The sequence below is a fragment of the Bradyrhizobium sp. 23 genome (genome assembly GCF_023073295.1).
GTDB classification, from domain to species: Bacteria; Pseudomonadota; Alphaproteobacteria; order Rhizobiales; family Xanthobacteraceae; genus Bradyrhizobium; species Bradyrhizobium canariense_D.
Genome location: NZ_JADPJF010000151.1, coordinates 180,620 through 230,191, shown reverse-complemented (window position 1 = coordinate 230,191; position 49,572 = coordinate 180,620). Strand labels below are relative to the sequence as shown.

Annotated in this window: 39 protein-coding genes and 1 pseudogene; 21 read left to right on the top strand and 19 right to left on the bottom strand. The window is 63.4% G+C overall.

The genetic code is table 11. From position 1 onward, the window contains the following. Nucleotides 1–552, bottom strand: a 552-nt coding sequence (locus tag IVB32_RS38145; protein WP_247413070.1) for a polyprenyl synthetase family protein, incomplete at its 3' end; no start/stop codon positions are given. A 160-nt stretch (nucleotides 553–712) separates the two neighbouring features. On the opposite strand from IVB32_RS38145, the gene mtgA reads away from it, so the two are divergent. The 3 genes from mtgA (at nucleotide 713) to IVB32_RS38130 (ending at nucleotide 2,523) form a co-directional block, all read left to right on the top strand. Further along, the gene (gene mtgA, locus IVB32_RS38140; protein ID WP_247370517.1) at nucleotides 713–1,387 is read left to right on the top strand and encodes a monofunctional biosynthetic peptidoglycan transglycosylase; all 675 of its coding nucleotides are present in this window, start codon (nucleotides 713–715) and stop codon (nucleotides 1,385–1,387) included. A gap of 168 nt (nucleotides 1,388–1,555) precedes the next feature. Further along, the gene (gene rpmF, locus IVB32_RS38135; protein WP_007598106.1) at nucleotides 1,556–1,738 is read left to right on the top strand and encodes a 50S ribosomal protein L32; all 183 of its coding nucleotides are present in this window, start codon (nucleotides 1,556–1,558) and stop codon (nucleotides 1,736–1,738) included. 143 nt (nucleotides 1,739–1,881) lie between these two features. Then, complete coding sequence (locus tag IVB32_RS38130; protein WP_026233053.1) at nucleotides 1,882–2,523, top strand: hypothetical protein; 642 nt, start codon at nucleotides 1,882–1,884, stop codon at nucleotides 2,521–2,523. Between the two features lies 1 nt (nucleotide 2,524). Here IVB32_RS38130 and IVB32_RS38125 read toward each other — a convergent pair whose 3' ends face one another. Then, on the bottom strand, nucleotides 2,525–2,785 hold the full coding sequence (locus tag IVB32_RS38125) for a hypothetical protein (protein ID WP_026233054.1): 261 nt from the start codon (nucleotides 2,783–2,785) through the stop codon (nucleotides 2,525–2,527). Nucleotides 2,786–3,005: 220 nt separating this feature from the next. Between IVB32_RS38125 and IVB32_RS38120 the strand changes: the two genes are divergently transcribed. Continuing rightward, entirely contained in the window at nucleotides 3,006–4,700 is a 1,695-nt protein-coding gene (locus IVB32_RS38120) for a bifunctional diguanylate cyclase/phosphodiesterase (protein ID WP_026233055.1), read from the top strand. Between the two features lie 16 nt (nucleotides 4,701–4,716). On the opposite strand, the gene IVB32_RS38115 is transcribed toward IVB32_RS38120, so the two are convergent. The 7 genes from IVB32_RS38115 to IVB32_RS38085 all read right to left on the bottom strand — a co-directional run bounded on the left by IVB32_RS38115 (nucleotide 4,717) and on the right by IVB32_RS38085 (nucleotide 14,309). Beyond that, entirely contained in the window at nucleotides 4,717–6,225 is a 1,509-nt protein-coding gene (locus tag IVB32_RS38115; RefSeq protein ID WP_018455927.1) for a tripartite tricarboxylate transporter permease, read from the bottom strand. Between the two features lie 4 nt (nucleotides 6,226–6,229). Next, on the bottom strand, nucleotides 6,230–6,715 hold the full coding sequence (locus tag IVB32_RS38110) for a tripartite tricarboxylate transporter TctB family protein (RefSeq protein ID WP_085349786.1): 486 nt from the start codon (nucleotides 6,713–6,715) through the stop codon (nucleotides 6,230–6,232). A gap of 154 nt (nucleotides 6,716–6,869) precedes the next feature. After that, entirely contained in the window at nucleotides 6,870–7,847 is a 978-nt protein-coding gene (locus tag IVB32_RS38105; RefSeq protein ID WP_018455928.1) for a tripartite tricarboxylate transporter substrate binding protein, read from the bottom strand. Nucleotides 7,848–8,039: 192 nt separating this feature from the next. Then, entirely contained in the window at nucleotides 8,040–10,907 is a 2,868-nt protein-coding gene (locus tag IVB32_RS38100) for a PAS-domain containing protein (RefSeq protein ID WP_018455929.1), read from the bottom strand. Nucleotides 10,908–11,133: 226 nt separating this feature from the next. After that, the gene (locus tag IVB32_RS38095; protein WP_026233056.1) at nucleotides 11,134–12,009 is read right to left on the bottom strand and encodes a hypothetical protein; all 876 of its coding nucleotides are present in this window, start codon (nucleotides 12,007–12,009) and stop codon (nucleotides 11,134–11,136) included. A 37-nt stretch (nucleotides 12,010–12,046) separates the two neighbouring features. Next, nucleotides 12,047–13,027, bottom strand: a complete 981-nt coding sequence (locus IVB32_RS38090) for an amino acid--[acyl-carrier-protein] ligase (RefSeq protein WP_018455931.1) — start codon at nucleotides 13,025–13,027, stop codon at nucleotides 12,047–12,049. A 64-nt stretch (nucleotides 13,028–13,091) separates the two neighbouring features. Continuing rightward, on the bottom strand, nucleotides 13,092–14,309 hold the full coding sequence (locus IVB32_RS38085) for an acyl-CoA dehydrogenase family protein (protein ID WP_026233057.1): 1,218 nt from the start codon (nucleotides 14,307–14,309) through the stop codon (nucleotides 13,092–13,094). 356 nt (nucleotides 14,310–14,665) lie between these two features. On the opposite strand from IVB32_RS38085, the gene IVB32_RS38080 reads away from it, so the two are divergent. The 3 genes from IVB32_RS38080 to mtnA all read left to right on the top strand — a co-directional run bounded on the left by IVB32_RS38080 (nucleotide 14,666) and on the right by mtnA (nucleotide 17,066). Next, nucleotides 14,666–14,938 (top strand): phosphopantetheine-binding protein, encoded by a 273-nt coding sequence (locus tag IVB32_RS38080; protein ID WP_018455933.1) that lies wholly within the window; start codon nucleotides 14,666–14,668, stop codon nucleotides 14,936–14,938. Nucleotides 14,939–15,062: 124 nt separating this feature from the next. Then, a complete protein-coding gene (locus tag IVB32_RS38075) occupies nucleotides 15,063–15,938 on the top strand; it encodes an S-methyl-5'-thioadenosine phosphorylase (RefSeq protein ID WP_247413068.1) in 876 nt (291 codons plus the stop codon). A gap of 18 nt (nucleotides 15,939–15,956) precedes the next feature. Further along, nucleotides 15,957–17,066, top strand: a complete 1,110-nt coding sequence (gene mtnA / locus IVB32_RS38070) for an S-methyl-5-thioribose-1-phosphate isomerase (RefSeq protein ID WP_018455935.1) — start codon at nucleotides 15,957–15,959, stop codon at nucleotides 17,064–17,066. A gap of 41 nt (nucleotides 17,067–17,107) precedes the next feature. Here the strand turns inward: mtnA and IVB32_RS38065 are convergent, their stop codons facing one another. Continuing rightward, nucleotides 17,108–17,743: an HAD-IA family hydrolase gene (locus IVB32_RS38065; RefSeq protein ID WP_018455936.1), complete on the bottom strand. Its 636-nt coding sequence runs from the start codon at nucleotides 17,741–17,743 to the stop codon at nucleotides 17,108–17,110. 111 nt (nucleotides 17,744–17,854) lie between these two features. On the opposite strand from IVB32_RS38065, the gene IVB32_RS38060 reads away from it, so the two are divergent. Next, complete coding sequence (locus IVB32_RS38060) at nucleotides 17,855–18,613, top strand: trypsin-like serine protease (RefSeq protein WP_018455937.1); 759 nt, start codon at nucleotides 17,855–17,857, stop codon at nucleotides 18,611–18,613. A 125-nt stretch (nucleotides 18,614–18,738) separates the two neighbouring features. Further along, nucleotides 18,739–20,241 (top strand): NAD(P)/FAD-dependent oxidoreductase, encoded by a 1,503-nt coding sequence (locus IVB32_RS38055; RefSeq protein ID WP_204513110.1) that lies wholly within the window; start codon nucleotides 18,739–18,741, stop codon nucleotides 20,239–20,241. A 213-nt stretch (nucleotides 20,242–20,454) separates the two neighbouring features. Here IVB32_RS38055 and IVB32_RS38050 read toward each other — a convergent pair whose 3' ends face one another. Together IVB32_RS38050 and IVB32_RS38045 are read right to left on the bottom strand one after the other, a co-directional pair. After that, nucleotides 20,455–21,384, bottom strand: a complete 930-nt coding sequence (locus IVB32_RS38050; protein ID WP_007598081.1) for a response regulator — start codon at nucleotides 21,382–21,384, stop codon at nucleotides 20,455–20,457. Then, nucleotides 21,368–24,739, bottom strand: a complete 3,372-nt coding sequence (locus tag IVB32_RS38045; RefSeq protein WP_018455940.1) for an ATP-binding protein — start codon at nucleotides 24,737–24,739, stop codon at nucleotides 21,368–21,370. The genes IVB32_RS38050 and IVB32_RS38045 overlap by 17 nt, the downstream gene beginning before the upstream one ends. A 175-nt stretch (nucleotides 24,740–24,914) precedes the next feature. On the opposite strand from IVB32_RS38045, the gene urtA reads away from it, so the two are divergent. From urtA to IVB32_RS38000, 9 genes are all read left to right on the top strand, one after another. Then, on the top strand, nucleotides 24,915–26,174 hold the full coding sequence (gene urtA, locus IVB32_RS38040) for an urea ABC transporter substrate-binding protein (protein WP_018455941.1): 1,260 nt from the start codon (nucleotides 24,915–24,917) through the stop codon (nucleotides 26,172–26,174). A gap of 148 nt (nucleotides 26,175–26,322) precedes the next feature. Beyond that, nucleotides 26,323–27,249, top strand: coding sequence for an urea ABC transporter permease subunit UrtB (gene urtB, locus IVB32_RS38035; protein WP_018455942.1), 927 nt, complete (start codon nucleotides 26,323–26,325; stop codon nucleotides 27,247–27,249). A 17-nt stretch (nucleotides 27,250–27,266) separates the two neighbouring features. Next, nucleotides 27,267–28,406: an urea ABC transporter permease subunit UrtC gene (gene urtC, locus IVB32_RS38030; protein ID WP_018455943.1), complete on the top strand. Its 1,140-nt coding sequence runs from the start codon at nucleotides 27,267–27,269 to the stop codon at nucleotides 28,404–28,406. Nucleotides 28,407–28,524: 118 nt separating this feature from the next. Continuing rightward, nucleotides 28,525–29,280: an urea ABC transporter ATP-binding protein UrtD gene (gene urtD, locus IVB32_RS38025; RefSeq protein WP_018455944.1), complete on the top strand. Its 756-nt coding sequence runs from the start codon at nucleotides 28,525–28,527 to the stop codon at nucleotides 29,278–29,280. A gap of 11 nt (nucleotides 29,281–29,291) precedes the next feature. Further along, nucleotides 29,292–29,981: an urea ABC transporter ATP-binding subunit UrtE gene (urtE, locus tag IVB32_RS38020; RefSeq protein WP_018455945.1), complete on the top strand. Its 690-nt coding sequence runs from the start codon at nucleotides 29,292–29,294 to the stop codon at nucleotides 29,979–29,981. Between the two features lie 27 nt (nucleotides 29,982–30,008). After that, the gene (fmdA, locus tag IVB32_RS38015) at nucleotides 30,009–31,238 is read left to right on the top strand and encodes a formamidase (protein WP_007598072.1); all 1,230 of its coding nucleotides are present in this window, start codon (nucleotides 30,009–30,011) and stop codon (nucleotides 31,236–31,238) included. A gap of 90 nt (nucleotides 31,239–31,328) precedes the next feature. After that, nucleotides 31,329–31,703, top strand: a complete 375-nt coding sequence (locus IVB32_RS38010; RefSeq protein WP_018455946.1) for a zinc ribbon domain-containing protein — start codon at nucleotides 31,329–31,331, stop codon at nucleotides 31,701–31,703. Nucleotides 31,704–31,743: 40 nt separating this feature from the next. Then, entirely contained in the window at nucleotides 31,744–32,784 is a 1,041-nt protein-coding gene (locus IVB32_RS38005; RefSeq protein WP_018455947.1) for an aliphatic amidase, read from the top strand. A 303-nt stretch (nucleotides 32,785–33,087) separates the two neighbouring features. Further along, nucleotides 33,088–36,207 (top strand): autotransporter domain-containing protein, encoded by a 3,120-nt coding sequence (locus tag IVB32_RS38000; protein ID WP_247295926.1) that lies wholly within the window; start codon nucleotides 33,088–33,090, stop codon nucleotides 36,205–36,207. A gap of 3 nt (nucleotides 36,208–36,210) precedes the next feature. Here IVB32_RS38000 and IVB32_RS37995 read toward each other — a convergent pair whose 3' ends face one another. The 5 genes and pseudogenes from IVB32_RS37995 to IVB32_RS37975 all read right to left on the bottom strand — a co-directional run bounded on the left by IVB32_RS37995 (nucleotide 36,211) and on the right by IVB32_RS37975 (nucleotide 43,732). Beyond that, nucleotides 36,211–37,041: an MlaD family protein gene (locus tag IVB32_RS37995; protein WP_018455949.1), complete on the bottom strand. Its 831-nt coding sequence runs from the start codon at nucleotides 37,039–37,041 to the stop codon at nucleotides 36,211–36,213. Nucleotides 37,042–37,199: 158 nt separating this feature from the next. Further along, nucleotides 37,200–39,419 carry an acetate--CoA ligase family protein gene (locus tag IVB32_RS37990; RefSeq protein WP_026233059.1) on the bottom strand — a complete coding sequence of 740 codons (2,220 nt, stop codon included), beginning with the start codon at nucleotides 39,417–39,419 and terminating at the stop codon, nucleotides 37,200–37,202. Between the two features lie 159 nt (nucleotides 39,420–39,578). After that, nucleotides 39,579–40,559: a glycosyltransferase family 2 protein gene (locus IVB32_RS37985; protein WP_085361926.1), complete on the bottom strand. Its 981-nt coding sequence runs from the start codon at nucleotides 40,557–40,559 to the stop codon at nucleotides 39,579–39,581. Between the two features lie 151 nt (nucleotides 40,560–40,710). Further along, on the bottom strand, nucleotides 40,711–41,280 hold the full coding sequence (locus IVB32_RS37980) for a class GN sortase (protein ID WP_085361925.1): 570 nt from the start codon (nucleotides 41,278–41,280) through the stop codon (nucleotides 40,711–40,713). Between the two features lie 189 nt (nucleotides 41,281–41,469). Then, nucleotides 41,470–43,732 (bottom strand): annotated as a pseudogene (locus IVB32_RS37975) (marine proteobacterial sortase target protein). A 183-nt stretch (nucleotides 43,733–43,915) separates the two neighbouring features. Here IVB32_RS37975 and IVB32_RS37970 point away from each other — a divergent pair. Both IVB32_RS37970 and IVB32_RS37965 read left to right on the top strand, forming a co-directional pair. Continuing rightward, nucleotides 43,916–44,686, top strand: coding sequence for a helix-turn-helix transcriptional regulator (locus IVB32_RS37970; RefSeq protein WP_247295928.1), 771 nt, complete (start codon nucleotides 43,916–43,918; stop codon nucleotides 44,684–44,686). A gap of 47 nt (nucleotides 44,687–44,733) precedes the next feature. After that, on the top strand, nucleotides 44,734–46,245 hold the full coding sequence (locus tag IVB32_RS37965) for a glycosyltransferase family 2 protein (protein ID WP_018455954.1): 1,512 nt from the start codon (nucleotides 44,734–44,736) through the stop codon (nucleotides 46,243–46,245). 50 nt (nucleotides 46,246–46,295) lie between these two features. Here the strand turns inward: IVB32_RS37965 and IVB32_RS37960 are convergent, their stop codons facing one another. After that, a complete protein-coding gene (locus tag IVB32_RS37960) occupies nucleotides 46,296–47,516 on the bottom strand; it encodes an ABC transporter substrate-binding protein (RefSeq protein WP_247295930.1) in 1,221 nt (406 codons plus the stop codon). A gap of 73 nt (nucleotides 47,517–47,589) precedes the next feature. After that, nucleotides 47,590–49,140: a long-chain fatty acid--CoA ligase gene (locus tag IVB32_RS37955; RefSeq protein WP_026233060.1), complete on the bottom strand. Its 1,551-nt coding sequence runs from the start codon at nucleotides 49,138–49,140 to the stop codon at nucleotides 47,590–47,592. Nucleotides 49,141–49,402: 262 nt separating this feature from the next. Between IVB32_RS37955 and IVB32_RS37950 the strand changes: the two genes are divergently transcribed. Then, nucleotides 49,403–49,572: acyl-CoA dehydrogenase family protein (locus IVB32_RS37950; protein WP_247413134.1), on the top strand; the 170-nt coding region annotated here is incomplete at its 3' end.

The window sequence follows — 49,572 nt, the reverse complement described above, 5'->3', positions numbered from 1 at the left end:
GATCGGCTCGTTGCCGCCAAAGCGGCCTTCGCCGGCGAGGTCGAGGATCTGGCCGCCGACCATGCCGCCGATGCCGGCGCAGCGCGCGAGTGCGCGGGTCAGCAAAAGCCTCACATTGGCGTCGCGATGAATCTCGTCGCGGGTGATGATGTCGAAGGCGAGTGTCAGGAGGCCGTCGCCGGCGAGGATCGCGGTCGCGTCGTCGGTCTTCTTGTGCAGGGTCGGGCGGCCGCGGCGCAGGTCCGAATTGTCCATCGCCGGCAGATCGTCATGGATCAGCGAATAGCAGTGGATGCATTCGAGCGCCGCACCGACGAGCAGCGCGGCTTCGCGGGACACGCCGAACACGGCCGCGCTCTCGACCACCAGGAAGGGCCGGAGGCGCTTGCCGCCGTTGAGGCTCGAATAGCGCATTGCGTCCATCAGTCGCTTGGGCCGGGCGATCTCATCGGGCAGGATGTCGTCCGACAGCAGGCGCCCGAGCAGGGCCTCGGTGTCATCAGCGGTCTTGTCCAGACGTTTGGCGAAATCGGACGGGGACGTGCCGGTCATCAAGAAGGGCTCCAGAACTAAAATTCGGCGGGACAATCCTTTATGCGCCCGCCTCAGTCAATCGTTTGGAAGGCCTAAAAAGTGCTGGAAAAGGCCCGAATTATCACAGACTTAATGCCGGGCCCGTGGCCGCGTTTCGTTCTGCGCCGGAAAGGTTGATTTGCGCGTCGTCAAAACCCTTCTCCTGGTGCTCGCGGTCGCGGCTCTCGCGCCCTATGTCGTCGCGCCGTTCTACCGTGCCGGCCATCCCGTTTCGACGCTGATGATCTGGCGCTCGCTGCGGGGTGCGCCGATGCAGCGGGAATGGATCGATCTGGCGGCGATGTCGCCCTCGCTGCCACGCTCGGTGGTGGCGGCCGAGGACGCCCATTTTTGCAAGCATCACGGCATCGACTGGGGTGCGCTGCGTGAGGCGATCGACGATGCGAAGGAGGACGGCACCCCGTTCCGGGGCGCTTCCACCATCACCCAGCAGGTGGCGAAAAACCTGTTCCTCTGGCAGGGGCGGGACTTCGTCCGGAAGGCGCTGGAATTCCCGTTGGCGCTGTGGATCGATCTCGTCCTGCCCAAGGCACGGATCCTGGAGATTTACCTCAACATCGCCGAGCTCGGCCCGCAGAGCCAGTTTGGGGCCGAGGCCGCCAGCGCCTATGCCTTCGGCAAGTCGGCGGCGAACCTCTTCCCCCGGGAGGCCGCGCTTCTAGCCTCTATCCTGCCGAATCCGGTCAAACGCAGCGCCAGGACGCCGGGACCGGGTGTCCGGCGGCTGGCCGGGACCTATGTGGCGCGAGCGCAGGCGAGTTCACTTTCGACCTGCTGGCGGGAGAATCGCTGATTTCCGGTCCTTTTCGGGCGCATTTTCCGGCCCAGAGCCCTAGATTTAAGGCAGGCCTTCCTCTATAAGCCCGGCCTTGACCGGCATTCAGCTCGCCTCGGTTTGCGGGTGCTGAGCCGTCCCCTCGCGGACGATGCCCCAAAACACCAATCCCTAGAGGATATTGAAATGGCCGTTCCGAGAAGAAAAACCTCGCCGTCCCGTCGTGGCATGCGCCGCTCGGCAGACGCCATCAAGAAGCCGACCTATGTGGAAGACAAGGATTCCGGCGAACTGCGTCGTCCGCACCATCTCGACCTCAAGACCGGCATGTACAAGGGCCGTCAGGTCCTGAAGAAGAAAGAGTCCTGAGTTCGGGACCTTTCTGTGGGCAGGACGATCGGGCCTGCCTGATTTCGGCCCACCCATGAGATATGACAGTGACGGCGGCGGAGCGAATGCATCGCCGCCGCATTGTCCTGTCTGGATATCTTGATCGAGAAGGCATTTCGCCGATGGTCGGTTTCCCGCTGCTCCTGATCCCGCTCGCGGTCTACAACATCATCGCATTCCTGATGCCGAGCGTGTCCTTTGCGGACGTGCTGTTCAAAGTGCCGATGATCACGGGCGAGGCCTGGCCGGTCACGCTCGCCGACGTGATGCTCGCGCTAGGTATCGTGCTGCTGCTGCTCGAAGTGGTCAAGGGCGCGCGGCCCGGCTCGAAATTCCTGATGGATCATCTGCTGTCGCTGATCGTGTTCGGCGCGGCTGCGGCCGAATTCGTGATGTGGCCGAAATTCGGCAACTCCACCTATTTCCTTCTGGTGCTGCTCGCGATGGCCGATTTCCTCGGCGGCATCGCCCAGCGCACCCGCCGCCGCGTCGCTTATGTCGCCGAAACGACGGTGCCGGCGCCCCGCAAGACCAAGCGCCAGGCCGAGACGCCGGCGGATGAGTTCGAGCCCAAGTTCGAGCCAGTGTCCGCTCCGCGACCAGCTCCGGCGGAGCCGCCCGCGCCCACGGCACAATCGGTCGCCGAATCCGTGCTGATGGATCACCCGGCGCCGAAGCCTGTGAGTGCGCCCTCGCCGGAAATTCCCTCGCCTCATTTGCAGCCGGGCAACGGCACCCAGCCGTCTCCCGACGCGCCGCGCTGATTCAAGCCACCTGCCGCGTGCGCGCGCTAACGCTCGGAAGCGGGCGCTTGCTGCCATAGGCGACCTGCGCATCCTCGGAAGAAGCGCGGCGGAGCCGGCTCGCCTGGGGCAGATGCTCGGCATTGGCGATGAGCTGGGCGACGAAGCTGGGATCGGGGCGTGGCAGCGGGGCCTTGTGGACCCACTGCAAAACTGGCATCAGCGGCACCAGGGCCGAGCCTGTGCCGTTGTCCGCCACGTCCAGTTGACCAGTACTCAACATCGCAATCACCGTTGACCGGCCTAGATTGTCGCGTTTCGAGACGCTGGCGCCGGTGCGTGTCATGTACTCGCAAGGCCTATGCCGGGTGAGCCGCTTCGGTTCCTGCGAGCGAGGAAACGTGGTTTCCAAATTGTTTATCAACTTTGCCTAGGGTCAATGGCGAATCTGGCTTTATCCTGTGCCGGCTCAGGACTCCCCGCTGTCCCGAAACGAGGCGATTTTGACCCCCGCATTGCCGCAAGCCTCCGACATCCTGGCTGCCCTCGGCCAGGCCGTGTTCGCCTGGGACATCGCCAGCGATGCCATCGTCTGGGGTGAGCAGGTCAGCGCCATCTTTCCCGGAATTCCCGCCGAACGGCTGGCCACCGGCGCCGAATTCGCCAGGCTGATCGAGCCCGCGCAATCAATGCGGACCGCCGCGCTGGCGCAGACCTCAGCCGTGCATGGCGCCGACGGCACGCCCTACCGGGTCGAGTACGGCGTGCGCATGAGCGCCGCCGATCCCATGGTCTGGATCGAGGAGACCGGCCGCTGGTTCGCCGGCCCCGACGGTCGCCCGGTGCGTGCGATCGGCTCCGTCCGCATCAACAATGAACGCCATGCCCGCGACGAGGAACTGACGAAGCTGGCCCGGCTCGATCCGCTGACCGGCGAGCTCAATCGCTCGCATCTGATCGCCGCGCTGGCCGAGGCCATCGAGGAGACGACCCGTTTCCGCTCGACCGCGGCCTTCATGCTGGTCGGCATCGATCATCTCGCGCGTGTCAACGAGGCCTTCGGCTTCGACGTTGCCGACGCCGTGATCCTCGACGTCGCCACGCGCATTCGCGCGCGCTTGCGCGGCGGCGACGTGCTCGGCCGCTTCTCCGGCAACAAGTTCGGCCTGATCCTGAAGAACTGCACCGTCGATGACATGAACGTGGCTGCCGAACGTTTCCTCGCCGGCATTCGCGACGAGGTGGTGCCGACCAAATCCGGACCGGTGTCGGTCACCGCCTCGATCGGCGCGGTCAGCGTGCCGCGCTATGCCCGCAACGCCGATGAAGCCGTCAATCGCGCCCACGAGACCCTGGACACCGCGAAACAACGCCGCGTCGGCTCGTTCGCAGCCTGGCGCCCGGATGCCGCGCGCGACGCCCAGCGCCGCGTCAACATCCGCGTCACCGACGAGATCGTCACCGCACTGAATGAGCGCCGCATCAAGCTTGCCTATGAGCCGGTAGTTGCCGCCCTTTCGCGCGACTGCGCCTTTCACGAATGCCTGGTGCGGATGGACCAGGGCGACGGCCAGGTGCTGCTCGCGCCCGACATCGTGCCGGTTGCGGAACGCCTCGGCCTGATCCGCCTGGTCGATCACCGGGTGCTCGAGCTCGTGGTCGCCGAGCTCGCGGCCGCGCCGGACATCTGCCTCAGCCTCAACATCTCGCCCGACACCACCATGGATCCGGATTGGTGGGCGGGAATCGAATCGCTGATGCGTGCCCATCCCGGCGTTGCCGAGCGGCTGATCGTCGAGATCACCGAAACCGTCGCGATCCAGGACATCGACGATGTGCGCGGCTTCGTCACCCGGCTGAAGAATTTCGGCAGCCGCATCGCCATCGACGATTTCGGCGCCGGCTACACCTCGTTCCGCAATCTGCGCAAGCTGGGCGTGGACATCGTGAAGATCGACGGTGCCTTCGTGCAGAACATCACCCGTTCCGCCGACGACCGCGCCTTCGTGCAGACCCTGATCGACCTCGCCCGCCGCCTCGACATCAAGACGGTGGCCGAATGGGTGCAGGACGAAGAAGCTGCGAACATGCTGCGCGACTGGGGCTGCGACTACATCCAGGGCCGCCTGATCGGGCTCGCCTCAGCCGACCGCCCCTGGGGCGCGCCGCCGGATAACGTGCTGCCCGCGGCAGGCTGAGACACCTGCCAATCCCTCACGCGCCCTCATCCAGCGCCACGAGCTCGCGCTTCTTACGCAGCGCGGGTAATAGCGGCGCCATCAGCAGCACCAGCGCGAGCGCAAGACACGCTGCCGAGATCGGCCGCTGCACGAAGGTCCAGAGGTCGCCCTGCGACAGGATCAGCGACTTGCGCAGATTGTTCTCCATCATCGGTCCCAGCACGAACGCCAGCACCAGCGGCGCGGGCTCGAAGCCGAGCTTGCGCATGAAATAGCCGATGATCCCGAACGCGATCATCACGTAGACGTCGAACACATTGTTGCTCGAGCAGTAAACGCCCAGGATCGTGAACAGGATAATCAGGGGGAACAGGATGTTGTAGGGCAACTTGAGCAGCTGCACCCACATGCCGATCAGCGGCAGATTGAGGATCAGCAGCATGACGTTGCCGATATACATGCTGGCGACGATGCCCCAGAACAGGCCGGGGTTTTGCGTGATCAGTAGCGGCCCCGGTTGCAGGCCGTGGATGACGAAGGCGCCGAGCAGCAGTGCCATCACCACATTCGGCGGGATGCCCAAGGTCATCAGCGGAATGAACGCGCCGCCGGCCGCCGCGTTGTTGGCGGATTCGGGACCCGCTACGCCCTCGATTGCGCCATGGCCGAAGCGCTCCGGCGTCTTCGACAGCCGCTTCTCCAGCGCATAGGACGCGAACGAGGCCACCACCGCGCCGCCGCCCGGGAGAATGCCGAGCAGCAAGCCAAGTAACGTGCCGCGCGCCACCGGGCCGGCGCTCGCCTGCCAATCGGCCTTGTTGGGCAGCAGCTGCGTGATTTTGGCGTTGATGATGTCGCGTTTGATCACCTGCTCGGTATTGAGCAGCACCTCGGCGACGCCGAACAGGCCCATCACGACGGGGACCAGTCCTATGCCGTCGATCAGCTCCATGCGGCCGAATGTCAGCCGCGGCTGCGCGGTGATGCTGTCGAGCCCGATCAGTCCGAGCACGACGCCGATACATGCCATCAGAAGCGCTTTCGGCATCGATCCCTGCGTGAGGAAGGTGAGCACGACGAGGCCGAGCACCATCAGGCTGAAATATTCGGCAGGGCCGAACGCGATGGCGATGTTGGCGAGCCGAGGCGCCACCAGCATCAGTGCAACGAGTGAAAATGTGCCGGCGATGAACGAGCCGAAGGCTGAGATGCCCAGCGCGGGGCCGGCACGACCCTGCTTCGCCATCTGGTGGCCGTCAATACAGGTCACGACGGAAGCCGCCTCGCCGGGAATGTTGACCAGGATTGAGGTCGTCGAGCCGCCATACATCGAGCCGTAATAGATTCCCGCCATCATGATGATGCCGGATTCCGGCGTTCCTGACAGTGTCACCGGAAGCAACAGAGACATCGCCGAGATCGGCCCGATGCCCGGCAGCACGCCGACCAGCGTGCCGATGAAGACGCCGATGAAGCAGTAGAGCAGGTTGATCGGCAGGAGAGCGACGCCAAACCCATGCGCGACGTTGAGAAGCGTATCCATGCGATCAGCCGATCCCGAATAGGCCGGAGGGTAACTGGATCAGCAGCAGTCGCTTGAGCATCCACCACATGCCGAGCGGTGCCAGAGCGGCGATCGGCATCGCCAATGTCCACCGCAAGGGATCGATCAAGCGCAACAAAAGCAGCATGAGCGGGATCGATGACAGCAGGAATCCCAGCGGCTCAAGGGCAAAGGAAAACGCGGTAAGGCAGACGATGACGAGTAACGGCTTGCTCCAGCTCACGTTCTGCCAGCGCGAAGCCAGCGTTGGTCCGCCCTCGGTGATGGCCGAGATGATAATGCTGGCCGCGAACACGCACATCAGGATGCCCGTGTAGAAAAGCACGTAGCCGGAGCCAGGGTCGTTGATGGTGCCGAGCTTGAGCTTTAAGCCTTGCCAGATCACGAAGCCGCCGAGTGCGAGCCCGATCAACCCACCCCAGAGTTCGGAGTTGTTGAGGCGGAGTTTGACGGTGGTTTGGTCGTTCATCAATACCTCTCGGCCGTGCCGGGACGCTATGCGGCGCGAAGCGGTGCGCTGCAGATCCGGGATCGATAGATGCGTGGCAAAGGTAGATCCCGGCTCTGTGGTGCAGCGCTGGAGAAGCGCTGCACCACGCCCGGAACACGAAAGTGGCTCAATACTACTTCTTCGCAAGCCCGAGCGTATCGATCACCTTGCGCTCCGATTCCGTAACCTCGACGACGAACTTCTTGTAGTCCTCGGTATTCTTGTAGCTCGGCACCATGTCGTATTTGGCGAGCGTGGCAATCACTGCGGGATCCTCGACTGCCTTCTTGAAGGCGTCGTGCAGCTTGGCGACGATCTTGGGATCCATGCCCTTGGGGCCGGCGATGCCGAACGGGGAATCATAGACCATGGGATAGCCGAGTTCCTTCAGCGTCGGCACGTCAGGATAGTTCGGTGATCGCGCGCCGGTCCACACCATGAGAAGCTTCAGCTTTCCGGCGTCGACCAAGGGTCGCCAACCTGTGGAGTCGGCCTGCAGCATGGTGTGCTGGCCGAGTACCGCGGCGTTGGTCTCTGCCCCGCCCTTGAACGGCACCTGCGTGAGCTTGATGCCGGACATCGCGGCGATCTGCTCCATGCCGATATGAAGCGAGGTGCCGGTGCCGGGCGTCGCGTAGGTCACCTTGCCCGGATTTGCCTTCGCGAACTCGACCACGTCTTTCCAGGACTTGAATTGCGACTCCGCGCTGGTGGTTACGCCAAAGGTGTAGCCGGTGAGATGTATGATGTAGGTAAAATCCTTTGCCGGATCCCACGAGACCTCCTGCATCAGGGGCAGGCGGAAGACGGTGATCGGAAGCTGTGAGATGGTGTAGCCGTCCGGCTTCGCAGCCGCGGCCATGGTGGCTGGTCCAACCGTGCCGCCGCCACCGGCTTTGTTGTCGATCACGATGGGCTGCCCCAGGACCTTGGACGCGCTGTCGGCGATCGCGCGCATCGAGATGTCGGTCGATCCGCCGGCCGGCCATGGAACGATCAGCGTTACCGGTTTGATGGGATAATCCTGTGCACCCGCGGCGGTTGCGAGCAGCGCGCTCACGACGGCATGCATGGCGGCAATGGCAAAGGTCTTCAGCCCGTATCGAGACATCGAAACTCCTCCCTCGCGGTGGCCTCGTTCGGGCCGCCGTTTCTCATTGTTATGACGGGATTGTCCCCGAAATCATGGGAGAAGAAAAGCGCATTGCGCGGGCGCGATACGGTGATCTCGCCGAAAAGCGCACGTGCGACAATTGGTCGTTTGGAGGCGTACCGAGATACGGAATTGGCTTCGGCTGAGCCCTTACGCCACGCGGCGGACTGCGCTCAGCGTCTCGATCATGCGTCCGACTTCCGCGGCCGGGCAGGGCTTGCCGAAATAATATCCCTGAACGGCGGTGCAGCCGCATTCGCGAACGAAGTCGAGTTGTTCAATCGTCTCCACGCCTTCCGCCGTGGTCTCGACGCCGAGCACCGAGCCGAGGCTGGCGATGGTGCGGACGATCGCCACACTCTCCGGACTTTCGCCGAGCGTGCCGACAAAGGAGCGGTCGATCTTGATGCGGTCGAACGGAAACTTGCGCAAATAGCTCAGCGAAGAATAACCGACGCCGAAATCGTCGAGGCTGACGCGCACTCCCAACGCGCGGAGCTGGTGCAGGATCTCGATCGTGGCCTCGCTGTCGTCGAGCAGAGCCGTCTCGGTGACCTCGAGCTCGAGCCGATGCGGCGGCAAGCCGGCCTCCGCAAGCGCGCTCGTCACCATCGTCACCAGCCCGCGCGAGCGGAATTGCACCGGGGACAGGTTCACCGCGACCGTGAGATCGGGCCAGGTCGCGGCGGTCGCGCAGGCTGTGCGCAGCACCCACTCTCCGATCGGAACGATCAGCCCGTTCTCTTCCGCAATCGGAATGAATTCGGCCGGCGGGACGAGGCCGCGCGAGGGATGTTTCCAGCGCAGCAGCGCCTCGAAGCCGGTAAGTTCGGTGGTGTCGAGCCGCACCTGCGGTTGGAACGCCAGGTGGAATTCACGGGCCTCCAGCGCGCCGCGCAGATCGTGCTCGAGCGCGTGCCGGCTGCGCGCCTCTTCCTCCATTTTGGGCTCGAACAGCTGATAGGCGCCGCGCCCCTTGGCCTTGGCCTGGTACAGCGCGAGGTCGGCGCATTTCATCAGCTCGTCGGCATCGAGCCCGTGATCGGGAGCGATTGCGATGCCGACGGAGACGCCGACATGGATCGACTGGTTCTCCAGCGGCGGCGGGTGACCGATGATCTCCACCAGGCGGCGTGCGAGCCTTTCCGCCGATTGCGGCTGCGGTCCGCGCTGGAGAACCGCGAACTCGTCGCCACCGAGCCGCGCGACGGTGTCGTGCTCGCCGACATTCTCCTGCAGCCGCGCCGCGACCCAGCGCAACAGCCGGTCGCCGGCCGCGTGTCCGAGGCGGTCGTTGACGGTCTTGAAATTATCGAGGTCGAAGCACAGCACGGCCATCGCGCCACCTGCGATTGCGACCTGGTTCAGCCCCTCGCCCATCTTCTCGCGGAACAGCGTGCGGTTGGGCAGGTCGGTGAGCGAATCGTGCCGCGCCATATGCGCAACGCGGGCCTGGGCCTTGTGGCGCTCGGTAACGTCCTCATAGGTGACGACCCAGCCGCCATGCTCCATTCGCTTGTGATTGAGCTTGATGATGCGGCCGTCGCCCAAATAGCGGTGCAGTGTGTGCTCGCCCTCGCGCAGCCTCTCGACATAGTCGGCATAGAGCCGCGCGGCGGTGGTGTTTGGATGGATGCCGAGCTCGCAGCTGTGCTCCATGATCTCGCGCATCGACACACCCGGCTTCACCAATTCGGGCGACAGTCCGTACATCTCGATGTAGCGCCGATTGCAGACGATGACGCGCAAGCTCGAATCGAGCATGCACAGGCCCTGGCTCATGTTGTTCAGGGCCGCGTCGAACCGCCGATACTGCTCGCTCAACTGCTCGACTGCGTGCTCGCGCTCGGTGATGTCCTCGTAGGTGGCCACAAAACCACCCTCGGCCAGGGCGCAATAGCGCACCGAGATCGTGGTGCCGTTCGACATCCGTCGGCGTATCGGCGAGGAGTTGCGGTCGGCGATCCTTGCGCTGGCGGCCTCCAGGAGGTGTCGCGGGCTATACTCGGAAGAGAACGCGCCGTTTGCCATCGAGCGTTCGATCAGTTCGCCGAGATGCGTGCCCGGCTTGGCTTCCTCCGGCGAGAGCCGATAGATCTTCCGGTAGGTGGTGTTGCAGACGCGCAGGCGCATCTCGCTGTCGTAGAAGGCGAGTCCGTGCGCCATGTTCTCCAACGCCGCATCGAGCATGAAGTTCTGGTGCCTCAGCATCTCCTCGTATTGCAGCCGCTCGGTGACGTCTTCGTGCACCGTCACCCAGCCGCCGTCGGGCAGAAAACGGGAAACCACCTGCACCATCCTTCCGTCATAGCGCATCACCAGCAGGGTTTTCTCCTTCCTGGTGCGCACGTCCTCCAGCCTGGTGTCGTGGAATTCCTCGCCCGGCATGCCCGGCAGGTTGCCGCGCGACATCCAATGCTCGATGACCGTACAATGCGAGACGCCCGGCTTCACGATTTCCGGGTCGAGGTTATAGAGATTCAGGAAACGTTCGTTGCAGACGACGACGCGGCTGTCGGCATCGTACATGATCAAGCCGTGCGCCATGTTGGCGAGCGCGTGCTGGCTGCGCTCGGTCTGCACGCGCAGCTCCGCCTCGAGCCGGGCGAGGCGGCTGACGTCGTCGCAGATCGTCATCCAGCCGCCGCCGGGAAGCGGCTTCAGCTCGAGCGCCATGACGAGGCCGCTCGCGAGTGTCTGTTGAGTCCGGAACGGCTGGCCGGCTGCGATCCGCGCCAGGCGCGCGGCATAGAGTGCGTCGACTTCCCCCGCGGGGATGTTGCCGAGGGCCACACTGTGGGCGAGCACGTCGCGGTAGCTCGTGCCGACCCGCACGATTTCGGCCGACATGTTGAACAGGCTGAGATAGCGCTGATTGACCAGCACGATCCGGTTGCCGGCATCGTAGACGCAGACACCCTGTTCCATGTGGTCGAGTGCAAGCTGGCTCAGCCCGACCAGGGCCTTCGGGCCCTGCTCGCGGCGTGCATCAAGCTCGTTGTCGCGGATCGACGTCATGGGGCGGCGGGGTCTCGGCGGGCAATAGACTTAACGCAGGGCAATTCAGCCGCCGAGGCTAGCGAACAGGCGGGAAAATTCCCTTAAGCGCCGTAGTTTACGGAGGGTGACCGTGATGCAGAGATGCTGCCAATGTGGAGGGGGGTGCAAGGTAGCGTCGCGCCGGTCGGCCTGCGCAATTGCGCCTTAGGCCCGGATGGACATCGAATGTCTGGTCCAAACGGGCCTACGGCCCGTACAGCACGAGTTCCGTATCCGTGAGATCGGCGAGCTGCGGCCGGTGCGGGCCCTTGAAATATTTGCGGCCGCGACGCTCGGTGTAGATGCCGACGAGGCCGGGAACGGAGCCGTTGGAATCGACGGCGACCGCGATCTTGCCGAGCCGCAGCAGCAGCCGGCCGATGCGGCCCGCGCATTCGGTGTACTCGGCCGCGTTGCGGCAGTAGATCAGCTTCATCGCGGGCGGCGCAATGATGCCACGGCGGATGCGCACCGGTTGCAGGATGAAGGGGAACGCTCCCTTCGGCGTGCGGCAGACGAGGCTGAGGCAATTGTAGCGCGCATGCCGCGTCAAGAGCTCGGTCTCGGCATCGGAAAGCCCGTCGATCGTTTTGGCGTGCTGCGAGATGACCTCGATCTTGCTCCAGCGTGGGACGCGCGCCAGCGCAGGCACGGAGAAGAATATACCCCTGCAATAGGCGCGAAAGCCCTGCGTCTCGATAATCGGCCAGGTCCACGGCGCCGGGCTGATGTTGAGATAGGTGACGTCCTTGTGCCGCTGCGCGATCTTGGTCAGGAGCGGGGCGTAGTTGCGGTAGGCCGGATCGACGTACCAGCTCGACAAATTGCACTGGATGGCGGTCTCATCGCCGTCCCTCCGCGCCGTGTAGATCAGCAGCAGCACGCCGACCGGCGTGCCGTCATTGTCGAGCATGTAGCCGAAGCGCGGGTAGCCATCCGGTACCGGTCGGAAGGCTTGCCGGCGCAGGCCTTGGATCCAATAGCCGCGCGAGCGCCCGACGAATCCGCGCGTCAGCAAGTCCGCGACCGCATCGACGTCGGACTCGGTGATCTCGCGGCATCGGACCTTGGTGTGGATCACGCTCGTCTTTCCCGTGGAAATGACCGGCCTCGTTCCGTTAGCGCCAGCCTTCGCCGTGGGCATCGGCCGCGATCTGCGGCTGCAGGCCCATGATCTCCCGCACCTTGGCGGGCCAGGCGGAAGGGTCGGTGCCGTGGGTGTGGAACATGGCGACCGCCAGCCGGTCCATGCCGAAAGCGACGCAGCCGGTGTGGGCCGGCTCGCCATTGGCGTCCTTGATGTCCCACGTCGTGCCGAAATGCTCGCGGTGATAATTGAAGCTCATGCAGGCGGTCGGCTGCTCTTCCGAGCGCAGCGGGATCAGCAGTTCGAACTTGAGCTGCTGCTGCTTCTGGCTCACGGCCTTCATCTGACCGACGCGGCCGAAGAACGGATCGCTGGCATAGTCGACGCGGAAGGTGAGACCGAGATCGGTCGCAATCGCCTGCGCGCGCACCATCCAGCGCTCGCGGAAATCGGCCACGTCATCGGGGCTTCCGATGCAGACATATTCCCGCATCCGGAACGATTGCAGCCGGTCGAGATGTTTTGACGGTTCACGGCGGAAGCAGTCGGCGGCGACGTCGAAGCGCAGGCCACCCTTCGGCAACTGGCCGCGGCTCGCCGCGATCGGATAGACGGGATAGCAGGCCGCCGGCGACAGCACGAGGTCTGCCGGCGAGAGCGAGCTGGTCCAGTCACCGCCGGCGTCGAAGCGGCTTACCGCGGCGTTGATCTCGCGCTCGGTGCCGTGCAGGCTGCAGACGCAGCCGAGCAGGTTCGGAAAGCTCTTCAGGTAGCCGGACTTCTCAAGCTGAGATCGGCTCATCACCGGCGGGAAGCGCATCACCTCAGTGCCGGCCTCGCGATGGCTCGTGATCAGCGCGGCGAGCCGCTCGACGATGCCCTCATAAAGCGCGGTGCGGGCGTAGACGCCGTCCGAGCCCATCGGATGAAAGAGCTTATCGGCGAGATGATCGAGCGGATCCGCGATCTGCGGCGCGGTCTCAGGCGAGTTGGGGAGAACAGCAATGTTCATTGTCGGCTTCCTGCTATCTGAAATTATTCTTATTGAACGAAGGCACGTCGGTCTCGAAAGCTCGTCAGTCCCGAAGGCTTGTCGGCACGCCGCTCATCAGGGTCGATGTTGCGGCATTGGCCAGAATGCGGTCGTTGTTGATCATGATCGGCGACGACAGCACGTCGCGCAGGTGGCGGCCCATCGTGAACTCGCCGTCATTGCGGTAGCCGGAAAGGCCTGCGGTGCGCATCGCATGCATCACGGTCTCGACCGCGAGCTCCGAGGCCTGCACCTTCAGAAGCGTGATCGAAGACTGGAAGTCGAGCGAGCCGAGCGCGCGTTCATCGTGCTCGGCGAGAGCAAAGGCGTCGATATTGGCCGATATCAGCGCCCGCAGCTTGGCCAGCGACATCTTGGCGGCGGTGAAATGTGCGGCTGCCGGAGGCATCTGTCCGCCCGAGGTGCGGGCCGCCTTGCGGACGAAGGCCTGCGCACGGGTAACGGCGGCTGCAGCGATACCAGCCCAGGCCGAGGACCAGCACAGATGCGCGAACGGCGTCATGGTCTGGGCGTGGATCTTGTCGTAGGATTCCGGGAAGACGCGGTCGGTGGGGCAGTCGACCTTCAGCTCGAAACCGGTCGAGCAGGTGCCGCGCATGCCGAGCGTTTCCCAGCCCAGCGTCCGCTTCAGCGAATAATCGTCCCTGGCGAGCGCCAACAGCACCTGGTCGGACGCAGAAGCGTCTGTGGCGCGGCGGGCGATGGTCACGAGGCCGTCGGCCTCGGCACCGTAGGAGATCACGGTGGCGTCGCGCAGCAGCGAGACAGTGTCGCCGGCGACGTCGACGGCGGCGGCGCTAGCGCGGATGTTGCCGCCGTTCTGACCTTCGGTGGTGGAGGAGGCGAGCAGCCACTGGTCGCGTGCGACCCGGCGCATCATGGTTTCCATCCAGGGGATGCCGTGGCCGTGCCTGACGACGCAGGCGACCTTCGTGGTGTGCATGGCGTAGATCATCGCCGTGGAGGCGCAGGCGCGTCCGAGCGTGTAGCAGACGTCGGTGGCGTCGTGGATCGAGGCACCGAAGCCGCCGAACTCGGCCGGGATCATGACGCCGAGCAGCTTCTGCTCACGCGCAACCTCGAAAGCCTTGTGGGGGAAGCGGGCATCGCGATCGACCCCGTCTGCGTCGGCAGCCGCCACGGTGGCGGTGCGGGCGGCGCGCTCAATGAGAGAGGGACCATGCTCGAGAAAGCTCGTCTGCGTCTCGTCGACAGTGAGGACTGCTTCACGCACGTTCATATCGTCCGCCTCCGGTTTGCCGTTCAGGATCGCCGGCATCATTCGCGATGCCGCTTGAGCGATTCCTTCGACCATCTTTGCTTATGAGATGAGGCTACGGATTTAATTCAAATTCGTCGATGAAATAGAGGGTAAACAAAGCCCAATTCCGAACGAACAGTTAAGTTCGGGTTGTTTGCCTCGTCCGGATTTCCGCGATCGCGTTAGGGATCTGTAAGAAGCCGGAAATCCAACAATCTGAGTCATCGTTTACTAAGAAACGCGAAGTAATGGTGGCGTCCATTGCGGGATCGGCCCGCCGTGCGCATCGTAGCCGGCAACCGGTCCGACCTTTGTCGACAGATGGGAATTTACCGATGCAGGCTTTCGATACCGAGTTGCGCAATCGCATCATCAAGCTGGTGAAGGGCATCCTCGCGCAGAACTCGCTCTCCGCTGAGGTCACGCCGCAGGCCAAGCTCGTCGACGTCGGCCTGACCTCGATGGACATGGTCAATCTGATGCTCGGCGTCGAAGCCGAATTCGACTTCACGATTCCCCAGGTCGAGATCACACCGGAGAACTTCCAGTCCGTCGAGACGCTGGAGCGCATGGTCGCGACCCAGCTGCGGTCGGCGGCCGCGGCATAGCCGGGAGTGCTGGCGCGCGTTCTCCTGACGGCACCTCTTGACCCCATCACCCGTTCCAAAACCGACGTAAAACTGGCATAGCTTCTCCACGGAATCGCGATGGCGCGAACGGGGTGGAGCAGGCATGACGCAGGCGGTATTGGGCATCATCGGCGGCTCCGGCATCTACGATCTGCCGGGGCTGGAGGACGCTCGCGAAGAGGTGATCAGGAGTCCCTGGGGTGAACCGTCGGCACCCCTGCGGCGCGGCTCGATTGCCGGCCTGCCGATCGTGTTCCTGCCGCGCCACGACAAGGGCCACCGGCTGTCGCCCTCCGACATCAATTATTGCGCCAATATCGACGTCCTCAAGCGCGCAGGGGTCACAGACCTGATCTCGCTGTCGGCCTGCGGCTCGTTCAGGGAGGAACTGCCGCCGGGAACCTTCGTTCTCGTCGACCAGTTCGTCGATCGTACCCACAAACGCGAGAGCTCGTTCTTCGGGAGGGGATGCGTCGCGCATGTGTCGATGGCGCACCCGGTCTCGCCGCGGCTGCGCATCCACCTTGCCACGGCGGCCGAAGCCGAGGGCATCGCGTTTGCGCGCGGCGGCACCTATGTCTGCATGGAGGGACCGCAATTCTCGACCTATGCGGAAAGCATGACCTACAAGACGCTTGGCTATTCCGTAATCGGCATGACCAACATGCCCGAGGCGAAACTCGCGCGTGAGGCGGAGCTTTGCTACGCCACCGTCGCGATGGTGACGGATTTCGATTGCTGGCATCCTGATCACGACGCCGTCACCGTGCAGGACATCATCCGCGTTCTGAGCTCGAACGCCGACAAGGCAAAAGCGCTGGTGGCGCGGCTGGCGAAAGACTTCCCGCGCGAGCATGAGCCGTGCCCGATCGGCTCGGACCGCGCGCTCGATACCGCGCTGATCACCGCGCCCGAGGCGCGCGATCCCGAGCTCTTGAAGAAGCTCGACGCGGTGGCCGGGCGCATCCTGCGAACGTGATACGAAAGGCAGAATCCCATGAAGGTCGACGGCAAGCATTTCCGCAGCATCTGGCGTGAGCGCGACGGCTGGTCGGTCGGAGCGATCGACCAGCGCCGGCTGCCGCATGAGTTCATCGTTGCGAAGCTGACCTCATGCGAGGACGCGGCCCTCGCCATCCGCGACATGCTGGTGCGCGGTGCGCCACTGATCGGCGCGACCGCAGCTTACGGCATGGCGCTGGCGATGCGCGAGGACGCTTCCGACGCCGGCCTGAAGCGCGCCTACGACACGCTCGTGGTGGCGCGGCCGACCGCGATCAATCTGAAATGGGCCCTGGACGAGATGCGCGCGAGCCTCGCGCCGATCGATGCACTGGAGCGCGCGGAGGCCGCCTATGCGCGCGCCGACGAGATCGTCGAGCAGGACGTCGAGATCAACCGCGGCATCGCCGGCAACGGCCTGAAACTCATCGAGGCGATCGTCGCAAGGAAGAAGCCGGGCGAGACCGTCAATGTGCTGACCCATTGCAATGCCGGCTGGCTTGCGACCGTCGACTGGGGCACGGCGACGGCGCCGATCTATCTGGCGCACGAGCGCGGCATCAAGATCCACGTCTGGGTCGACGAGACGCGGCCGCGCAACCAGGGCGCCTCGCTCACGGCCTGGGAGCTTGGCCATCACGGCGTGGCGCATACGGTGATTCCGGACAACACCGGCGGGCATCTGATGCAGCACGGCATGGTCGATCTCGCCATCGTCGGCACCGATCGCGTTGCCGCCAATGGCGATGTCTGCAACAAGATCGGCACATATTTGAAGGCGCTCGCCGCTCACGACAATAATGTGCCGTTCTATGTCGCGCTGCCGTCGCCGACGATCGATTTCGCCGTTGATGACGGCATCCGCGACATCCCGATCGAGCAGCGCAGCGGCACGGAAGTCACCGACATGACCGGCCGCACCGCGGACGGAAGGCTTGAGACCGTGCGCATCGTGCCGGAGGGCTCGCCGGTCGCGAACTATGCCTTCGACGTGACCCCGGCACGGCTCATCACCGGCCTCATCACCGAGCGCGGCGTGCTGAAGCCCGATCGCGCCTCACTTGCCGCGGCGTTTCCGGAGCGGATCGCAGCTGCGGCGGAGTAGTTCTGGCTCGGCGATAGCTCGCAATGACGGAGAATGACGCTCTAGCTCAGCTTCAATCCCGTCGCGGCCTCGAGCCCGGCGATCGCCTGGGCGCCGCTGGTGACCTTGATCGTCGTCATGCCCATCTCGCGTGCCGGCTTCAGATTGACGCCGAGATCGTCGAGATAGACGCAATTCTTCGGATCGACCTTCAGCGTTTCGACCATCAGCTGATAGATGCGCGGGTCGGGCTTGCGCAGGCCGATTTTGGCGGACTCGATGACATGGTCGAACAGCACCATCACCTCGGCGACATAGAGTGAGCGCCCGGTCATGCTGCCGATCGCATTGGCCGGCAGATTGTTGGTAATGCAGCCGGTCTTGAATTGCGCCTTGATGCGCTTCAACGCTTCGACCATCTCGGGGCGCAGATCGCCCTGAAGCAGCGGCAGCACGTCGCGGCCGCGCACCTCCGCGCCGAGCGCCAGCGATTCCGTCGCGAACAGTCTGTCGAACGTGTCGATATCGACCTCGGCGCGCTCGAACTTGGCCCAGGCATTTTCCAGATGATTGGCGGCATTGGTGCGCCGGATGATGTCGATGGGCAGGCCACGCTCTGTCTCGAACCGCGTGAACGCTTCAAACGGCGAACTCGTCAGCACGCCACCAAAATCAAAGATCACAGCCTCGATCGTCAAGATCCCGCCCTCGTCAATTCCTTTCCAAGAGCGCTAGCATGCGCTATCGGCAAGGGCCAGTCCGAAGCCATCCTAATGCTGTCACCGACGCCAACACCAAAGCGTGTTCCCATGAAGAAGCTCGTAACCCTCATTGCGATCGCGCTGCCGCTCGCCACGCCCGCTTATGCCATCGTTGGTGGCGGCACGCCCCAGGCCGATGGCGTCGCGCGCGCCGTCGTCACGATCGTCGGCTCGCGCGGCAATTTCTGTACCGGCACCCTCGTTGCGCCAAAGCTGGTGCTTACCGTCGCCCACTGCGTGCAACCCGGCGCGGACTACAAGATCGTCGATCGCGGCACCGACGGGCAGCCGCAACTGCTGAATGTCCGCACCGTCGCGATCCATCCGAATTTCAACATGCAGGCAATGCAAGCGCATCGCGCTACCGCCGACGTGGCGCTGCTGCAGCTGGAAATTCCACTCAAGGGAAAATCGACGGTGCCCGTCGGCGCGCCGAATATTCCGATCCAAGTCGGCAGCCGCTTCGTCGTCGCCGGTATCGGCGTCACCGTGCGTGGCGAGGGCAAGAGTGGCGGCGCGACGCGTGTTGCCGGCCTCGTCGCGACGGGTCAGCCCGGCACGCTCCAGATCCGGCTGGTCGACCCCGTAACCAACGGTGTTCGCGACGGAATTGGCGCCTGCACCGGCGATTCCGGCGGTCCCGTGTTCGAGGACAAGCCGACCGGATCCGTGCTCGTCGGCGTCATCAGCTGGTCCACGGGGCCGAACGGAGCCGCCGGCTGCGGCGGGCTGACCGGTGTTACGCCGCTCACGCTCTATCGCGACTGGATCTTGCAGACCGCGCGGAGCTGGGGTGCGGCGCTGTGATTTGACCGCGACCCGATCTATGTCATCTTGAAGCGGAAGCGCGATGGGCGACCATGTCCGTCGCGGAGGAAACGCGCCGCCCAACCAAGGGCGGCCACAAAAACAAGCAAGGCATAGAAGCAACAATGAATGTCGCTGTTCGCAGTCACGCCACGGCCAAACAGGCTTCTGAACATTTCGACGTGCTGATCGTCGGCGCCGGGATCTCGGGCATCGGCAGCGCCTATCACATGACCAAGCAGCTTCCGGGTGCGAGCTTCGTCATCCTGGAAACGCAGGCGACGTTCGGCGGCACGTGGACCACGCATCGCTATCCCGGCATCCGCTCCGACAGCGATCTCCACACCTTCGGTTATAGCTTCAAGCCCTGGGTCGGGCCGCCGATCGCGACCGCCGAGGAAATCCTCGCCTACATGAACGAGGTGATCGACGAAAACGATATCGCGCGGCATATCCGCTACAAGCACAAGATCAATTCGGCGAGCTGGTCGAGCGAGCAAAACCTCTGGACTATCGAGGCGGTGACGACCGACACCGGCGAAGCGAAAACATTCACTGCGAACTTCCTCTGGATGTGCCAGGGCTATTACCGCCATTCGGAAGGCTATACGCCGGAATGGAAAGGTACCGATCGCTTCAAGGGCCGCATCGTTCATCCGCAGACCTGGCCTGATGATATCGACCTCGCGAACAAGAAAGTCGTCGTGATCGGCTCCGGCGCGACGGCGGCGACGCTGGTGCCGAACATTGCCGACAAATGCGCGCATGTCACGATGCTGCAGCGTTCGCCGACCTATTTCCGTCTCGGCCGCAACGCCATCGAGATCGCGGAGGAGCTGCGCCGGCTGCAGGTCGACGAGGCCTGGATCCACGAGATCGTTCGCCGCAAGATCCTGTTCGAGCAGGACGCGTTCACCAAGCTTTGCTTGTCAAAACCCGAGCAGGTGAAAAAGGAGCTGATCGGGCAGATCAGCGCAGTGCTCGGTCCGGAGTACGATGTCGACACGCATTTCACGCCGAGCTACCGGCCGTGGCGGCAGCGCATCGCCTTCGTGCCCGATGCCGATCTGTTCAAGGGCATCGCCAGCGGCAAGGCGTCCGTCGTCACCGACGAGATCGAGTTCTTCGTTGAGAACGGCATCCAGCTCAAATCCGGCAAGCTGCTTGAGGCCGACGTCATCGTCACCGCAACCGGCTTCAATCTCGCGGCGCTCGGCGACATCGCCTTCGAGGTCGACGGCAAGCCGCTCGCTTTCGGCGACACCGTCACCTATCGCGGCATGATGTTCACGGGCGTGCCGAACATGGTCTGGGTCTTCGGCTATTTCCGCGCCAGCTGGACGCTGCGCGTCGATCTCGTCGCTGACTTCGTCTGCCGCCTGCTCGGTCACATGAAGGCCAAAGGCAAGAAGAAGGTCGAGGTCAAGTTACGCGCCGAAGACCACAACATGCCGATCCTGCCCTGGATCGATCCGGAAAACTTCAATCCCGGCTACATGATGCGCAACATGGACCTGCTGCCCAAGCGCGGCGACAAGCCGGAATGGCAGCACAGCCAGGATTACTGGACCGAAAAGGACGAGATCCCGAAGACGAATCTGGATGGCGGGGAGTTTGTGTACGGGTGAGGACTAGGCGCTAACCAAGCATTGCAACGTCGTCCCGGCCTAGTGCGCAATTGCGCACGGGGGCCGGGACCCATACAGCGAGGCCTATCGATTGCGGACGGTGCTAGTCCGAACGACTAGTCTTCGCCAAATCACTCCCTGGGGTTATGGGTCCCGGCCTTCGCCGGGACGACACGGTGTGCTGAGTCACATCCCAACTCACTCGGAGCAAGACTACGAATTCCTTCTTGTCGCATTCGTTGCAATCGCCGCAGCCGCGGTCCGGTTCTCGACTCCAAGCTTGGAGTAGATCTGCTCGAGATGCTTGTCGACCGTGCGCGGGCTCAAGCCCAAAATCTGCGCGATGTCGCGGTTGGTTTTGCCCTTGCTGAGCCAGGCCAGCACCTCGCCTTCGCGGGTAGTGAGGCCGAGCTCGCTGGTGAACTCGGGTGGCGGCGCGGTGCCGGATTCCCTGGAGAGCCGCAGCAGGAACTCGTTCGGTGCGGTCTCGCCCATGTAGTACAGCCGGAGCTGAGGATTGTCGGGCAAGGAAGCCGCCTGAGACTTCGAGCTGCCCTTGCCCTTCGCCTGCTCCAGCCATTGCAGCAATGATACCGGCAGGACGAAATCGTCGTCGGCCTGCGCGCCGTGGTGGTCCGCCAGCAGCTTCTGCGCCTGCGGGGTCGCCCACAACAATTTGCCCTGGCGGTTGACCGCGAACAGGAATCGGCCGGAGACATCGAGCGCGGCGCGTGCGCTTTGCGTCAGCCGCGCATTGCCGAGATGAACGCGGATCCGCGCCAGCATCTCCTCGATCACGATCGGCTTGGTCACGTAGTCGACGCCGCCGGCCTCCAGCCCGCGCACGATGTGCTCGGTCTCGGCGAGCCCCGTCATGAATATCACCGGGACATTGGCAAGGCCCGCATCGCGCTTGAGGCGGCGGCAGGTCTCGAACCCGTCCATGCCCGGCATCACAGCGTCGAGCAGCACGATGTCAGGCGTGATTTGGTCGACGATACGCATCGCGGCCGCGCCATCGAGCGCCACCATCACCGTCATCCCGGCGCTGTCGAGCGCGTCGGTGAGCAGCCGCAGCGTCTCCGGGGAGTCGTCAACAACGAGCGCGACGTCGCGCTTTTTCGACTCAGTGCTCATACGCATGCAACGTCTTCAATGTGGCCATGTACTGGCCGAGATCGAAGCGGTCGATCAGCGACCGCATTTCCGCGACGAAGTCGGCATGTTCAGGGTGCTCACTGCCGATCTCGTCCAGCTTCAACTGGATAGCCTTGACGTAGCCGATCTGACCGAGCCCGATCAGAGCCTCGATGTGTCGTACAGGCGGCCGCGAGCCGCTCTCCGGCCGCCACAGCGGCACCGCGATCTCCTCCGAGCCGTATTGCCATTCGACCTTGAGAAGCTGGCGGATACTTTCCAAAAGCCTGGGAATATCGATCGGCTTCATCAGGTAGCCGTCGTGGAAAGGCTGTGCCAGCGGTGTGCCGTGCGCCTCGAGCGCGCTGGCAGACACCATCAGGATGCGCGCCTGATGGTGGCCGCTGGCGCGCAGCGTCTCCGCCACCGTCCAGCCGTCCATGCCAGGCATGGAGATATCGAGCAGGAACAGATCAGGCCGGCAGTGCTGGGCTAGCGCCAGGCAGCCAGGCCCGTCGGGCGCGCTGAGCAGGATGAAGCCGAGTGGGGTCAACACCTCGCGCAGGAGGTCGCGATGCACGGGATCGTCGTCGGTGATGAGGATGGTCTTGCGCGCGCCGTGATAGCCCGAGATCGGGGCCTCCACCGGCGCAATGCGCTGCGGATTGGTGACTTCGGATAGCAGCATCTTGACCTTGAACGTGCTGCCGCTGCCGACCGTGCTCAAGACCTTGATGTCGCCGCCCATGACGCCGGCGAGCAACCGGCTGATGGTGAGGCCCAGCCCCGTGCCGGTCTGCGGCTGCGAGACACCGAGCGCGCCACGTTCGAAAGGTGCGAAGATGCGTTCGAGATCGTCGCCCTGGATGCCGGGGCCGGTGTCGATCACCTCGAACTCCGCGACCGGGCTGCGATAGTGCACCACGAACTGCACACTGCCGACCTGGGTGAATTTGATCGCGTTGGACAGCAGATTGATCAGCACCTGGCGCAGCCGCTTCTCGTCGGCATAGACCACGACCGGCAAATGCGCCGGCCGCCTGAACACGAAGTCGATGCTCTTGGCCGCGGCCTGAAGGCGGAACATGCCGACGAGCTGGTCGAGGAATTCGGTCAGGCGCACCTCGTCGCGCGACAGGTACAGCCGCCCCGCCTCGATCTTGGAGATGTCCAGAATGCCGTCGATCAGGCCGGAGAGGTGATCGGCGCTGCGGCGGACGACGCGGACCTGGTCGCGCGGCTTGGTGTTGAGCGTGGTGTCCTGCTCCAGGAGTTGGGCATAGCCGCTGATCGCATTCAGCGGCGAGCGCAGCTCGTGGCTCAGGCCCACCACGTAGCGGCTCTTGGCGAGGTTGGCGGATTCTGCGATTTCCTTGGCGCGCTGGAGCTCGGCATCGGTGCGCTTGTGGGCGTCGATCTCCTGAATCAGCAGCGTGGTCTGGCGTCGGGTCTCGGCCTCGGCGGCCCGTCGGCTCTGCTGCGCCAGCACGAACAGCCAGGCCACCACGCCGATGATGATGCTGAGCGAGAAGAACACCTTCCAGAGCACGTTGGAGACGAGCATGTTCTCGCCAGGCACGCTGACCGAGCTCTGGAGGTAAATCAGCCCCAGCACCAGCGCGACGAGGCCCGCGGAGACCACGAACACACCGATGTAGTGGCCGAACTGCGAGTTGATCCGCTGATAGATCGCCTGCGGCAAGATCCTGGCGAGTGCGTCGGCGAACTGCACCTGCGCGCGCGCATGCGGTTTGCACAAATCGTGGCAGCGCGCATCGAGCGAGCAGCATAGCGAGCAGATCGGGCCGGCATAGGCAGGACAGGAGGTCATGTCCTCCGGCTCGAAATGGTGCTCGCAGATGCAGCACTGGATCGATTCGATGTTGGCCCAACTCCTCTTCGGCTTGCGCGCGATGTAATATTTTCCGTCGGTGAGCCAGGCGATGACGGGCGCGGTGACGAAGGCGACCGTCAGCGCGACGAAGGCCGCGAGCGCTTTCATGGTCGAGCCGAACAGGCCGTAGAATGCCGCGATCGAGACGATGGTCGCGATCGTCATCGCGCCGACGCCGACCGGGTTGATGTCGTAGAGATGGGCGCGCTTGAACTCCATCTGCGGCGGGCGCAGGCCGAGGGGCTTGTTGACCACGAGATCAGAGACCAGCGCACCGACCCAGGCGATCGCGACATTGGAGTAGAGCGCGAGCGTCTGCTCCAGCGCCTTGTAGACGCCGATCTCCATCAGCAGCAAGGCCACCATCACGTTGAACACCAGCCAGACGACCCGGCCCGGATGGCTATGAGTGAGACGCGAGAAGAAGTTCGACCAGGCGATCGAGCCTGCATAGGCGTTGGTGACGTTGATCTTGAGCTGCGACAGGATCACGAACGCGCCGGTGAGTGCCAGAGCCATGTCCGGCTGCGACAACACGTAGCGAAACGCCTCGAGATACATGTGCGCAGGCTCGGCCGCCAGCTCGCTGGAGAGGCCGTGGCTCAGCGCGAAGAAGGCGAGAAACGAGCCCAGCAGCAATTTCAGCGCGCCGAAGATGATCCAGCCGGGCCCCGCGATCAGCAGGGCGGCCCACCACGACGTTCGCGAGGTGCGGCGGTCGCGCGGCAGAAACCTGAGGAAGTCGACCTGCTCGCCGATCTGAGCCACCAGCGAAAACACCACGGAGGATGCTACGCCGAACAGCAGTAGATCGAAATGTCCGCTGGGGTCGCCGTGCTCGCCGGCGAATTTGCGCCATTCCGTGAACGAGTAAGGGTTGGCCCAGGCGATCGCCGCGAAGGGCAGGATGTGCAGGATGATCCAGATCGGCTGCGTCCAGAGCTGGAAGCGGCTGATCAGCGTGATGCCGTAGGTGACAAGCGGGATGATCGCGACGGCGCTGATGAGATAGCCGATCGGGCGCGGAATGCCGAAGCACATCTCGAGCGCCGTGGCCAGGATCACCGCTTCGATCGCGAAGAAGATGAAGGTGAAGGAGGCGTAGATCAGCGACGTGACGGTCGAGCCGATATAACCGAAGCCGGCGCCGCGGGTGAGCAGGTCAATGTCGATGCCGCATTTGGCGGCATAATAGGCAATCGGGACGCCGCAGCAGAAGATGATGATGGAGACGACGAGGATCGCGGCGGTGGCGTTGGTAACCCCGTAATTCAGGGTGATGGTGCCGCCGATCGCCTCAAGCGCGAGAAAGGAGATGGCGCCCAGGGCAGTGTTGGCGACGCGGGCAGCGGACCACCGGCGCGCGCTCTTGGCGGTGAAGCGCAGCGCGTAGTCTTCCAGCGTCTGGTTGGCGACCCATTGGTTGTACTGGCGCCTGACGCGATCTATTCGCTGCCGCCCTGCCACTTCAGCCCCCACTCCTACTCCCGAACGCGCCGGACCCCCTCGCAAAATCCGTACCAAAAGCCTACGTCGTCATTTTGCGGTGCAGTATACGCGATCTTGCGTATGCTTGCAGTGCACAAATTCGAGCCATCCTCACGGCACCAATCGCGTGTCCTCGAACAACAGTGGGGTGCTCATGTCAGACGAAGCGAACAAGGGCCTGTTATCGCCGCTCCGGCGCAAATTATTGATGGGAATGGCGGCCGTGCCGGCCATCACCATGCTACCGCGAGCATCTTTTGCGCAGGCCCCAGCGACCTCGGCAGTCAACACCACGGGTCTCGCGGTCACCGACACCGAGGTGACGGTCGGCATCCTGCATTCGGCGACCGGCACCATGGCCATCTCCGAGACCGGCTCGATCGAAGCCGAAAAGCTTGCCATCGAGCAGATCAATGCCATGGGCGGCGTGCTCGGTCGCAAGATCAAGTTCATCCAGGAAGACGGCGCCAGCGACTGGCCGACCTTTGCCGAGAAGGCCAAGAAGCTGCTGGTCAACGACAAGGTCGCGGCGATCATGGGCTGCTGGACCTCGGCGTCCCGCAAGGCCGTGCTGCCCGTCATGGAGCAGTACAACGGCATGCTCTATTACCCGACCTTCTACGAAGGTCTCGAGCAGTCCAAGAACGTGATCTACACAGGTCAGGAAGCCACTCAGCAGATCCTCGCCGGCCTGAACTGGATCGCCAAGGAGAAGGGCGCCAAGTCGTTCTTCTTCATCGGCTCCGACTACATCTGGCCGCGCACCTCGAACAAGATTGCGCGCAAGCATGTCGAGAACGTGCTGAAGGGCAAGGTGGTCGGCGAAGAGTATTATCCGCTCGGCAATACGCAGTTCAATTCGGTCATCAACAAGATCAAGCTGACCAAGCCCGACGTGATCTTCACCGACGTCGTCGGCGGCTCGAACGTCGCGTTCTACAAGCAGCTCAAGGCGGCCGGCATCGACCTCTCCAAGCAGGCGCTGCTCACGATCTCGGTGACCGAAGACGAGATCGACGGCATTGGCGGCGAGAACATCGCGGGCGCCTATGCCTGCATGAAGTACTTCCAGTCGCTCGACAATCCGAACAACAAGACCTTCGTTCCTGCGTTCAAGAAGATGTGGGGCGAGAAGACCGTGATCGGAGACGTCACCCAGGCTGCCTATCTCGGACCGTGGTTGTGGAAGTTGACGGTGGAGAAGGCGGGCTCCTTCGACATCGACAAGATCGCCGCGGCGTCGCCGGGCATCGAGTTCAAGGGCGCTCCGGAAGGCTATGTGCGCATCCACGAAAATCATCACCTCTGGTCGAAGACCCGGGTGGGACGCGCCAAGCTCGATGGCCAGTTCGAACTGATCTACGAGACCGCCGATCTGGTCGAGCCGGATCCGTTCCCCAAGGGCTACCAGTAAGACGAGATCTATCAGTTAGTCACGGCGTTCGTCGCCGTTTCCCTCTCAGGCAAAACCTCTCCCTGGCGTGGACCGCAAATCCACGCCCAAGACCCCCGCGTCGCGAACCTGCTCGCGACGCGGGACCCTTTCCCGACGGAGGACATCGATGTTCGGCGACTACTCGCTTGGTGACCTTGGCTCCATCTTCGTCATGCAGGGCTTTGCAGGACTGATCCTGTTCTCCGTCTACGTCCTGATGGCGCTGGGTCTTGCGATCATCTTCGGCCAGATGGGCGTCATCAACATGGCCCATGGCGAGTTCATGATCCTTGGGGCCTACGTCACCTGGATGACCTCGAGCTTCTTCCAATCCTATTTGCCGAGCCTGTTCAGCGGCTATTTCTTCCTCGCGATGATCCTGGCCTTTGTCGCATCCGGTGCGTTGGGGATGCTGGTGGAATGGGTGCTGATACGGCATCTCTACAAGCGCCCGCTCGACACGCTGCTCGCGACTTGGGGCCTCAGCCTGATCCTGCAACAGGCCTATCGCTCCGTGTTCGGCGCGCGCGAGGTCGGCGTCGAGCTGCCGCAATGGATGCTCGGCTCGCTGCACGTGACCGACAGCATCGAAGTGCCGATCAACGGCGTCTTCGTGATGTGCCTCACCGTCCTGATCACTGTCGGCGTCGCCTACGTGATGTACAAATCGCGCTGGGGTCGACAGGTGCGCGCCGTCGTGCAGAACCGCATCATGGCCGGTGCCGTCGGCATCAACACCGAAAAGGTGGATCGCTACACTTTCGGCCTCGGCTGCGGCATTGCCGGTGTCGCTGGGAGCGCCTTCACCATGATCGGCTCGACCGGGCCGACCTCCGGACAGCTCTACATCGTCGATACGTTCCTGGTGGTCGTGTTCGGCGGCGCGGCAAGCCTGCTCGGCACCATCGCATCGGCCTTCTCAATCTCGCAGACCCAATCCACCCTCGAGTTCTTCCTGTCGGGCTCGATGGCTAAGGTGCTGACGCTGCTTGCCGTTGTCGGAATCCTGATGCTGCGGCCGCAGGGTCTCTTCGCCCTCAAGGTCCGCAAATAACAAGAAGCAGGCAAGTCATGGTCATCAACTCACGCTTCTTCAATCGATCCGAGCTCATGGGCTTCCTCGTGCTGGCCGCCGTGCTGTTCGTGATCCTGCCGCTCTCGCTGGATGTGTTCCGTCTCAACCTCGTCGCGAAGTATCTGACCTACGCCTTCGTCGCGCTCGGTCTCGTGCTGTGCTGGGGCTACGGCGGCATTCTCAGTCTGGGGCAGGGCGTGTTCTTCGGCCTCGGCGGCTATTGCATGGCGATGTTCCTCAAGCTGGAGGCCTCCAGCGTCGAAAATACCAAAATCCAGTCGACGCCAGGCATCCCGGACTTCATGGACTGGAATCAGATCACGTCACTGCCACTGTTCTGGCAGCCGTTTCACAGTCTCGCCTTCACCATCCTCGCCATCATCTTGGTCCCCGGCATCTTCGCGCTGATCATCGGCACTGCGATGTTCAAGCGGCGCGTGGGCGGCACCTACTTTGCCATCATCACCCAGGCGGTGGCGGCCATCCTCACCATCCTGATCGTGGGCCAGCAGGGCTACACCGGCGGCATCAACGGCATGACCGACCTGCGCACCCTCAAGGGATGGGACATCCGGCCCGACCACGCCAAGGTCATCTTGTACTTCGTCGAAGTGGTGCTGCTGTTCGCCTGCATCGGCATCGCGCAGTTCATCCGCCTGACCAAGCTCGGCCGCATCCTGGTGGCTATGCGCGAACAGGAGGACCGCGTCCGCTTCTCCGGCTACAGCGTCGCCAACTTCAAGATCTTTGCGTTCTGTATGGCCGCGGTTTTCGCCGCGATCGGCGGGGCCATGTTCGCGCTCAATGTCGGTTTCATGTCGCCGTCCTTTGTCGGCATCGTGCCGTCGATCGAGATGGTGATCTACACCGCGGTCGGCGGACGGATGTCGATCTTTGGCGCGATATGGGGGGCCATTCTGGTGAACTTCGCCAAGACCAGCCTGTCGGAATCCTTTCCGCAACTCTGGCTGTTTGGTCTCGGCGCGCTGTTCATCGCGGTCGTGCTCGCTTTCCCGAACGGCCTGTCGGGGCTCTGGGCCGACTATGTGCAGCCGCGCGTCGACCGCCTTTTCGCCTCGCGCAAGAAGCCGGGCTGGAGCGACAATTCGGTTGCCGACGGCGCACCAGCAGAGTGAGGAGACCATCATGCTCGTCGGTCATCACGATGCCGATGCCATGCTGGCAGTGAGGAGATAGGTCATGCTCGTCGGTCATCGCGATGCCGATGCCACGCTGGCAGTGAGGAGATAGATCATGCTCGTCGGTCATCAGCCCAAGGAATTCCTGCTCGCGGTCTCCGGGCTGACGGTTTCCTTCGACGGCTTCAAGGCCGTCAACGATCTCTCGTTTTACGTCGAGGAGAACGAGATCCGCGTCATCATCGGCCCCAATGGGGCCGGCAAGACCACGGTGCTTGACCTGATCTGCGGCAAGACCAAGGCGACCGAAGGCTCGATCCAGTTTCGCGGGACCGAGCTGACCAAGCTGAAGGAGAACGAGATCGTCAAGGCCGGCGTCGGCCGCAAGTTCCAGACGCCGTCGGTGTTCGAAGACCTCACCGTGTTCGAGAATCTCGAGATCTCGTTTCCGCGCGGCCGCACCGTATTCGGCTCACTCACGTTCCAGCGTGACCAGCTGGTGAGGTCACGCGTCGGAGAGGTTGCCGAGATGATCTTCCTCAAGGACAAGCTCAACACCTATGCCTCCGAGCTCAGTCATGGCCAGAAGCAATGGCTCGAGATCGGCATGCTGCTGATTCAGGATCCTGACCTGCTCATGCTGGACGAGCCCGTCGCCGGCATGAGCGTGTCCGAACGCACCAAGACCGCCGAGCTGCTCAACCGCATCATCAAAAACCGCTCGGTGCTCGTGATCGAGCACGACATGAAGTTCGTCGAGGACATCGCGCACAAGGTCACCGTGCTTCACCAGGGCCAGATCCTCTCGGAAGGCACCATGGAAAAGGTGAAGAACGATCCCAAGGTCGTCGAAGTTTATCTCGGTCACTAAGGAGCGCGACGATGCTGGCTATTTCTGATCTTCACGTCGCCTACGGCCAGAGCGAGGTGCTGCACGGGCTCAACGTCAAAGTCGCGCCCAACGAGATCGTGGCGATCATGGGTCGCAACGGCATGGGCAAGACCACGCTGATGAAATCGCTGATGGGGATCCTGCCGGCCAAGAGTGGCTCGGTGACCATGGACGGCGCCGAGCTCGGCAGCCTGCCGAGCTACGAGCGGGTGGCCAAGGGGCTCGCCTATGTGCCGCAAGGCCGCATGATCTTTTCTACCATGACGGTGAAGGAGAACATCGAGACCGGCCTCGTGGTCTCCGGCGGAACCGAAGTGCCCGGTGACATCTACGAACTGTTTCCGGTGCTGCTGGAGATGAAGGACCGCCGTGGCGGCAATCTCTCCGGCGGCCAGCAGCAACAACTCGCGATCGCTCGTGCGCTGGCGACCAAGCCAAAAGTGCTGCTGCTCGACGAGCCGACCGAAGGTATCCAGCCGTCGATCATCAAGGAGATGGCGCGCACGCTCAAGCACATCCGCGACGAGAAGGGGCTTTCAATCGTCGTGTCCGAGCAGGTCCTGAGCTTCGCGCTCGATATCGCCGACCGTGTGCTGGTGATCGAGAACGGCGAGATCGTCCGTGATGATCCGCGCGGCGCCGTCGATGCCGCACAGGTCTCGAAATATCTGTCCGTCTAACCAACCGTGTAAAAGGGGAGCCTCTCGATGCCAGAGACACTGATCAAGGTCGATCTCACCAAGTCGGCCTATGAAAATGACATGGTGCATAACCGCTGGCACCCCGACATTCCGATCGTGGCCTGGGTCAATCCCGGCGACGACTTCATCATCGAGACTTATGACTGGACCGGCGGTTTCATCAAGAACAACGATTCCGCCGACGACGTGCGCGACATCGATCTGTCGATCGTGCACTTCCTCTCCGGCCCGATCGGCGTCAAGGGCGCCGAGCCCGGTGACCTCCTCGTCGTCGACCTGCTCGACGTTGGCCCGATGAAGGAGAGCATGTGGGGCTTCAACGGCTTCTTCTCCAAGCAGAACGGCGGCGGATTTCTTACGGATCATTTCCCGCTGGCGCAGAAGTCGATCTGGGACATCAAGGGTCTCTACACCTCGTCGCGGCATATTCCGGGCGTCAACTTCGCCGGCCTGATCCATCCCGGCCTGATCGGCTGTCTCCCCGATCCGAAGATGCTGGACACCTGGAACAAGCGCGAGGCCGAGCTGATCGCAACCAATCCGACCCGTGTGCCCGGCCTCGCCAATCCGCCGTTCGCGCCGACCGCTCATGGCGGCCGCGCCAAGGGCGAGGTCAAGGACAAGATCGGAGCCGAAGGCGCGCGCACCGTGCCGCCGCGGGAGCATGGCGGCAATTGCGACATCAAGGACCTTTCGCGCGGCTCGAAGATCTACTTCCCGGTCTACGTGCCCGGCGCCGGTCTCTCGATGGGCGATCTCCACTTCAGTCAGGGCGACGGCGAGATCACCTTCTGCGGTGCGATCGAGATGGCCGGCTGGCTGCATCTGAAGGTCGAGGTGATCAAGGACGGCATGGCGAAGTACGGCGTCAAGAATCCGATCTTCAAGCCGTCGCCGATCACACCGAACTACAAGGACTATCTGATCTTCGAAGGCATCTCGGTCGACGAGGCCGGCAAGCAGCACTATCTCGACGTCACCATCGCCTACCGCCAGGCCTGCCTGAATGCGATCGAATATCTGAAGAAGTTCGGCTACTCCGGCGCCCAGGCCTATTCGATCCTTGGTACGGCACCGGTTCAGGGGCACATCTCCGGCGTCGTCGACGTGCCCAATGCCTGTGCCACATTATGGCTGCCGACGGAAATCTTCGACTTCGACGTGATGCCGTCCTCGGCAGGTCCGATCAAGCACATCAAGGGCGATATCCAGATGCCGATATCGCCGGACAAGTAATCCCTGCGCGACCGGATGCGAGACGGCGTATCTGCCGCCCCGCATCCGCCGCGACAGTTCTCTCACAGACAACAGCGTAGGGATGATGCGATGCCGGTCTATGAATATCTCTGTGACGATTGCGGTCCGTTCAAGGATATGCGCCCGATGGCCGAATGCGACGATCCGCAAGCCTGTCCGCAATGTGAAATCATGGCGCCCCGCGTGATTCTGACCGCCCCGAACTTCTTCTGCATGCCGTCGGAGACGCGCAAGGCTCACGCCGCCAACGAGCGCAGCACGCACGCGCCGCAGACGCTGGCGCAATACAAGGCCTCGCATGGCCCCGGTTGCGGCTGCTGCTCCACGGGCAAGAATTCGTCAAAGAACGCGCCGGATAAGAACAAGCCGGCGCGGCTGGTGACCAAGACCAGGAGCGGTGCCAAGGGTTTTCCCACCGCGCGGCCCTGGATGATCAGTCACTGATTCACGCGGCAATCTCAAACAGAGTAGAGGAGCAATTCAAATGCTTCACGGTGACATCTCCAGCAGCAACGACACCGTCGGCGTCGCGGTGGTCAACTATAAGATGCCGCGCCTGCACACCAAGGCCGAGGTGCTCGACAGCGCCCGCAAGATCGCCGACATGGTGGTGGGCATGAAGACCGGCCTTCCCGGCATGGACCTGGTGATTTTCCCGGAATACTCCACCCAGGGCATCATGTACGACTCCAAGGAGATGTATGAGACCGCTTGCGCGGTGCCCGGTGAAGAGACCGCGATTTTTGCGGAGGCCTGCCGCAAGGCCAAGGTGTGGGGCGTGTTCTCGCTCACCGGCGAGCGCCACGAGGAGCATCCGCACAAGGCGCCCTACAACACCCTGATCCTGATGAACGACAAGGGTGACATCGTGCAGAAGTACCGCAAGATCATGCCGTGGGTGCCGATCGAGGGCTGGTATCCCGGCAATTGCACCTATGTCTCCGACGGCCCGAAAGGGATGAAGGTCAGCCTGATCATCTGCGACGACGGCAACTTCCCGGAGATCTGGCGCGACTGCGCCATGAAGGGGGCCGAGCTGATCGTGCGCTGCCAGGGCTACATGTATCCGGCCAAGGAGCAGCAGATCCTGATTTCAAAAGCGATGGCATGGGCCAACAATGTCTATGTCGCGGTCGCCAACGCTGCCGGCTTCGACGGCGTCTATTCTTACTTCGGTCACTCCGCGATCATCGGTTTCGACGGCCGCACCCTCGGCGAGTGCGGCGAGGAGGACTACGGCATCCAATATGCCCAGCTGTCGAAGCATCTGATCCGCGATGCGCGCCGCAACGGCCAGTCGCAGAACCATCTCTACAAGCTGGTCCACCGCGGCTACACCGGCATGATCAATTCCGGCGAAAGCCCGCGCGGCCTCGCCGTCTGCCCCTATGATTTCTACAAGAACTGGATCGCCGATCCCGAAGGCACCCGGGACATGGTCGAGGCGATGACGCGCGCGACGCCCGGTACCGCCGAATGCCCGATCGACGGCATCCCGAATGAAGCGGCGCCCACCAATTACTAAGCCGTTGCCCAAATCAGTGTGTGTGAAGGCGTGCCGCTCGCTCCCGTTGGGACGCGGCGCCGCCCCAGATGATCAGTCATTGATGTGAACGACGGTCAATACTGCGACCGAACCGCACACGCAAACGTCGTGGATCGACCAGGCTGCGCCGGAAAAGCGTGCCTCTGGTGCAACATGGTCCGCTGAATCAGTCCGGTTTTGCTGTCCCCCAGCGATTCCGCCGATTCCGTAGTTCCACGGAGGGGCCCGGCGGCCTAGTTTGCCGGCGGCGCCGCTGGGGAGCGCTGGACTGAGGGCATCAAAGTGGAATTTGGGCCGCCGAAGGCTGGTCGGATTGGGCTGCGCCTTGCCGCGGTCGCTTCGTCTGTCGTGGCGGTCGTTCTCAGCCTCGGCCTATCGGCGACACCTGCGCAGGCGGACTGCGCGCCCGACCCGGCGGCAAGCGGGCAGACCGTCACCTGTAGCGGCACCGATGCCGACGGCTTTGCGGCAAGCGGCGGCGTCACCAATCTGACCGTAAATGTGCTGACTGGCGCCAGCGTCAACGATAACGGCACGGCGGCGATCAACGTCAATGACACCAACGTCATCACTAACAACGGCACGGTGGCGGCGGGCTCGGGCCTCACCGGCATCAATGGCGGCAATTCGAACACCGTGACCAACAACGGCGCCATCACGGTGCTTGATAACGGCCTCGGTATCTCCGCGCTCGATCACAACATCATCATCAATGCCGGGACCGTCACCACCGGCGACCACGGCAGCGCGATCTCGGTAGGAAACAACAATAGCGTTAGCAACAGCGGTGCGCTGTCCATCGGCGCGTCGGGCGCGGGCATCTTCGCGGTCCAGAGCAACACGATCACCAACGCCGCGACGGGCACGATCACCGGACTCGATGATTCAATCGGGATTTTCGCTTCGTTCGGTGGCACGACCGTGACCAATGCAGGCGCGATCAAGGTCGGCGATTCCTCCGGCTTCTCCGGCGGCATCGTTGCGACCATGGATAACAACACGGTCACCAACACCGCCACCGGCACGATTTCGGTCGGGCAGGGTGCCGCTGGCATCTTTATGCAGGGTAGTTTTCAAATCGTCAGCAATTTCGGCGCAATCACGGCCGGCGACTTTGGTGCCGGCATCGCCTTGTTCGGTGATGACGCCAAGGTCACCAATAGTGGCTCGATCAAGTCGGGCGATGGCACGTCCGCCGGCATTGCGGTGCAGGGCAATCGGGTCGCGATCAACCAAAACGGGACGATCAGCGTGGGTCTGGGCGGTGCGGGCATCGCGTTTACGGGCCTGTCCTCCACGATCAGCAACAATGGACGGATCACAGGGGCCGATTTCGCCGAGGGCATCGTAGCTCTCGGTGATTCCAACACCATCATCAACAGAGGTACGATCACGGTCGGCGATTCCGGCTTCGGCATCGACGTGAGCTCGTTCACAACGACAAACCACGTTGTCAATACCGGAACCATCACCGTCGGTGCTGGCGGCGTCGGCATCAGCGTGAGCGGCGGGGCCAACGTCTTCAACTCCGGGACCATCAACGCTGCGGCCGGAATCGCTGCAATCGAGTTTTGTGTCTGCGGCCCCAACACGCTGACGCTAGGACCCGGCAGCATCATCAACGGCCTGGTGCTCGGCACTGGCGTCGACACGTTCCAGCTCGGAGGCATCGGCAAGGATACGTTCAACCTCGACCTGATCGGTCCCCTTCTTCAGTATGACGGCTTCTCGACCTTCAACAAGGTCGACAATTCGACCTGGACGGTGACCGGCACGGGTAATCAGGACTGGAACGTGCTGGGCGGCACGCTCACGCTGGCCGGCACCATCAATGGCAATGTGAGTGTCGCGGCCGGCGGCACGTTCGGTGGCGTCGGCACGGTCGGAAGCTCCATCTCCGTCAACGGCGGTACGCTAGCACCGGGCAGTCCCACCGGGACGCTCAACGTGTCCGGTGATCTCTCGTTTACGTCGGCGTCGCACTACATGGTGCAGGTCTCGGGCACCAGCAACGGCGTCGCGGTCGTCACGGGAACGGCGACGCTCGCCGGCGCCACGGTCGTCGTCGTACCGACCGGCTCGATCGCGAAGCACTACACGATCCTGAACGCGGGCACGCTGCCCGACAGCTTCAATCCGGTCGTCGCGGGTTTGTCATCGAACCTGCATGCGACCCTGAGCTACGACCCCAACAACGTCTTCCTGGATCTCGCGCTGGGCTATGGCGGCGGCCTCAATATCAACCAGCAGAATGTCGCCAACATTCTGACGCACTACTTCGACAACACCGGCAGCCTTCCCGTGGTGCTGGCGAATCTCTCGCCGACGGGACTGACGCAAGCCTCCGGCGAATCAGGGACGGGATCGCAGCAGACGACGTTCAATGCGATGAACCAATTTATCGGCTTGTTGACCGACGTCTTCAGCGCGGGACGCGGCGGCGCACCGGGCGCGACGCCCTATGCCGACGAGACGAACGCGACTGCCTATGCCGCGACCCGCAAGAACGCGAACGAAGCCCTTGCTTCGATCTACCGCAAGGCACCGCCGCTGACATTCGAGCAGCGCTGGGACGTCTGGGCCGCCGGCTATGGCGGCTCGCAGGCCACTGACGGCAATGCGGCGCTTGGCTCGAACAACGCCACCAGCAGCGTGTACGGCACGGCGGTTGGTCTGGATTATCGCTTCTCGCCGTCGACGATCGTAGGTTTTGCGCTCGCCGGCGGCGGCACCGGCTTCAATGTCACCGGGCTCGGCTGGGGCCGCTCGGATTTGTTCCAGGCCGGCGCCTTCGTGCGTCACAACGCAGGACCGGCCTATGTCACGGCCGCGCTGGCCTATGGCTGGCAGGACGTCACGACCAATCGCATCGTCACCGCCGCCGGCGTGGATCAATTGCGTGCGCAGTTCAACGCCAACGCGCTCTCGGGCCGTGTCGAGGGCGGCTATCGCTATGCCTGGCAGTGGATCGGCCTCACCCCCTATGCGGCGCTCCAGGCCACCGTGTTCAGCCTTCCGAGCTATTCGGAGTTCGCTGTGGTCGGCAGCAACGTCTTCGCGCTGAATTATGCCGCCAAGGACGTGACCAGCACCCGCACCGAACTCGGCCTGCGCGCGGACAAGTCCTTTGCCGCAGCCGGCGGCCTGATAACCTTGCGCGGCCGCGTCGCCTGGGCGCATGACTACAATCCGGATCGCACCATCGGTGCGGTCTTCCAAACGTTGCCGGGATCGGCGTTCGTGGTGAACGGCGCCGCCCAAGCACACGATTCCGCGCTGACCACAGCGGCGGTGCAGATGAGCTGGATGAACGGCTGGTCTGCGTCGGCGACTTTCGAGGGCGAGTTCTCGAACGTCACCCGCTCTTACGCCGGCAAGGGCGTCGTCCGCTACGCGTGGTAGGCGCTACCGTTTCTGCTGCGCCGGCTTCCGGGGCGGTCGCGGAGCGGCGGCCGGCGTGGGTGTCCCGCTCATCTTGTTGGCGGCTTCGCTGACGTCGAGCAGCGAGCGACGGATGTCATCGAGGAAGTTCGCCGATTTCTTTTTCATGGTGTCGGCGAGTTCGTGCAATCCCTGGATCTTTTCGAACAGCTCATCCGCCTTGCCGTCGGCAAAGCCGGGCACCACGCCTTCGATCTTTGTGACCGCCTTGTCGAAGCCCGCGAAGGCGCTGTCGACCCTGGCCATGACGGAATCGATTTCGCCGCCCTTGCTCCGGAGATCGGCGGTGTAGTTCTCGAACGTGCGCAGGCCTTCCTTGATCGCCGGGGCGTTGCTGACGATCGTACGGTCGACGCTATGCAGGGTGTCGACGATCGATTCGGCATCGCTGAGATCGGCGGTCAGCACGGGGACGCCGTCCGAGTCCAGCGGCACTGGCGGCGCCGAGGGCGCGCCGCCGATCAGCGAGACCGCGGCGACGCCGGTGAGGCCCTGGAACTCGATGCCCGCGACGGTGTCCTTGCGTATCGGCGCGGTATTGTCGAGCATCACCAGGGCCACGACCTTGCGCGGATTGTCCAGCTTGATCGACAGGATTTGGCCGGCGGGGACGCCATCGAAATTGACCGGTCCGCCGCGGCGCAATCCGCTGGCGGAGCCCCCCTCGAATACCACGCGCAACTGGCTGCGGCTCTGGAGGGTGCGCCATTTCTGCACGCCGAGCACGCCGCCGAACGCCACGGCGATCACCGCCAGCGTCGCCGTTCCGATCACCAGATTGCTCGCGCGTGCCATGCGGGATGATTTTACGGCCAAAGCGGGGAAGTTGGAAGGATGATGGCGTGGCCGCAATAATAGGATGGGCGAGTTAGGGAAGCGTAACCCGCCACTTCCTCTCGCGTTTTGTCGCAAGGATTGGCGGATTACGCTGCGCTAAACCGCCCTCAGCGACATCAATGCCCGGCGGTGTTCTTGGCCGCAGCATTGTTCAGCACGATCAGGGCATCGACGGCGACGCCTGTTTTGGCATTGATCAGGAACGGATTGACGTCGATCGAGGCGATCCGGTCGCCAGCATCCGCGATCAGGTTGGACAGGCCGACCAGCGCCTTCACCGCGGAGGCCTCGTGCAAGGCCGGTTTGCCCCGATAGCCGCGCATCTTGATACCGGCCTTGGTGCGGCCGATCAGGAGTCGAGCCTCAGCCTCGTCCAGCGGCGCGCCGGCGAGCGCGACGTCCTTCATCAGCTCGATGTCGATGCCGCCAGTGCCGAACAGCACGACCGGGCCCATCTCGGCATCGAGGGAGGCGCCGACCACCAGTTCCAGATCTGCCTTCACCTGTTGCGCGATCAGGATGCCGTCGAGCTTCGGCTTGCCCTTCAGCTTGCTCAGCCGCGCGGTGATGTCGGCGAACGCCTTCTTCACCGCGGCCGGGTTGTTGAGATTCAGCACCACGCCGCCGATATCTGATTTGTGCAGGATCTCGGCGCTGACGACTTTGGCCACGACGGGGAAGCCGATCTGCTTGGCGATCTTCACGGCCTCGGCTGCCGTCTGTGCGATTGCCTCCTTCGAGATCGGGATGCCATAGGCCTTCAGCAGCTTCTTGGAGGCGACCTCGTCGAGCGCGGCGCCAATTGCCGATTTCAGCGCCTTCTCAAGCACGGCGCGCGCTGCAGGCTTCGAGCTGGAGACGATATCAGGCACTTCCTTGCGCAGCTTGGCGTAGTCGAGCAGCGACTTGATCGCAGTCACCGCGCGATCCATGCCCTGCATGACCGCGAGATGCGGCAGCGACTTGCGCAAGGTCTTGGTGAACTCCGTGAAGCCGATCGACATCGCGCTGATATAGATCACCGGCTTGCCGGCCCGGCTCGCCATCTCGTCGACGATGCGCAGATTGCGCTCGCGCAGCTCGTGCGGCGCTTTCGGCAGCTCGGCATCGATGATGACGATGTCGATATCGGGGTCGTCGATCATCAGCCCGATCGATTTCATGTAGACGGAGGGATCGACCACCGCGGCAAAGCCGGCGTCGAGCGGGTTGCCGACGATCGAGCCCGGCCCGAGCATCTTTGCCAGCTCCGAGCCGACATGCGAGCTGAGTGGTGCAAAATTCAGGCCTTCTGCATCGAAGGCGTCGATCAGCATGCCGCGCTTGCCGCCGGATAGCGTCACTGCGGCGAGCCGGTCGCCCCTGGGCACTGCGGCGTGGACGAAACATTCGGTGGTCTCGATCAGCTCGTCGAGCCCGCCGACCCTGATGACCCCTTCGCGCGTTGCAATGGCGTCGAAGGTCTCGATCGAGCCCGCGAGCGCGCCGGTATGTGCCATCGCCGCCGCGCGGCCGCCCTCGGACGCTCCGAGCTTGAGCGCGATCACCGGTTTGCTCGCGGCGCGCGCCGCCTTGCAGGCGTCCCGGAATGCCTTGGTGTTGCGCACGCCTTCGAGGTAGACCACGATCACCTTGATGCTAGGATCCTCGGCGAAATAGCGCATCAGGTCCGGCGTCTCGAGCCCTGCCTCGTTGCCGGTCGTCACCATGTAGCCGACCCCGACGCCGCGATCTTCCAGGGCCTGGCGGATCGCCATGACGATGGCGCCGGATTGCCCGGCAATCGCCACCGCGCCCTGTTCCATGGTGACGATACGGTCGTCGATATTGGTGAAGAGCTTTTCGCCCGCGCTCAAATTGCCGAGGCAGTTCGGGCCGGTGACCGCCAATCCCGTCTCGCGCACGGCCGCTTGCAGTTCGGCGGCGAGCTTCTGGCTTTCCTCGTCCTGCAACTCGCTGAAGCCCGAGGTGACGATGGTGGCCGAGCGCGCGCCGGCCGCGGCGGCATCGCGGATCACCTGCACGGCAAAGCGCGCCGGCACCAGCACCAGCACGTGGTCGGGCTTCTCCGGGAGGCTTGCAAAGTCCTTGTAGCAGGGGACACCCCAGATGGTGTCGCGCTTGGAATTGACGGGATAGAGCCCGCCCTCGTAGCCGTATTTGACCAAATTGTTCCAGATGCGCTCGGCATAGTTGCCGGGCTTGTCGGTCGCGCCCACCAGCACGATGTTGCGCGGATGCAGCATGGCGTGGATGCCCTTGACGATGTCGCTGGCATCGGGCGGCGGAGACCATGGGCGCGATGAAGCTGAGGCGGCAGATACGCGAGCTTCCATGGTGTGACCTCACCTGTTGTTCTTGTTGGCGGTGCGTCACTCTGTTCTATGGCGAGTTCTTCGGACTGGCAACCACGTGGGCGGGTATGCCGTGCGGTGGAATGAGCGCGCGCCAAGCCCTGGTGATCGACATTTTGGGATCACTGCTCGCGCCGTGGTTCAGTATCGCAGGATGCCGAGCTTGTAGGCGTAGTGATAGGCCAGCTGCTTCGCCAGATAAGGAGCGATGGCGCGCCGGATCTGCATCTGTGTCGGTTCGAAGCCGAGAATGCGTCGCCGCAGGATGCCCATCTCCCTGACGCCGACCGCATAGGTCGATGCCGTCTTTTGTGCGTCATGGATTCGGAAGCAGGCGAGAAATCGCGGCAAGCGTGCAAATTTGAATCCTGCGGCTTGCGCCCGCAGGATGAAGTCCCAGTCCATCGCGTAGTGTAAGCTCTCGTCGATCGGCCCGATCCTGTCCCATACGCGCTTGCGCCAGAACATCGTCTCTTGCGGAATGTAGTCGGCATATCGCAACGCCTTGCCGTCATGAGGCGGCAGCACGGCGCGGCCGACCTCGAGTCCCTCGCGATCGATGAAGACGCGATGGCCGTAGACGACGTCGACACGCGGATGTGCGATGAAGTAATTTGCGACATACGCAAGTGTCCCGGGCAGCAGCACGTCGTCGCTGTTGAGATAGGCCATGATCTCGCTCTCGGCGCCGACGAAGCCGAGATTGATGGCGCTGGATTGCCCCTTGTCCGGTTCGCTGCTCCAGCTCAGGCTATCGCCGCGCCTCTTCAGGAGATCGAGCGTGCCGTCGATCGAGGCGCCGTCCTGCACGTGATAATACAGGTCCGGATAGTTCTGGCTGACGATGCTGTCGATCGTGGCGCCGAGATATTGCGCATGGTTGTAGCTCGGAGTGACCATCGCGATTCTGGGCGCGCCCGGATGGATCGCAGGAGCTCGCGGGAAAGCCGTCAGGTTGAGCAGGCGCGGCGGATATTGCTCGAAGGTCCACATCGGCGGGCGGCGCCAGAGGCTCCGAAGCGAGGAGCGTCTTTGCCCGGCGGCGATAAGATCCTGGTTCCTCTCCAGGAGCGCGACGCGGCTTTCCAGCTGTTCGAGACGCTGCCTGAACTCCTCATCCATCACCGTCTTCTCGCAAATTACAGCGGAAATGCTCAATAGGCCATTCTGATGGGTCTGCGGTCGACGGCGCCGGTTCAGGGGTTCCATCGAGCGGCATTGTCCCTACAGGTCGGGCGGATTCAAGAGGGGGGTGCGGATCGATTGCGAACCGCTATTCATCAGTGCCGATCAGGGTAGCATGCAGGATGTAGCGCTCGGGGCCGGACGCGACGGCGTTGAACGGCCAGCAGGTCGCGAGCACGAGTTCGGCTGCCCGTGCCGCAGGATCGATCCCCGAGGCATCGAAGCGAACCACAGCGGAGGAATCCGCGCGAAAACGAAAGTGCTTGCCATCACTGCGTGTGACGTCGATCAGGTCACCAATGGCGACATTCCGCAGGAAACGGAAATGAGTGTCGCGGTGCGCTGCATATACGGCAACGCCCCGCTCGCCCGCGTCAGCCGTTTGGCGGATATGGCCGGGCCCGAAAGCGAGCGCCTGGCCGCTCGCGCCTTCCAGTACGATCGCGCGGGCGCCGATCCGCCTCACCTCGATTCGCGCAACCGGCCAAGTATCGGCCCATGACCATGGCCTGACCACCTCGCCGGTCGCAACGCTCTGGTCGAATGCGCGCTCCAGCAGCACCTGCGCGAGCCATGCTTTGGCATGGATGTAGGCGCCGTCGCCGAACAGGATGATGCCGATCAGGGCGAGAGCGAGGGGAGAGATGATGCGCGGCATTGTACTAATTCCCGTCATTGCGGGGAGCGAAGCGACGAAGCAATCCAGACTGTCTCCGTGGATGAGTTTCTGGATGCTTCGCTTGCAATGACGAAGGTGAGAGGGCGAGTTCAAAAAGGCGCGCGCGGCCGTTGGTGTGTGGGACGGGCAGCCGCGCGCGCTAACAGAGGAGTTCGGGGGGCTCCTCTCTCAAGCGGCGTCAGTGAGCAAGGACTGACGCCGCTTGAACACGAACAGGATCAGGGCGAGCACGACCAAGATCAGGCCTGCGGTCATTTTCAGCTCGGCCGAGGTCGCGGTCTTGGGCAGGCGGATCGCATCCGGTGCAGCGGGCGTCGGTCGCCTCGTGGCCGGCTGGTTGCGTGCATCGGCGTGACGCTCGCGGAGCTGCGCTGGGACCTGCTGTCGTTCGCCAAAGACCTTCGCGAAATCCCAACCGGCCGGCAGGTTGATCGGCAATTCGCTGGGCTTGAGCGGCTCGCCTTCGGGACGGCTCGGCGTCTTGTCGACCGCGACGAGGCTGGTGAGCCGCGTGACGATCTGATGGTCGAGCGCCAGTGCCAGGATTGCCTTGTCCGAGTCTTCGGGCGTCATTTCGCGCAGGGTGCGCGCCACTTCGGCATCGGCGATCTTGCGCTTGGCCCAAAGCTTCGACAGGCCGTTGCCTTCGGCCGTATTTTGCAGCGGCAGCGTCACCGACCATGGGCGGTCACCGACGCGGCCCTTGATTTCGACCGAGCCCGCAAGCGTGTCGAGCTTTGCCGCCAGCACCAGCGGCTCGTCGCGATAGACGTCGGGAATGATCGTCGGTGTGACGTCGGCCTTCGCTTCGGAGAACTTTACGCTCAGCCCGGTCACGGCCGGGTTCTCGAGCTTGGCAAACAGGCCGCGCATGCGCTCCTCGACCTGCTCGACGGAGCCGATATGGGTGAAGGCACCGCGGCCGAGCTCGGCGGCGCGCGTCATCAGATAGGTGTTGGGCGCCGACCCGATGCCGACCATGAACACGCGCGAGCGGCCGCGCATCGCCGTGATCGTTTCGAACAATTGCTGCTCGTTGCCGATCGCACCGTCGGTCAGGAATACGACCTGGCGAACCATGCCGGCGTCGCCAAGCTTGTCGGTCAGCGCGGCCCGCATCGCCGGCACCATCTCGGTGCCGCCACGCGCCTGCAGCGCGCTGACGAACGAGGTGGCTTCACCGACACGCTCGGCATCCGCCGCGACGGAGACCGGAAACAGCACGTCCATGGTATCGTCGAAACGGATGACGTTGAAACGGTCGGTCGGCTGGAGACGGGAGAGCGCGTAGGTGAGGCTCGCCTTGGCCTGAACGATCGACGTGCCGCCCATCGAGCCGGAATTGTCGATCACGAATATCACCTCGCGCGGCCGCGGCTTCTGCGTCGCCTGCTCGGCGGCGGGCGGGGTGACAAAGGCAAGCAAATAATCGGCGTCGCCGACGCGCTCGCGAAATAAGCCGACCGACGGCGCCTTCACGGCCGCTGGCTTCCAGGTCAGTTCGAAATCGCGGTCGGCAGCCACGGCACCGTCGGCAAGCGAGACGATTCGCATCGTATTGTCCGGGCTCGCGACCTTGACGTTATGATGGGGGCTCGTGACCTCGCCGAGCGCAAAGCCGGCGTTCAGACGCACCGTGATGCTGGTCGGATTGACCGGTGCATTCCTGGCGGGATCCAGCACGGGCGGCGAGATGCGGTCGCGGTCCGGCACCGGGTCCGAGTTGGTCGCGCCCCAGCCGGAGCCATCGTTGCGGAAATCGACGCTCTGGACGATCGGCGCCGGATTGTAGCGCGGCCCGACCACCAGCGGCAGGCGCAGCGAATATTCGTTGCCGGATTGATGCACCGGCTCCTGATATTCGATCTGCACCAGCACGGTTTCGCCAGGGCCGATATTGGCGACCGAGTTGGTGAAGATGTTCGGCCGCTCCTGCTCGGTGAGCGCGGCCTTCTGGCCGGCGCGGCGCGCCTCTTCGTAGATCATGCGCGCCTGTTGCCGCTCCTTGATGTCCCCGACGATGACGCGGTTGCCGACCACCATCTTCAGCGAATCGACGGCGCCGTCCGCGGGGAGCGGATAGACATAGGTCGCCTCGACCCAGTCCTTCGTCGGGTTGCGAAAGATTTGGGTGACTCGTGCTCGCAGTGTCGGGCCCGACACCGTGATGTCGACGTCGATGCCGAGGCGGATCGCTTCCGTGTAGGCGCCATCCTCCTTGAGGAGGAGAGAACCGGATTTGGCATCGCCGGGCTGGAGCAGGCTTGGCCTGCTCCGTCGTCGCCGACCAGCCCGGCTCGAAGCTCACCAGCAGGGCCACGAAGGCGACCAGCATCACCGCGATGCCCTGCGCCAGAAGGAACAGTCCGACCACGATCAGTCTGCCCAGCCAAGGGTGTTCGTTGCTGTCCGTCGTGTCAAAAGTATCCATTTGGCCTGCTCCCGAGCATGTTTGCTGGCCCCGAGCATCCGCCGGGACGGCCCGATTTCGCGAGCAGAATGATCGGCAATGTTCCGCCACGGCCGGCCCGGCCGGCCGCCTCCGAGATGGCGAAGTGCGGTTTTGTGCTGGTTTGTCCGTCCTGCTAGGATGTCGTCCTGGAGCAGGGCCACGATGCAGACGCAGGACAAATTCACCGACAAGCAGCTGTCGGACGAGCAGAGCCGCGAGATCGCGGAGACCATTCGCGAGGAGCTCGCCAGGCGCCGGATCTCCCGGCAGGCGCTGGCCGAGCAGGCCAAGCTCAGCCTGTCGACGCTGGAGAAGGTGCTCGGCGGCCGACGGCCGTTCACGCTGGCGACCACGGTGCGGCTGGAGCAGGCGCTGGGCGTCTCCCTGCGCAGAAGCGCCGCCGTAGTGACGCCTCCGGCCGCAAACGATGTCGCGCCCGACAGCCTCGGCTCCTATGCCCATCGCGCGGTGACGTGGCTCGAGGACGTCTACATCACGCTGCGACCGTCGTTCGGCGACAAGGACGCGATCTTCGCCTACCGCACCGAGATCGTCTGGGAGCCGAAGGTCTCTTCACTGGTGTTCCGCGAGGGCGAGCGGACCGATGCCGCCTACGAACACACCGGCGAGGTCGCCGTGCCGCATCAGTCCGGCTTCATCTATCTCGTCATCATCAAGCACGGCCAGCATCGCGTGATCACTGTGTCGCGGCCGACGGTCGCCGGCGAGATGTACGGGATCATCTCGACGCTCCGCGCCGGTCCCGGCTCGCAGCTGACGCCGATCGCAGCGCCGATCGCTTATGTGCCGCTCCGAAACTTCGCGAAGCCCTCGCTGGGTCGGGTCGCGCCCGGCGATGCTAACCACGAATTGTACCAAAAGCTTCTGCGCCGAACGGTGGAAGAATCGTTCGCGCTGTTTCTGTCGGTATAGCCCGCAAGAAATTATCCGGAATGACGAGCATGCGTCTATAAGGGGACATGCAGGACGCGTCCGCACTCTACGACGGCGAATCTCCGCTGTTCTCAATCATTATCCCGCTCGAATCTCACCGCGGGCAGTGGGAGATGTCCTGGCTCGGCTGGACGTCGCAAACTGCCGACACATCGCTCTACGAGATCATTCTGGTCGTGCCTCCGGATTTCACGGCACGCGAGCAGTTGAAGGCGCTGGCCGGCAACAGGGCTCGCCTCGAATTCACCGATTCCGAACACGACATCGGGCTCTGCGCATTCGGCGCGACGAAGGCGCGCGGCAGCTATCTGTTCTTCACGGAATCGCACTGCCGGCCCGAACCCGACGTGATCGAACTCTGCATTCGCGCGATCGATGCTCATCCCGATTGGGCCGGCTTTTCCTGCCGTTCGATCCCGATCTGCCATAACCGGTTATCCGTGGCAGAGGCCGCCATGTACCAGGCCGACATCGAGTTCGGTATGAAGCAGCATCCCTGGCGCAAGGTCCTGGATCAGTGTTTCGTGACGCGGCACGACGTCTACCGGGAATGCGGCGGCCTGCGCGAGGAGCTCGGTCATTTCGCCGAATGGGTGCTCGCCGCCGCCTATCACGCGAGAGGTCATTCCATCGGCTATCTCGAGGAGGCGCGCTTCCATCACTACTATGTCGGTGAGATCGGCGAGCTGAAGCAATTCACGCTCGACTTCGTGCAAGGCGAGATTCGCTATCTGAGCGAGGCCCGCAACGATGCCGGCAGCGAGCTGCTCGACATTCCGGTCGAGTGGAGCTCGCGGAGCGAGGCCGGCGCGTCGCTCGCCCGCAATGCACTGAACGCGCTCCTGCGCTCCAGCCTCGGTGACGGCGGGGGAGGGCCTGGCGAGAAATGGCTGGCGGTATGGCGTTGGGCCGTGCCGGCGCTGCTCGGCGGTCTCGGCGCGCGCGGTTTCGCGCGGCTGGCGGCATGGCACGCGCGGGCCGTGCTGGTCGCTGTGACGGCCGCCGGATCGAGCGATGCGATCGCGCGATGGATGCGGCGATACATCGCCGCGCTGATCCGGCATCAGAGGCTCGATTGCATTCACCGTCTCGGACGAGATGCGGGACCTGTTGACGGGCTCCTTGGTGAGCGCGTTGTCGCGCAGATCGGATTCCATGCCGAAGAGTTCTCTGCCGGTCACACTTTCCGCTGGAGCGAACCAGAGGCAGCCGTGCGCATCAAGGGGAAGCCGGGCCGCACCATTGTCCGCGTTCGAAGCCCCGCACTTCGCGCACCGCTAGATACGATAGACACGCGATTCTATGTCGATGGCACGGCCATCCGCCCCGAAGCGGTCGTGACCGGTTGTGACAGCTACAGGCTGAGCCTCGATCTGCCGCCGTCAGGCATCGCCACCCTCGCCTGGGCATGCCCCATGTTCAGGGGCGTCGGCGATTCGCGTCGTCTCGGCCTGCCGATCGCGGGCATCGACGTCGGCGACGACATGATCGAGGTTGAAAGCGCGGGAACAGCGCCGTCGCTTGCTGGAAAAGAATAGCGGCCCTTCGGCCGCTATTCGGTCGATTCAGGCTGTTGCTCTCAGTCGAACTAGCCGCCCGTTTCGGCGCTGATGATATCGCCGAACAGTTCCCACTGGCCCTTCTTGAACCGCCACATCTTGAGCTGCTCGATCGGCGCGAAGTCCGTGGCGGAGGTGTTGATCTTGATGCCCGGGATCAGTGTGTCGGGCACGAAGTCCTTGAGGCTCGCTGCCTGCTTCATCACATTCTCACGGGTCAGATTGTCGCCCGCCTGCTTCAGCACCTGCACCATGGTCTGGGCTGCGGCATAGGCGTAAACCAGATTGGCGTCCGAAATATTTGCACCGGGTATGTATTTGTCGACGAAGACCATGAACTTCTTCATGCCCTCATCATCCTTCCACTGCGGATCCGACGCATCCTTCAGATAACCAGCCGACAGCACCCCTTCGGATGCCTCGAGGCCGGCAGGCTTCATCACCGCGCCGATGGACACCGAGACATCGGTCATGAGATGCATCGGCTTCCACTCCAGCTCCGCGATCTTCTTGATCGCCTGCGCCGCGAATTTCGGCGTGGCGATGTTCACGAAGACATCGGCGCCGGTGCCCTTGAGCTTGACGATATGAGCATCGATCGAGGGTTCCGACGTCTCGTAGCTCTCTTCGGCCACGATCAGTTTCGATGCCTTGTCACCGAACACGTCCTTGATGCCGGCGAGGTAGTCCTTGCCGAAATCGTCGTTGGCATAAAAAATCGCGACCTTCGCGTCCGGCTTCTCCTTCAGAATATACTTCGCGAAGATCTGTGCCTCGACGCGGTAGCTGGGCTGGAAGCCCATCGTCCAGGGAAAGTTCTTCGGGTCATTCCACTTGCTGGCGCCTGTGGCGAGGAACAGCTGCGGCACCTTCTTGGAATTGTGATACTTCTGCACGGCGGTCTGGGTCGGCGTGCCCAGCGCGTTGAACACCAGGAAGACCTCGTCGCTCTCGATCAGCTTGCGGATCTGCTCAACGGTCTTAGGCGGCGAGTAGCCGTCGTCGTAGGAGATCCAATTGATCTTTCGGCCGTTGATGCCGCCCTGATCGTTGATCATCTTGAAATAGGCTTCCTCGGTCTTGCCGATGACGCCGTAGGCGGAAGCCGGGCCGGAATAGGCCTCGACATTGCCGATCTTGATCTCGGTGTCGGTGACGCCGGTGTCGTACGCCTTTTGCGCATACGCGGTTTGGGCTGTCAGCAGCATCAGCGCCGTTGCTGCGGCGAGCAGGGAGAGTTTCTTGTTCATGAAAATTCCTTGGCTTTTCTGGGTTGGAACACGCACGTCAAAAAGAAAAGTGCCCGCGAGAGGGGCGCTTTGATCAGGCGTTGGCGGCTTTCTTGTCGACTTCCGAGGCGCCTGAGAATTCCTTGCGCAAGGTCGGCTTGTGGATCTTGCCGGTGGCGTTGCGGGGTAACGCATCGACGAAGCGGACCTGGCGTGGACATTTGAAGCGCGCGAGATTCGCCGCGCAGTGCGCGAAGACATCTGTCTCGGTCAACCGCTGGCCGGGCTTGGCCGCGACGATGGCGAGGCCAACCTCGCCCCATTGCGGATCGGGAATGCCGATCACGGCGGCTTCCGCGATAGCGTCGAGTTGGTGCAGGACGTTCTCGACCTCGGCCGGATAGACGTTCTCGCCACCGGAAATGTACATGTCCTTCCAGCGGTCGACGATGTAATAAAAACCTTCCTCATCGACGCGTGTCGCGTCGCCCGTGTGCAGCCAGCCATCGGTGAACGACGTCTTGTTCGCCTCCGGCCTGTTCCAGTAGCCGGGCGTAATGTTCGGTCCCTTGACCCAGAGCTCGCCGAGTTCGCCGACATCGGCGTCGCCGCCGTCAGGACGCACGATGCGCACTTCCGTGTGCAGCACCGGCTTGCCGGCGGAGCCGGCTTTCCGTGCCGCATCCTCGCGGTCGAGCACCAGCACGGCCGGCGAGGTCTCGGTCATGCCGTAGCCCTGCTGGAGTGCGACGCCACGCGCCTCCCACACCTTGAGCAGCGGCACCGGCATTGGTGCGCCGCCGACACCTCCCACGATCAACCGGCCGAGGTCGGTGGTCGCGAACGCCGGATGCTGGGCCATGAACTGGTAGATCGCGGGCACGCCGAAGAACACGTTGATGCCCTGTGCGGGATCGTTGATCAGGCCGAGCGCCGTGCCGGGATCGAAGGCGCGCATGATCATCACGGTGCCGCCGGCGTGCAGCACCGGATTGGTGTAGCAATTCAGGCCGCCGGTGTGGAACAGCGGCAGCACGGTGAGCAGCACCGAGGACGGCCCGATGCAGGCGGGGCCGCCGAGATTGACGCAATTCCAGAAGGTCATGCCATGGGTGATGGTGGCGCCCTTGGGATGACCCGTTGTGCCCGAGGTGTACATGATGGTCGAGACGTCATCGAGGGTCACCTCCTCGATTTTCTCGAGTGGCTTTGCGGCGGCGATGCCGGCCTCATAAGTCCCGCTGGGGCCAAGCAGCAGGCTCGTCGCAATGCCGCAGAGCCTTGCCACGGCCAGCGCCGTTTCGGCGAGATCGGTGTCGTGGATCATCACCTTCGGCGCGCAATCTGCGGTGATGAACTGGAGTTCGGGAACGGTGAGGCGGGTGTTCAGCGGCACGAAGATCGCACCTAACCGCCCGCAGGCGAATTGCACCTCCAGCGTATCGGTCGTGTTCAGCGCCAGCACCGCGACCCGCTCGCCGCGCGAGACTTTCAGCGCATGGCGCAGAAATGACGCGAGACGCGAGATGCGCGCGTCGAGCTGCGCATAGGTAAAGCGGCGCTCGCTCGCGAGGTCTATCACCGCAATCTTGTTCGGTGTGCGGCGGCCATGGTGGGCGATCCAGTCGTAGTAACGAACGGCCAAGAATTCCTCCCTCGGCGGACTTGTGCCGCCCGCGTCCCTATTGCCATGCACCATGCCCGGCATGGCCCAAGGGCCAGCCGGAGTTTGTGCACCATCCTTTTTTTGATCCGGAGTTGGCGCGCGAGCGATGAAAATCGTCTTGCGTTGAGTTGCTAGAGCGAGCTTGCTTGGAGCGGGGCTCGGCCAGCCACTCCGCGCAAGTGAGCCGCCAAGGTTCCGGCCATGGTGGACGAGACGAATCCGCCAGCAAGGCGAGAGTGCGATGATGAGCCCGTTCTATACCGCCGAGCATGACGCCTTTCGCGAGGTGATGCGCCGCTTCGTCGACAAGGAGATTGCGCCCTTCGCCCACGAGTGGGATGAGGCCGGTGAATTCCCCCGCGCGCTCTATCGCAAGGCGGCCGAGATCGGGCTCTTGGGACTCGGTTTCCC

Bases quoted from the DNA above. Each gene is read 5' to 3' on its own strand.
- IVB32_RS37965 (WP_018455954.1), top strand. From the start codon at position 44,734: ATGCAGGACGCGTCCGCACTCTACGACGGCGAATCTCCGCTGTTCTCA.
- IVB32_RS37985 (WP_085361926.1), bottom strand. From the start codon at position 40,559: ATGGATGAGGAGTTCAGGCAGCGTCTCGAACAGCTGGAAAGCCGCGTC.
- IVB32_RS38090 (WP_018455931.1), bottom strand. From the start codon at position 13,027: ATGAACATTGCTGTTCTCCCCAACTCGCCTGAGACCGCGCCGCAGATC.
- urtD (WP_018455944.1), top strand. From the start codon at position 28,525: ATGCTCGTCGGTCATCAGCCCAAGGAATTCCTGCTCGCGGTCTCCGGG.
- IVB32_RS37990 (WP_026233059.1), bottom strand. From the start codon at position 39,419: ATGGAAGCTCGCGTATCTGCCGCCTCAGCTTCATCGCGCCCATGGTCT.
- IVB32_RS38125 (WP_026233054.1), bottom strand. From the start codon at position 2,785: ATGTTGAGTACTGGTCAACTGGACGTGGCGGACAACGGCACAGGCTCG.
- IVB32_RS38130 (WP_026233053.1), top strand. From the start codon at position 1,882: ATGGTCGGTTTCCCGCTGCTCCTGATCCCGCTCGCGGTCTACAACATC.
- IVB32_RS37980 (WP_085361925.1), bottom strand. From the start codon at position 41,280: ATGCCGCGCATCATCTCTCCCCTCGCTCTCGCCCTGATCGGCATCATC.
- IVB32_RS38085 (WP_026233057.1), bottom strand. From the start codon at position 14,309: ATGAACGTGCGTGAAGCAGTCCTCACTGTCGACGAGACGCAGACGAGC.
- fmdA (WP_007598072.1), top strand. From the start codon at position 30,009: ATGCCAGAGACACTGATCAAGGTCGATCTCACCAAGTCGGCCTATGAA.
- urtC (WP_018455943.1), top strand. From the start codon at position 27,267: ATGGTCATCAACTCACGCTTCTTCAATCGATCCGAGCTCATGGGCTTC.
- IVB32_RS38080 (WP_018455933.1), top strand. From the start codon at position 14,666: ATGCAGGCTTTCGATACCGAGTTGCGCAATCGCATCATCAAGCTGGTG.
- IVB32_RS38100 (WP_018455929.1), bottom strand. From the start codon at position 10,907: ATGACGTCGATCCGCGACAACGAGCTTGATGCACGCCGCGAGCAGGGC.
- IVB32_RS38110 (WP_085349786.1), bottom strand. From the start codon at position 6,715: ATGAACGACCAAACCACCGTCAAACTCCGCCTCAACAACTCCGAACTC.
- IVB32_RS37970 (WP_247295928.1), top strand. From the start codon at position 43,916: ATGCAGACGCAGGACAAATTCACCGACAAGCAGCTGTCGGACGAGCAG.
- mtnA (WP_018455935.1), top strand. From the start codon at position 15,957: ATGAAGGTCGACGGCAAGCATTTCCGCAGCATCTGGCGTGAGCGCGAC.
- urtB (WP_018455942.1), top strand. From the start codon at position 26,323: ATGTTCGGCGACTACTCGCTTGGTGACCTTGGCTCCATCTTCGTCATG.
- IVB32_RS38055 (WP_204513110.1), top strand. From the start codon at position 18,739: ATGAATGTCGCTGTTCGCAGTCACGCCACGGCCAAACAGGCTTCTGAA.
- IVB32_RS38075 (WP_247413068.1), top strand. From the start codon at position 15,063: ATGACGCAGGCGGTATTGGGCATCATCGGCGGCTCCGGCATCTACGAT.
- IVB32_RS38105 (WP_018455928.1), bottom strand. From the start codon at position 7,847: ATGTCTCGATACGGGCTGAAGACCTTTGCCATTGCCGCCATGCATGCC.
- IVB32_RS38005 (WP_018455947.1), top strand. From the start codon at position 31,744: ATGCTTCACGGTGACATCTCCAGCAGCAACGACACCGTCGGCGTCGCG.
- IVB32_RS38060 (WP_018455937.1), top strand. From the start codon at position 17,855: ATGAAGAAGCTCGTAACCCTCATTGCGATCGCGCTGCCGCTCGCCACG.
- IVB32_RS38115 (WP_018455927.1), bottom strand. From the start codon at position 6,225: ATGGATACGCTTCTCAACGTCGCGCATGGGTTTGGCGTCGCTCTCCTG.
- IVB32_RS38010 (WP_018455946.1), top strand. From the start codon at position 31,329: ATGCCGGTCTATGAATATCTCTGTGACGATTGCGGTCCGTTCAAGGAT.
- rpmF (WP_007598106.1), top strand. From the start codon at position 1,556: ATGGCCGTTCCGAGAAGAAAAACCTCGCCGTCCCGTCGTGGCATGCGC.
- IVB32_RS37960 (WP_247295930.1), bottom strand. From the start codon at position 47,516: ATGAACAAGAAACTCTCCCTGCTCGCCGCAGCAACGGCGCTGATGCTG.
- urtA (WP_018455941.1), top strand. From the start codon at position 24,915: ATGTCAGACGAAGCGAACAAGGGCCTGTTATCGCCGCTCCGGCGCAAA.
- IVB32_RS37995 (WP_018455949.1), bottom strand. From the start codon at position 37,041: ATGGCACGCGCGAGCAATCTGGTGATCGGAACGGCGACGCTGGCGGTG.
- urtE (WP_018455945.1), top strand. From the start codon at position 29,292: ATGCTGGCTATTTCTGATCTTCACGTCGCCTACGGCCAGAGCGAGGTG.
- IVB32_RS38050 (WP_007598081.1), bottom strand. From the start codon at position 21,384: ATGCGTATGAGCACTGAGTCGAAAAAGCGCGACGTCGCGCTCGTTGTT.